We start from the raw sequence: 57,235 nt of genomic DNA on the forward strand, positions 1-57,235 counted from the left end.
CGGCGGGCGTAGAACGCCGGCGAGCCAGTCCACCGGGGTGCAGGTGATCCCCGCCCGCGTCCTGGACGCGATTCCTCTGGCCTGACGGTCAGCCGCGCGATGCGCCCGGTCTCCTCGACGAGGCCGGGCGCATCATGGCGCGGTGAGCTCGGGACCGGGGTTGCGGCGAGCTGGGCGGGGACGGTTCCCGGACGGGGCTCCGGTCCCGTCAGGTCGGCGGCCCTTCGGCCGATGGGGTCTCAGTGACCCTGTTTCCCCCGCTGAAAAGTGCGCTCTACGTCTGCATCGACGACGACGCCGGACACCGTTCCCGGCTGGAGGCCGTCATCGACGGGGAGATCATCGTCGCCGCCCCCGTGGACGCGGCCAGTCTCGAATCCGTCCCGGTCGGCAGTCATCTGATGCTGTTCTGGATCAATGCCGACGGGCGCGTGGTGCTGCCGGTGCGGCTGACCGCCATCGACCCCGGCCCGCCGGAGCGCTGGGAGGTGCACCCGCTGGGCGAAGCGCGCCGGCTCGGGCGCCGGCGGCACGAGCGGGGCGGCGGCGGGGAGAGGATGCGCGTCTCCACCTTCACCACTCAGCCTCCCATCACCTTCGACAGCACGTTGCTGGACCTCAGCGAGAAGGCGCTGCGCTGCTGGGCCCCGGCCTTCGACATCACCGTGGGCGAGCAGGTGCACATCCGGGCCCTGCTCAGCAACGGGATCCTGAGCCAGGTCGGCACCGTCACCGTCGTGCGCGAGGCCCCCAACGGGCTGGGGCAGCACATCGTGGTGGTCTTCCGGTCGCCGTCGGCGTCCACCGTCCAGCTGATCCGCCGGTATCTGTTCGCGTGGGAACCCGTGTACCGCCGCGCCCGTCAGGCCGCGGAAGGGCGCGACTGAACGCCGGGATCAGGACTCGTGGTCCACGACGGCGCGGGCGGCCAGGCGTGGGCGGAGCCAGGCGGCCACCTCCAGGTGGGCGGGATGCTCCTGGTAGCCGCGCAGGTCGTCGGCCGAGTCGTGGGTGGTGACCAGGCACAGGTCGTAGGAGACCTCGGAGCGGACGACGTCCAGGCCGACGGTCAGGGAGCGGATCTGCCCGACCGTCCCGCCGAGCCCCTCCAGCAGCCGCCCGGCCGTGGCCGCGTCGGCGGGATCGGCGAACTTCATCAGCACGACATGGATCAGCACGGGAGCTCCCTGGACAGATCGTCGTTTTCACGAGAGTCTACTTTTTGGAAACGATGTTTCTCTAGGTGTAACGGAGGACTCCATGGTGCGTGTGGCCGCCGCGCAGCTGGAAGCGGGCACGGACGTCGCCGCCAACCTGGCCGCCTGCCTGCGCGTGATCGACGCGGCGGCGGAACGGGGCGCCGAGCTGATCGTGCTCCCCGAGTTCTGCAACCACCTGTCCTGGTACGGCGGCCGCGACCACGCCCGCCGGACGGCGTGCCGGATCGGGGACGCCTTCCTCGGCGCGATCTCCGGACGGGCCGCCCGGCACGGCGCGTACATCAAGATCGGCGTCACCCTCGCCCGCGACGACGGCCGGATCACCGGCACCGGCCTGCTCTACGGCCCGGACGGCGCCCTGCTCGGCGAGTCGGACAAGCAGACGCTGATGGGCGCCGAGAACGACCACCTCACCCCCGGCTCCGCGGCCTCCCCGGTGATCGAGACCCCGATCGGGCGTCTGGGGATGTACGCGTGCATGGAAGGCGTGATCAACGAGGTCTGCCGGTCCCTGACGCTGAGGGGCGCCCAGGTGCTGCTCAACAGCCTGAACTCGTTCGCCGTGGACGAGGCGGACCTGCACGTCCCGGTCCGCGCGGCCGAGAACCGGGTCTGGGTGGTCGCGGCGAACAAGGTCGGCCCCCTGCTGCCCGCCGCCGAACTGCCGGCGATCGCGGGCAGGCTCGGCGTGCCGCCGGAGTGGCTGCACGGCGCGGGCGAGAGCCAGATCGTCGCGCCGGACGGGACGATCGCGGCGAGGGCCCCGCGGACCGGCGAGGCCGTGGCGGTGGCCGACATCGACGTCTCCCTGGCCGACGGCAAGCTCCGCCCCGACGGCACGCACGTCCTGACCGCCCGCCGTCCCGAGCTCTACTCCCCCGTCGCGGCCGAGCCCGCGGGCCGCGCGGCCCCGCCCGGCGCGCCGCGGCTGCGGGTCGCGGTCGTCCGGCCGCAGGGCGGCGAGCCGGGAGAGGCCGAGCGGATGGTCGCCGAGGCCGCCGCCGGAGGCGCGGAGCTGATCGTGCTGCCCGAGTTGTGCGGGATGACCGTCCTGGAGGCGTCGCGCGCCCTGCGGGGGAGCACGGCGCACGCCGTGTTCAGCGTGCGGGCCGGGAGCGCGCACGAGGGGGTGCTCGTCGACGGCGCGGGCGTGGCGGGACGGCAGCGGCAGCTGCACCCCTCGGCCCGGCATCCGTGGGCCGGCGACCTCGGGATCGGGCTGGAGGTCTTCTCCCTGCCCTGGGGGCGCCTGGCGATCGTGGTCGGCGACGACGCGGTGTTCCCGGAGACTTTCCGGCTGGCCGCGCTGCGGGACGCCGACGTGGTGGCGGTGCCGTTCACGCCCTCGGAGCCGTGGGAGCTCCGGCTCGGCCTGCCGGAACGGGCGGCCGAGAACCGGCTGAACGTGGTGGCGGCCGGACACGACGGTCCCGACGGGATGGCCGGGGCGGTGCTGGGGCTCTCGCCGGACTTCACCCTCTGGACCGCCCGGGAGGGGCCGTTCACCGGGCGCATCAGCCACCCGGTCGTCACGCCGGTGAAGAACGGCGAGCGCGTCGTGCACGCCGAGGTCCGCCCGGCCCAGGCCGTCAACCGCCTCGTCTCACGCGGGACCGACCTGGTGGACGGCCGCCCGTGGCGGCTGGCCGGAGCGCTCGTCGCCGCTTCCCGGTGACGTGGCCCCGCCCCCATTGACATGGAGGGCCCTCCCTCCCAGCATTGGAAACACTGTTTCGCAGAGTGGATCGAGTGGACCGGGAGTGCCGGTGAAGGAAACGCTCCAGCACGTCGAGCAGATGGTCGACGCCTCACCGGTCACCGACGTGACCGGGACCTTCCAGCGGTGGGAGCGGCTGCTCACCGAACTGCGGACGGAGATCGGGGCCAGGTTCGAGCTGGCCCGGGACCCGTCCACCGAGGACCTCGAGTCGTACGGCGACCCGGGGAACGGACCGGGAGGCAGGCTGGCGGCCCACACCGGACCGGAGATCGATTGGATGGTCCACTCGTGGATCGGCGATCCCCGGACCGGGTTCGTCAACATGCACCTGACGGTCTGGCTCGGCCCGCACATCCGCGTCCCGCACCTGGCCGTCGCGCTGCTGCTGTGGCCCGAGGGCTGGTTCTACACCGACGCCGTCCCTCGCGCCGACCTGACCGCCGACGCCGCCTACTTCGACCGGTACTACGCGCCCGGCGAGGCCGCCTGGCTGGCCCACAGGGAGGAGCACCCGGACTTCACCTGGTTCACCAGCCGGGCGGCGTTCATCCGCGCAAGCCTGTCGCCGACGGCCTACTGCTACTCCTTCCCGCCGACCGCGACCAACCTCGGCGTCGTCGAGGAGATCCTGCGCGGGCGGGTCGAGCGGTGGCTGGCGTGGGTGGACGGGGCGGAGGCCGTACCGCCCGGGAAGCGGGCCGCCCTGGCCGCGCGGGACCTGGCCGTCCGGCGCAACATCGCCGAGCGGGACCCCGCGAACGTCATGGGAGTGCGGATGTTCGGCCAGGAGACGACCGACAGGCTCGTGCGCGCCCTGTGGGGCGGCGACCGCGTCCTGCCGAGGCCGTCCGGGGATCTCGGGTGAGCGCGGGTCACGCCGGCACGGCGGAGCGGGCCGTCCGGGAAGCCCGGGCGGGCGACCGGTGAGCGGCGCGGTCCGCTCGTTGTGGTGGTCCGCCCGGACCGGGGGCCGCGCGCCGTTCGACACCGCGCACCTGAAGGTCTACTACCCCGCGGCCGCCCGGGGCGGCGACGCCGAGCGCCTGACCGGGGTGTTCCCGCCGGACCCCGCCGGGGCGCCGTACCCCGTGGTGCTGTTCCTGTCCGGGGTGAACGTCGGGCAGGACTCCTACCGGCGGTTCGCCTGCCTGCTGGCCGCCGCCGGGTTCGCCGTCGTCACCTTCGACCGGGTCGGGGAGCTGTTCGGCGGGCAGTACGGCCTCACCCCGGGAGTGGACCTGGACGCCGCCAGACCGGGCGCGTACGGTTCCCGCCCGACCTGCCCGGCCATCCCCGCGCTGCTGGGGGCGCTGGAGGAGCTCGACGGGGAGGGGCCGCTGAAGGGCGCGCTGGACCTGGAGCGGGTGGCCCTGGGCGGGCACTCGGCGGGCGGCACGGTGGCGCTCCAGTCGGCCCGGTTCTTCCCGCAGGTCGGGGCGGTGTTCGCCTGGGGCGCCCACACGATGGTCGCGACCATGCTGGGCTGGCCGCCGGGGACGGTGCTGCCCGCCCAGGTGACCGGTCCGGTGCTGCTGGGGGTGGGCACGCAGGACGGCGTGATCGACGGCAGCGCGGACCGCTACGGCGAGGACCCGGCGGCCCGCCGGGACCCGGTGACCCGTACCTTCACCGAGGCCCTGCCCGGGGGCGACCACGTCCTGGCGGTCTTCGAGGGCGCCAACCACTTCTCCATCGCCGATCCGGCCGACCCGACGGCGGCGCGGGCGTTCCTCGACCGCCCGGCGACGTCCGGCGCGCTGGAGCCGTTCGCGCGGCTGGTCACCGCGTTCCTCGGCGTCCACCTGCGCCGGGACCCGGCGGCGCGGACCGTGATGGACCGATTCGACGCGGCGACGCTGACCCGGAGCCGATAGGAGCGCGAGCATGCTGAAGAACTTCTGGTACGCGCTGGAGTTCGGCGACCGGGTGGGGCCCACGCCGGTGAAGGTGACCTGCCTGGGCCAGGACTTCGTGCTCTACCGCACCGGCGACGGCACCGCCGTGTGCCTGTCCGACCTGTGCGTGCACCGGGGCGGCGCGCTGTCGATGGGCACGGTCTCCGGCGACCGCGTGGTCTGCCCGTACCACGGCTGGGAGTACCGGCCGGACGGGGCGTGCGTGAAGATCCCGGCCAACCCGCCGGGGCGGGGCGTCCCGAAGAAGGCCCGGGTGGACTCCTACCCGACGGCCGAGCGGTACGGCATGGTCTGGGCGTTCCTCGGCGACCTGCCCGAGGACGAGCGCCCGCCCATCCCGCACATCCCCGAGCACGGCGACCCCGCCTTCCGCGAGGTCCACTACGAGATGGAGATCGCCGCCAACTACGAGCGGACCTTCGAGAACGTGGTGGACGCCGCGCACACGCCGTTCGTGCACGGGACCGCGTTCGGCAACCCCGACAAGCCCGAGATCCCCGACTTCGAGATCAAGCAGGACGACTGGTCGGCTGAGGCGGACATCCTGCTCAGCCCGCCCCCGCCCGGCGGGCTGTGGAGCCTGCTGGCGCGGCGGCGGCCCCGCCCGGAGTACGTCACCGTGACCAACGGCTGGTACCTGCCCAACGTGGTGAAGCTCCACGTCCGCCTGCCGTTCGGCGACCTGATCCTGTACGACTTCAACATCCCGCTCTCCCAGGACCGGACGCTGATCAAGATCCTGGGCTACCGCAACTTCTTCACCGGCAGGTGGGCCGACGGCAACGCGGTCAAGCGGATCGAGAAGATCCTGCTGCAGGACAAGCCCGTCGTGGAGTCGCAGCGTCCGGAGCTGCTCCCCTTCGACCTGCCCGACGAGTTGCACATGCGCAGCGACGCGTTGCAGGTCGCCTACCGCAGGCGGCGTGCCCGGCTGATCGAGGAGGGGTGGTGGGTGGGCGGCGACGACATCGTCACCGGTGACGGCCCCCGCCGCCGCGCCACCGTCATCCCCTCCCCCGCCCGCCGCGACAACCCCGAGCTGGCCCGCGCCTGGGTGCACAAGGCCCGCGGCGGCGGGCCGGGTCCGTCCGAAGAAGCCACCCCCTGACCCGGAGCGGGTCGGGCCTTCCCCCAGGGAGCCGTTTTCCGTGAGTCTTCCCGCGAGCCTTCCCGCCACTCTCAGCGAGCGGACGCTGTCGGCCCTCACCGAGGCGCTCGGCCTGACGGTCGCCGAGGAACTGCCGCTGACCAGCCCGATGTCGCCGGAGCCCGTCGGACGGCTGAGGGTGCTGCGGAGCGGACCGGTCCTGCGGGACGAACCGGCCTTACAGGGCGGACCAGCCCTGCGGGGCGGGCCGGTCGACAAGGTCGTGACGGTCAGCCTGGTCGTGCCGGCGATCGGGCTGGACAGCCACATGATCTTCGCTTTCACCCCGGCGGACTCGGCGGTGCCGCACTTCACGCTGGATTCGGTACGGTCGCCGGACTACCACGCGATGCACCTGGACCTGATTCCTCGCGCGGACCTGGCCGTCCACCTGGACTACCTGGACGCCTGCTTCCTACCGCTGACCGGGCCGCTGGAGCACGCCTGGACGATCGACGGCCTCTCCCCCGCGGCGGTCGGCCCGCGCCAGCGGGCCATGATGTCGCCGTGGATGGTGGTCTGCCGGGCCACCGAGGAGGCGTTCGCGGCCCTCGACGGCACGGTCGAGGCGTATCTGACGCACTGGTTGTCGCTGGTCGACAAGGGGGTGCCCGAGGCCGGGGGCGACCCGGCCGCCCGGGACCGGGCCCAGCGGGCGAACCTGTTCAGCCCGGAGGTGGACCCGGTCTGGCGCCAGGTGGCGCGGCTGCTCGGCGAGGAGCAGGCCGGGCGCGTGCGCGGGGAGCTGGTGGCGTGAACGCGGGCGGAACCGCCGGAACTTCCGGGCCCGGAGCGACCGGGACCGCCGGGCCCGGAGCGACCGGGAGCCCGCGGCCGAGCGCCTGGCAGCGGCGCATCGCGGGCGAGTGGGTCGGGCGGCCGTCGCTGTTCGACGCCTCGGGCGCCTGGCAGGGCTTCGAGGACATCCGGCGCTCGTCGGTCTTCGACGGCGGCGTCACCACCTACCTGATGGACGGCGGCCTGACCGGCGGCGGACCGCTCGCCGGGCGGTTCAAGCTGGGCGCCCCGTTCGCGTTCGGGGTGACCGACTCCGGCGGCGACCGCGTCTACACCGGGCCCGACTTCTTCGGCAGCGGACGGCCGTACGGATCGTTCGTGGACGCCCACTACTACGGTCCCGGCTGGCAGGTGGACCTCAACACCTGGAACCAGGTGCTGCCGGACGGGGAGACCCAGGTCTACTCCTCGGTCCTGCACCAGGGCCCGGCCGTGGTCGGCGTCTTCAACGGCGTCTACACCCGCGATCCCCGGGAGACCGAGGCGCTGCTGGAGCGGGAGACCCGGTGCGGGGCGGTGCCGTACGTCCTGCCGACGAAACAGGCCTGCGCCTACCGGGGCGTCTGCGAGACGTGGGGCGCCGATCGCGAACGGTGGGAGGACGTCCGGATCACGATCGAGCTGGAACCGGTGAGCCTGCTCGTCACCCGGGTACGCGTCACCTGGTCCGGCGGGCTGCCGCGCTCGTACGAGACGCTCGCGCGCCGCGACGGGTTCCGCTCCTTCTACGAGGGGCCGGACGCCTGGGGCAACGCGACGGCCTACGGCCGGGCCAACTACGTCTCCCTGCACCTGGGCGGGGCGGAGAAGCTGAAGGGACGGGAGTTCATGATCGATGCCGAGCCCGGAATGGGCGCGGGCTCGACCCTGGCCGTGGTCTACCGGCTGTTCGACGGCGACGCGCCGTCGGCCGTCGTCCACGGCGTCCTGGAGCGCCGATGACGGGCGCGGGAACCAGGACCGTCGTGGTCACCGGCGGGACCCGGGGCATCGGCCTCGGGCTCGTGCGCGCCTTCCTGGACCGCGGGCACCGGGTCGCGCTGTGCGGCAGCCGCGCGGAGACGGTGGGGAAGGCGACCGCCGGGCTGCCCGGATCCGAGATCCTGGGCCTGGTCGCCGACGTCACCGACCGGGACCAGGTGCGGGCGCTGTGGGACGGCGCCGCCGAGCGCTTCGGGCGGGTGGACGTCTGGATCAACAACGCCGGGGTCTCGCACACCCGGGCCCCGCTGTGGGAGCTGCCCGACGCCGAGGTCCGCGCCGTGGTCGGGACGAACCTGGTGGGCGTGCTCAACGGCTCGGCGGTGGCGCTCGCCGGGATGGCCGCCCAGGGCCACGGCCACCTGTGGAACATGGAGGGGCTGGGCAGCGACGGCCGCGCCGTCCCCGGGCTGAGCGTGTACGGCTCGACCAAGCGGGCGCTGACCTACCTGACCCGGGCGCTGGTCAAGGAGGTGCCGCCGGGGGTGTCGGCCGGGCTGCTGAGCCCGGGGATGGTCGTCACGGACCTGCTCACCCACGACTACGACCCGGAGTCCTTCGAGAAGGCCAAGAGGATCTTCAACATCCTGGCCGACCGGGTCGAGACCGTCGCCCCCTGGCTCGCCGAACGGGCGCTGTCGCGGGCGTGCAACGGCGCCCACGTCCGGTGGCTGACCCCGGCGAAGATCGCGGCCCGTTTCGCGCTCGCCCCCGTGCGCAGGCGCGACCTGTTCTCCGGCGGAGAGTAGCGATGGACTCCCCGGCGGACTACCCGCTCGCCCTGGCGGCCGAGGACTTCGCCCCGGTGGCGCTGACGACCGCCGGGGTGCTGTTCCTGACGCGGTACACCGGCCCGCGGCACGCGCCGGGCGTCGCGGCGGCGGCGGTGCTGATCGGGGCGGGCGGCCTGGGCAAAGCGGTCTGGAAGCTGGTGGTGGCCCTGGACGGCCCGGACCTGCCCTGGCTGGAGGCGCTGCTGTTCCCTCTGTTGACCCTCGGGTTCGGGGTGCTCGCCTGGGTCCTGTCCGCCGTGCGCGCGGGGGCGGCGCCGCGATGGGTGAGGCTCCTGGTGCCGGGGCTGACCCTGGCCTGCTCGCTCGGCGCCGTCCTGGCCGGCCGGACGATCCCGCTGCTGGTCAGCGTCTCGGTCTTCGCCACGCTCTGCGGCGTCCACCTGATCGTCGCCGCCCGCCGCCGGGGCGATCTGACGGCCGCCGGGCTCTTCGGCGTGCAGCTGCTGGGGTTCTTCGTGCTCAGCCCGCTGGCCGCCCGTCCCGACCAGACCGTCGCCCTGCAGTGGGCCGAGCAGCTGTGCAACACCGCCGCCCAGGCCGCCTTCGCGGTGGCCGCCTTCCGGCTGGGCCGTACCCGGAATCGATCGGAGGTCCTGCGATGACCGACGCCCTCGGCTGGCGCGCGAAGTTCGGGGTGATCGCCCCGTCCACGAACACGATCGTCGAGCCCGACTTCTACCGGATGACGGTGCCCGGGGTGACGGCCCACATCGGCCGGATCCACATCCGTGACCAGGACATGGGCGGCGACGAGGGCATGGAGCGGTTGCTGGAGCAGATCCGCGAGGAGATCGGCGCGGCCTGCGAGCGGGTGCTGACCTGCGAGCCCGACTACATGGTGATGGGGATGTCCGCCGAGACGTTCTGGGGCGGCGTCGAGGGGAACCGGCGGTTCGTCGAGCAGATCCACGACATCACCGGGCTGCGGACGGCCACCGGCGCCGAGGCGTGCGAGCGGGCGCTGACGTTGTACGGCGCCCGCCGCATCGGCGTCGTCACCCCCTACCAGCCGGTGGGCGACGCGAACGTGGTCCGGTTCTTCGGCGAGATCGGCTTCGAGGTCGCCGCCATCCGGGGCCTGCGCTGCCCCACCGCCGTGTCGATCGCGCACGTCACCGAGGCCGAGCTGCGCGCCGCCCTGGTCGAGGTGGACGGCCCGGACGTGGACGCGCTCGTGCAGTGCGGCACCAACCTGTCCATGGTGGGCCTGGCCGACGAGGCCGAGCGCCGGCTGGGCAAGCCGGTCATCGCCATCAACGCCGCGACCTGGTGGATGGCGCTGCGCGACAACGGCATCCACGACCGGGTGCACGGCGCGGGCTCCCTGCTGCGCGAGCACTGAGCTCCCCGCCGCCCGAGCGCCGGTCCGCGCCGGGCGTCCGGCGCGCGGCAGGGCGGGGCGGTCCCCGCGCCGGTCAGTGGGCGGGCGGGGGCCAGATCCCGGCGCGCCCGAGCTGGGCGGGGAGCCGGCCGTCCAGCTCCTTCTCGATCAGGGCCGCGGCGGCGAGCACCCCGGGCAGGTCGGCCCCGGTCCGCACGCCCGAGCGGTGCAGCAGGTAGAGCAGGTCCTCGGTGGCGATGTTGCCGGTGGCGGCCGGGGCGAAGGGGCAGCCGCCGATGCCCCCGGCGCTGGCGTCCAGGGCCGCGGCGCCCGCCTCCAGGGCGGCGACCGCGTTGGCGTAACCGGTGTTGCGGGTGTTGTGGAAGTGGAAGCGCAGCGGCGCGGCGGTCGCCTCGCCGACCGCCTCGGCCAGGCGGCGCACTCCCGCGGGGACGCCGACGCCGATCGTGTCGGCCAGCGCGACCTCCTGCGCGCCGGGGCAGCGCCGGACCAGGTCGGCGACGCGGGCCGGGTCCACCTCGCCCTCGAACGGGCAGCCGAAGCTCGCCGCCACGGTGAGCGTCACGGTGAGCCCGGCCCCGCGCGCCCGCTCCGCGATCACTCCGAAGCCGCGGACCGCGTCGTCCACGGACATGCCCTGGTTGCGGCGGGAGAAGGTCTCGGTGGCCACCACCACGGCGTTGACCTCGTCCACCCCGGCGGTCAGCGCCCGGTCCAGGCCGCGCCCGTTCAGCACCAGGCCCGCGTAGCGCACCCCGGGAACGCGCGGCACGCGCGCCATGACCTCCTCGGCGTCGGCCATCTGCGGCACCCGTCCCGGGTGCACGAAACTGACCGCCTCGACGCGCCGCAGCCCGGCCGCGACCAGCGCCTCGACATAGGCGACCTTGGCGGCGGTGGGGACGATCGCCCGCTCGTTCTGCAGGCCGTCGCGCGGACCTACCTCGATCACCTCGACGCTCATGGATTGCATACAAATCCTTGCTATGAGGCGAGCTTTTCCCCATCATGGTGACAGATCGATCAGAGGAATGTACACATGTCGGTTGTCGACGATCTCAGGGACCTGATCCTGCGGGGCCGGTACGCACCCGGGGCCAGGCTCGGCGAGGTCGAGCTCGCCGAGACCCTCGGCGTCAGCAGGACCCCGGTCCGCGAGGCGCTCCGGCGCCTGCAGGCGGAGGGGCTCGTCGAGGTCGTCGCCAACCGGGGCGCGCGGGTGGCGGAGCATCCCGCCGGAGACCTGGAGACGGTCTTCGAGCTGCGCGCGCGGATCGAGGGCCTGGCCGCCCGCCAGGCCGCCGCCGTCGCGACCGCCGAGGACGCCGACCGTCTGCACGGGATCGCCGTCGCCCTCAGGGAGCACGCCGAGCGGCACGACCTCGACGCCGTCTACCGGCTCAACGCCGACTTCCACCAGGGGCTGGTACGGCTCGGCGGCAGCGCGGTCCTCGCCCAGTCGCTCAGCGCGCTGATCCACTCCCCCGTCCTGCTGCGCACCTACGGCTCCTTCGACGCCGAGGCCATGCGGCGCAGCGCTGACCACCACATCGAGATCGCGGCCGCCGTGCGCGCGGGGGATCCGGACTGGGCCGAGGCGGTCATGCGCGCCCACCTGTTCTCCGCCCGGGCCTCGCTGCTGGGCCCCCGGCGCCGGGACGACGGCTGACCTCCGGACCCGCCCGCGGGCGGGTCCCCGTACCCGAAGGAGTTCGATGAGAGGTCTCCCCCTCGGCGACATCCGCGTCGTCGAGCTCGGGCAACTGCTCGCCGGGCCGTTCTGCGGCCAGCTCCTCGGCGACTTCGGCGCCGAGGTCATCAAGGTGGAGGACCCCGGCAGGGGCGATCCGATGCGGCAGTGGGGCCGGGAGAAACCCCACGGGAAGTCCCTGTGGTGGCCGGTCGTGGCGCGCAACAAGAAGTCCGTCACCTGCGACCTGCGCACGGCCCGGGGCCAGGAGCTCGTCCGGGAGCTGGCCGCCCGCTCCGACGTGCTGCTGGAGAACTTCCGGCCCGGCACGCTGGAGCGCTGGGGGCTCTCGCCCGGGGAGCTGCACGCGATCAACCCCCGGCTGGTCATCACCCGGGTCACCGGCTTCGGGCAGACCGGCCCGTACGCGCCCCGGGCGGGGTACGGCTCGATCGGCGAGGCCATGGGCGGCATCAGATACGTCACCGGCGACCCCGACCGGCCGCCGTCGCGCGCCGGGATCTCCCTCGGCGACTCGCTGGCCGCCACCCACGCCTGCATCGGCACGCTGGTCGCCCTGCACGAGCGGGAGCGCAGCGGCAGGGGCCAGGTCGTCGACTCGGCGATCTACGAGGCGGTGCTGGCCATGATGGAGTCGCTGCTGCCGGAGTGGCAGCAGGCGTCCTACCGGCGTGAGCGCACCGGGCCCGTGCTGCCCAACGTCTCGCCGAGCAACGTCTACCCCACCGAGGACGGCGAGTCCCTCCTCATCGCCGCCAACCAGGACAGCGTCTTCCGCCGCCTGGCCGCCGTGATGGGCGAGCCGGGCCTGGCCGACGACCCGCGCTACGCCACGCACGGCGCCCGTGGCGCGCACATGGCCGAGCTGGACGAGCTGATCGCCGCGTGGACGGCGTGCCACCCCGCCGACGACCTGCTGGCGCGCCTGAACGACGGCGGCGTGCCCGCCGGGCGCGTCTACACGGCCGAGGACATGTTCGCCGACCCCCACTTCGCCGCCCGCGAGGCGATCGTGCGCGTCCCGCACCCCGACTTCGGCGAGCTGGCCATGCAGAACGTGACGCCCAGGCTGTCGGAGACCCCCGGCGGCGTCCGCAGCCCGGGACCCGCGCTCGGCCGGCACAACGACGAGGTCTACCGGGGCCTGCTCGGCCTCGGCGAGGAGGAGATGGCGCGCCTGCGGACGGAGCGCGTCATCTGAAGCCCGTCCGAAGGCCGTCCCGAGCGGAGGCGTCCGACATGAACCATCCGGCGCACGTCCCCGGCAGCGCGGAGCCCGCGCCGGCGGGCGGCTTCTCGGATACGGAGTCCGGGGAGCTCGCAGAACCCGCGGAGCTCGCGGAGCTCGCGGAGCTCGCGGAGCTCGCGGAGCTCGCGGAGCCCGCGCCGGCGGGCGTGGTCAGAGAGCACCGGGAGGTGTTCGGGCGGTCCCTTCCCTTCGGGCGTCGCCCAGCGCTGATCATGGTCGACCTCATGCGCGCCTACTTCGAGCCGGGCGCCGAGCTGTACCTGGGCTCGCGCGCCTGCCTGGAGTCGGCCGCCCGGGTCCTGGCCGCGGCCCGCTCGGCGGGCGTGCCGGTGATCCACACCCGGGTGGCCTTCGGCCCGGGCGGGGTCGACGGCGGCCTGTTCTTCCGCAAGGTCGCCCCGCTGCGCCACCTGGTCGGCGACACCCCGCTCGGCGCGCTGATGCCCGAGGCCGGGCCGGGCTCCGGCGAACCGGTGATCGTCAAGCAGTACGCCAGCGCCTTCTTCGGCACCGCCCTGGCCTCCACGCTGAACGTCCTGCGGGTGGACACGCTCGTCATCGCCGGAGTCTCCACCAGCGGCTGCGTGCGCGCCACCGCCGTCGACGCGATCCAGCACGGCTTCGTGCCGATCGTCGTGCGGCAGGCGGTGGGCGACCGCGATCCCCGGCCGCACGAGGCCGCCCTCTTCGACATCCAGGCCAAGTACGGCGAGGTCTGGGAGGAGGCCGACGTGCTGGCCCGGCTGCGGGCCTGACAGGCGGCCGGGCCGCTCCATTGACGAGGGCGCGCCCGCCGGGACATGCTTCCCCTGAGAGAAAGTGAAACTGCGTTTCCTCATAGGAAACATCAAGGGGGAACGATGCCGCTGCGACCCTGCGACGCCCCGCTGTCCATAGCCGGCGGGGTGCGGGAGTCCGCCGCCGCCACGCCCGGCGCCGTGGCCGTGGTGGACGGCGACCGGCGGCTGACCTACCGCGGGCTGGACGACCGGTCGAACCGGCTGGCCAACGTCCTGCTCGGCACGGGACTGCGGCCCGGCGACCGGGTGGCGGTCCTGCTCGGCAACCGGATGGAGTTCCCCGAGATCGCCTGCGGCATCGCCAAGGCGGGACTGGTCATGGTCCCGATGAGCCCCCGGTCCACCCCCGGCGAGGCGGCGTTCGTCCTGGACCACTCCGGCAGCCGGGCGCTGATCCTGGACGGCGCGCTCGCCCCGGCCGTCGCCGCGGTCGCCCCGGAGACCGCGCTGTCCATCGGCGGCGGCGACCTCGGGCTCTCCTACGAGGACACGCTCACCGAGGCGTCCGGCGCCGACCCGCGCGTCCCCACCGGCGGGCACGACCCGTTCTGCGTGGCCTACACCTCCGGCACGACCGGCCGCCCCAAGGGCGTCGTGATCAGCCACCGGTCGCGGGCACTGACCTTCCGCGCCTCCGCCCGGGAGTGGGGCCTGGGCGCCGGCCGCCGCACGGTCGCGGTCGCCCCGATGTACCACGGCGCCGGTTTCGCCTTCGGCTACGCCCCGGTGTTCACCGGCGGCACGGTCGCGATGCTGCGCTCATGGGATCCCGGGGAACTGCTGGCGACGGTCGCGCGGGAACGCGCCCAGTCGATCTTCCTGATCCCCACCCATGCCCATTCCCTCAGGGCGCTGGGCGAGCCCGCCCTCCGGCGGCACGACCTGTCCAGCCTGGACACGATCTACTTCAACGCCGCCGCCCTGCCCGGCCCGCTCAAGGAGTGGGTCCTGGACTCCTTCCCCGGGGTGGGCGTGCACGAGCTGTACGGCTCGACCGAGGCCGGGATCGTGGCCAACTGCCGCCCGGCCGACGCCCGCCGCAAGATCGGCTCGGTCGGCCGGCCGTGGCTCATGACCGACGTCCGCGTGGTCGGCGACGCGGGCGGCCCGGCGGGACCCGGCGAGCGCGGAGAGCTGTTCAGCCGCTCGCCGTACCTGATGAGCGGCTACCTGGACGACCCGGAGGCCACCGCCGCCTGCGTCACCGGGGACGGCTACCTCACCAGCGGCGACGTCGTCGTCCGGGACGAGGAGGGCTACATCTACATCGTCGACAGGAAGAAGGACATGATCATCTCCGGCGGGGTGAACATCGCCCCCCGCGAGGTGGAGGAGGTCATCGCCGCCTTCCCCGGCGTCGCCGAGGCCGCCGTGGTGGGACTGCCGGACGAGCGCTGGGGCGAGCGGGTGGCGGCCTTCGTCGTCACCCTGCCCGGCGTCCCGGTGGACCCCGATGCGCTGGAGGCCCACTGCCGCGCCCGGCTGGCCGGGCCGAAACTCCCCCGGCGAATGGAGTTCGTCCCCTCCCTCCCCCGCAACGCCGCGGGAAAGATCCTCAAGCGCGAGCTCCGTTCCCTCGGCCGACCTTCCGGACCGGCGGGGCTTCCGTCACGACCCCAGTCCTTTACAAAGTAGATCATTATGGATTCCCGAAGGAGAAGCCACATGCGCCCCCACGTCGAGCTGATCCACGAGGACGACTACGTCTGGCACGGCGCCGAGCTGATCGGCGGCGAGGGCCGGGCGAGCGAGCGGCGGCTCTCGGCGGACGAGGAGGACGGCTCCTCCTCGCTGCGCATCGACTTCCACACCGACTGGAGCCGCGGGCCGGGCATCCACCACGCCGACAGCGAGTACTACGTGCTCGACGGGTCGATGACCTACGGCGGCCGCCGCATCGGCCCCGGCGGCTACGTGCACGCGCCCAGGGGCGTGCCGGCCGAGGCGATCGCCTTCGCCGAGGGCTCCCGGATCCTGCACTACCGGGAGTACGGCGACGCCGGCTTCGACCCGGCCGGCGGCCCCGGCGCCCCGCGGTGGGAGGGCGCCCGGGGGGACGTCACCGTCCTCGACAGCCGGGCCATGGCGTGGGACGCGGTGCCGAACGCCGGCCCCATGCCGGGCCTGTTCATCAAGTACCTGCACGTCGACCCCGCCACCGGGTTCTACACCCGGCTGGTGCACGCCCAGCAGGGCTGGGCCGACCACCGGCTGGCCCACCACCCCTGCTACGAGGAGGCCTACACCGTCCAGGGACACATGGAGTACAACTTCGGCACCCTGGACCTCGGCACCTACTTCTTCCGGCCGGCCCGGGTCAAGCACGGACACTTCACCACGATGGAGGGCGGCGCGACCTGGCTGCTGCGCTCCGACGGCGAGCTGCACAACTGGTACACCCAGAACGAGTGGGTCCGCTGGGGCGGCGAGGCGGTCAACTACGGCCCGGGCGGCGGCCGGACGCGCTGGTCGCAGTCCTCCCACGACCTGGCCTCCGGGCCGATCCGGCGCGGCGAGCGCGACCTGGCCGACCTGGCCGCCTCCTGGCGCTTCCAGCGGGAGCGGGGCGCCGACGACGCCGAGTACGTCCAGCACGGGCAGGGCGCGGACAAGAGCCTGGTCGCCATCGCCAAGGCGCTCGACGCGGCCCGCCTGCAGGCGGGGCACGACCACGACCACGACCGCGGTCACACGCACGAGCATGCGCACGACCACGACCGCGGGGACGCGCACGGTGTGGCGGCCGACTGGGGCGCCGGCCCCCGCTCACCGGAGCACCCCGACGAGCGCTCCGACGCCCACGCCCACAACCGGGGCCGGGGCCGGGCCTGGAAGCCGGGCGACCCCGTCCCCGCGCCGATCGTCTCCGGCCTCCCGGTGCGCAGCCGCTCCCGCGGCCGCTGGGACGGCGACGGCATGTGACCCTCCGATCCACCGGCCCCGGGTTCGAGCCGGCCCGCCGGAGGCGGCGTGAGCGGGCTCATTCGCGGGCGGCCGGCACACCGTCGGGGACGGTGCGCGAGGTCCGCCGGCGGGTGCCGAGCGTGAGGAGCAGCGAAGCCGCCGTCAGTACCACGCCGAACCAGACGACGCTCGCGACGCCCAAGTTGTCGGCGAGCAGTCCGCCGAAGAGCGCACCGAGCGCGATGGAGGTGTTGTACGCCATGGTGTTGAGCGACATCGCGGCTTCGAAGGTCTCGGGCGCGGCAGCCTGCGTCATGTTGACCTGGCACAGCTGCACGACGCCGAAGGAGACTCCCCAGAGGATCAGCGAGACGATCGAACCGCCCCGCTCGTGACCGATCGCGAGCAGCGACAGCAGGGACACCACGAGCCCCGCGCAGCCGACGACGAAACTGCCCCGCAGACTTCTGTTCACCGTGTATCCGGCGATGAAGTTCCCGGCCGCGCCGCCGATACCGTAGATCATCAGCACCGCGGTGATGAAGAGGGGCGTGGCGGAGGCGCTGTCCTCCAAGAAGGGCCGCACGAAGGTGTAGGCCCCGAAATGGCCGAGCACGAACAGCACGACGACGGACAGCACCGAACGCAGCGGCGCGTTCTTGAGCGGGAGCCCGAACACTTCCCGGACCGAGACCGCGTTCGCCGACGGCAGCGGGGGAATCACGGCCGCGACCGCGAGGAACACCAGCGCGCTGAGGCCGGCCCAGATGAGAAAGGTGGTCCGCCAGTCGCTGAGGCTCTCAAGGGCCGTTCCCAGCGGTATGCCCACGACCGCGGCGATCGAGATGCCGGACATCACGACCGCGGCCGCCCTGCTCGCGTGGCGCTGCGGAACGAGGCGCATCGCCATGCTCACGCCGATGGCCCAGAACACGCCGCTGGCGAATCCCATGGCGAGTCGCGTCGTCAGCACCAGCGGATAGTTCGGTGAGACGGCGGTGACCAGATTTCCCAGGGTCAATACGGCCAGCAGCGTGGACAGCAGGACGCGCCGGTCGACACGCCTGGTCCAGGCCACGATGAACGGCACGCCCAGCCCGGCCGACACGCCGTACAGCGTGACCGTCAGCCCGGCGGCACCCACCGATATGCCCAGGCTTCCGCTGATCGGAGTGAGCAGGCCGACGGGCATCAACTCGGTCGTGAGGAAGACGAACAGGCTGGCCGTGATCGCGGAGACGCCCAGCCACGCCCTCAAGGCCGAACGAGGGGGTTCATCGTGCGTCGTCATTTTTCTGATGCTCCAGGTCGCAGACTTGCGGATGGACGGGACAGCCGACGGCGCCGGATCCCGGGGAGGGCGTCCGACGTGAACCAAGCCTGCGCGAAACGCGATCAATGAGTCCAACACATACTTTTCATCGCAATCAATCGTGATTCAAGATGGTCGGATGGAACTGCAGCAGTTGAGGTACGTCGTCGCGGTCGCGGAGACCAGCAACTTCACCCGGGCCGCCGAACACTGCCGCGTCGTGCAGTCGGCGCTCAGCCATCAGATCGCCGCCCTGGAGCGGGAGCTGGGCTCCCGGCTGTTCGAGCGGACCAGCCGGCGCGTCCGGTTGACTCCGGCCGGAGAGGCGTTCCTGCCCGCGGCGCGGGAGTGCCTGGAGGCCGCGGACCGCGCGCGGGCCGAGGTCGCGGCCGCGAGCGGGGAGATCCGCGGGCGGCTCGCCGTCGGCGCGATCCCCACGATCACGGCCGTCAACCTGCCGGTCGTCCTGAGGGACTATCGCCGGCGCCACCCGCGGGTGCGCATCATGCTCACCTCGGCGGGCAGCGAAGATCTGGTCGAGCGGGTCCGGCGGGGCGTCGTCGACGTCGCGTTCCTCGGCCTGCCGCCGCGCGCGGAGCCGAAGGGAGTCCGGAGCCGCCGGCTCGGCGGGGACGAGCTGGTCGCCGTGGTCGCGCCGGACCACCACCTGGCGGAGAACTCCGGACCGGACCGCCGTCCGACGGAGAACACCGGGCCGGACCGCCGTCCGACGGAGAACGAGGCTGACCTGCGGAGTCTGGCGGACGAACCGTTCATCGACTTCCGCGCCGGCCATGCCGGGCGGGCGCAGTCGGACGAGGCCTTCGCGGCCGCGGGGGTACGGCGCGAGGTGCCCTTCGAGGTGTCGTCCGCCGACTTCATGGTCGATCTGGTGCGGCAGGGTCTCGGAGTGGGCCTGCTGCCGGCCGCGTACGCACCGCGCTTCTCCGACCTGCGCGTCATCCGCCTCCGCGACGCCCCCACCCGGGTGGAGCACCTGATCTGGGACAACCGGCCGTCCCCGGCGGCCACGGCCTTCCTCGACCTGGTTCGCGAAGATCTTCCGGAGAGCGCCGCGGAAGGCGGCCACGGCGGGGTCGCCACGCCGTCGCCGAGGATCCGGTGAGCCCCTCGGCCCGTCTCAGGGGCCCGGCCCGAGGCCGTCGCCGTCCGGGCCGGGCCCCCTGCCGACCGCTGCCGTCCGGGCCGGATCTCCTGTCGATCGGCGCGGCGATCTCTCCGCCGATGGGCGGACGGCTTCAGCCGTCGCGCCCGGCGCCGCGATCGGGCGCGCTCACTCTCCCCCTGCGGGCGTGCCCTCGGCGAGCCCGTAGCGCAGGTACACGATGCCGTTCGGACTGGCTGCCGGCGGTTCGAGGAGGGTGACGTTCGAGGGCACCGCGCCACCGTCGAACACCTTCTTCCCGACGCCGAGCGTGACCGGGTGCACCCAGAGGTCGAGACGGTCGAAGAGCTTCTCGCGCAGGAGGGTCTGCACCAGGTTCAGGCTTCCGACGACCTTCACGTGCTCGTGCCGGTCGCGGATCTCGCGCACCGCGGCGGCCAGATCCGGGCCGAGCTGCGTGGACCCGGCCCACGAGAGGTCGGGCTCGCCGCGGGAGGCCACGTACTTCGGGACGCCGTTGAAGAGCGCGGCGATCTCGTTGTCCGCGCCGCCCTCCTGGTACGGCCAGTGGGCGGCGAAGATGTCGTACGTCCGCCGGCCGAGCAGGAGGGCGTCCGTGCCCTTGTAGGCGGCGCCGATCTGCGCCCCGGCGACCTCGTCCAGCAGGGGCGACTGCCAGCCGCCGAACGGGAACCCCTCCGGGTCCTCGTCGGGGCTGCCGGGCGCCTGCCCGACGAGGTCGAGGGTTGCGAACAGCGCGATGTGGATGAGGCCCATGCCTTACTCCAGGTGAGTTGGTCGTCTCGGTCGGCGGGCAGACCTGCGGGCGTCGGCGGGCTCATCGCCGCGACGGCGCCCGGCTTCGTAGTCGCCCACCGCCTCGCCCGGTGCATCGGTCACCATCCCGTCCCACGGTCAGTGTTCTTGCGACGCCCGGCGGCGGGGCTCGGCAGGCATGCCGAGCGCCTTGGTCCGGGCTCGTACGTCCGATTCCTCGAACAGGATATGCCGATCGATCTTGACGATGTCCACCGGCAGAATGCGCAGGTAAGCCGGGACCCCGCACCGGCACTCCCCACGCGGACAGGTCGATCCCCTGCTCGGCCGCACCTCCCGCCTGTGGCGGCGGGCGAGAAAGCATCGGGTCGATTCGCAGGTCAAGCGCCCTGCGACGACTTCCGAAGACGACTTTCGAAGCGGTGCGCGTTCAGCGGGGACGATGGCCCTTCCCGCCCCGGCCGGTTCGCGCGCCCCGGCGGCCCGACCCGCCCGGAGCGGGACTCCGCGGCTGCTTGCGGGCCTTCGCCGGGGCGGGCGCGGGAGTGCGGCCCCGTGAGCTGTTCGCCGTACGCCCGCGGACGATGCCGATGAAGTCCTCCACCAGCTCGGTGGTCGCCTCCGTGGGCCAGGCCAGCGCGACCTGCGACTGCGGCGTCTCCACGACCGGCCGGGAGGTCAGATCCTTGCGGTGGTACAGGCGCGCCAGCGACTGCGGGACCAGCAGCAGCCCGGCCCCCGCCGCCACCAGCTCGATCGCCTCCGCCGTCGTCTCCGGGCGCGTGAAGGCCGGCAGCCCCGGCAGGGCCGTCCACTCGAGGGTGTCGTCCATCGGATGGAACACCTCGTCGCCGGCGAGATCGGCGACGGTCACCTCGTCGGCGGCGGCCACCATGTGGTCCTTCGGCGCCACGACCATGGTGGTCTCGACGTAGAGAGGGATCACGCTGAGCCCCTCGCGGTCCACGGGCAACCGCACGAACCCGGCGTCGGCACCGCCGTCGCGCAGGACCCCCACCACCTCGGCGGCGGTGACGGAGACCAAGGTGAGCGGCACGTCGGGCACCCGCTCGGCCCAGACGTTGACCCATTTGGCCGGCGTCACCCCGGGCACGTATGCCAGCCGGAACTCCCTGTCGCTCACCTCCTCAGGGTACCGATGTCAGGGGAGGCGGCTTCACGCCATACCCTGGACACCATGACCAAGCTCAAGACCACCCAGACGATGAAGCCCGCGACCGCGGCCAAGAAGCTGGGTGTGCTCCTCTCGGCCACTCCCGCCGAGTTCCAGGAGGGAGTCGTCTCCAGGGATGAGCTGAACGCGTTGCAGGCCGATCCCCCGGCCTGGCTGGCCGATCTGCGGCGCAACGGGCCGCACCCCAGGCAGGTCGTCGCCGTGAAGCTGGGCGTCTCCAACTCGGGCCTGGCCAGGGGCGGCATCACCGGGCCGCTCACCACCGCCGAGATCGACGCCATCAAGGCGGAGAACCCCGAGTGGCTGCAGCGCGAGCGGTCGGTCCAGGCCGAGGTGCGCAAGGAGGCGCAGCGCCTCAAGGAGCGCTAGCCGGCCGATGGGCGTGATGGAGGCGCTCGGCCGGCCGCACCGCTGAATCGCCCTGCGCCAGGGCGCCCCGGCTCCTCGTCCGCGACCGGGGCGCAGCGGGCTGTCCGGATCGGTCCGGAGGCCGACCAGGTGACGCCTTCAGCTCGCGCCCCCTTCTCGCCAGGCTGAAAGGCATGAACAGCGCCCTCGTCGTCATCGACGTCCAGAACTCCTTCCTTCAGCTCCCCGACTGGCGGCACACTTCACGGCCGGATATCGTCCCCCGGGTCAACCGCCTGGCCGCCGCCGCCAGGAACGCCGGAGACGCGGTCGTGTGGGTGCTCGGCTCACGCCCGGGCTCGGGCTCCGTCTTCGACCCGGCCCGCGGGTTCGTCCGTCTGATGGACGGCATCCGGCCTCTCGACGACGAGCCGGTCCTCACCAAGACCGCGCACAACGCGTTCACCACCACCGGCCTCCACCGGTTCCTCACCCGGCGCGGCGTCAGGAAGCTGACCGTCTGCGGCATCCGGACCGAACAGTGCTGCGAAACCACCGCCCGCCTCGCCTCCGATCTGGGCTTCGAGGTCGACTTCGCCATCGACGCCACCGCGACCACGCCCATCCCGCACCGCGACGCCCCGGACGACCTGCCCTTCGACGAGCTCGTCCAGGACCCGCGCACGCTCGGCGTGGACGAGATCGTCGACCGCACCGCGTACGCTCTGTCGGGCCGTTTCGCCACCGTCAAGACCGTGGCCGAGCTCACCGGAACCCCCGAGCCCACCGGAAACCCCGAGCCCACCGGAAACCCCGGGCTCACCGGAGACTAGGAGGCAGCGGCCGTGTCCCGAGTCGTCTTCCTGCTCATCCCGCAGGTGCATCTCCTGGACGTGGCCGGACCCGCCCAGGTCTTCTCCACCGCCGGCGACCTCGGCCACCCCTACACCCTCGCCTACGTCGCCGAGGAGGATGAGATCGCCACCGTCCAGGGGCTCGCCCTGCGGGCGCAGACCGTCTGGCCGGCGCTGACCCCCGACGATCTGATCATCGTCCCCGGCTGGCGCGGCCCGACCCGCCCGGCGGGCGCCGAGACGTTGCGGCGCTTGCGCGACCATCACGCGTCAGGCGGCACGATCGCCGGCGTGTGCGCGGGCGCCGATGCGCTGGGCCGCGCCGGACTGCTCGACGGCCGCCGCTGCACGACCCACCACACCGTCCAGGACGAGCTCGCCCGCCTCCACCCGCGAGCGGAGGTCGTGAAAGACGCGTTGTACGTCGAGGACGACCGGATCGTCACCTCAGCGGGCGTGGCCAGCGGAATCGACGTGGCGCTGCACCTGGTGACCGTACGCCACGGACCCCACGCCGCGGGGCAGGTGGCCCGTGCCATGCTCGTCCACATCCACCGCGACGGTACGGCGGAGCAGATCAGCCCCCTGTTCCGGTGGCGTTCGCATGTGGACGAGACGGTTCATCGCCTCCAGGACCTGATCGAGACCCGCTTCACCGAGCGGCTGCCGCTGAGCCTGCTGGCCGAGGCCACCGGTTGCAGCGAACGGACCGTGACCCGGCTGTTCCGCCGGGCGACCGGCCTCACTCCCCTGGCGTACCAGACCGCCCTGCGGCTGGAGCGTGCCGGACACCTCCTCGGGGCGGGCGCCACGGCCGAGGTCGCCGCGCGCGAGGTGGGGTTCGAAGACGCCCGGACGCTGCGCAGGCTCCGCGCCCGAACCGCCGCTCCAGCCGACCGGTGAAAAACCCCATGACGCGGGGCACCCCGGCGGGCAGGCTCAGGTGAAGACGCAGGGCGCCGGGCCCTTCGGGTCCCGGCCCGCCGAGACAGCGCACACCAAGGAGACGTCATGGACACAGCCATCTCCCTGATCGATTTCACTGCGGTGACTCCGCAGCCCCGCCCGCTGGATGTCCGGTGGATCCACGGCTCACCCTCGGCCAAGCACAACACCGATCCGGACATCCAGGCCCACAGGTACGACGAGCACACGTTCATCCTGCGGCAGAACATGGCGATCGACTATGAGGCGCCGTTCCTGTTCCTGCTGTTCGGAAACGAGCGGGCGGTGTTGATCGACACCGGCGCCACGGCGTCCGCCGAGTTCTTCCCCCTGCGCCGGGTGGTCGACGAGCTCGTCGCCGGCTGGCTCGCCCGTCATCCCCGGCGGGAGTACCACCTGCTGGTGCTGCACACCCATCCGCACGGCGACCACGTCGCGGGCGACGGTCAGTTCGCCGACCGCCCCGGCACCACGGTGGTCGGAGCGGATCTGGCCACAGCCTGGGAGTACTTCGGGTTCGGCGAGGACCCCGACGCCGTGGCGCAGGTCGACCTGGGGGGCCGGGTGCTGGAGTGCCTGCCCGCCCCGGGCCACCATGAGGCGTCGGTGGTGTTCTACGACCGGTGGACCGGGTTCCTGCTCACCGGCGACACGGTCTACCCGGGCCGCCTCTACATCCAGGACTGGCCGGCCTTCACCCGGACCATCGACCGTCTGATCGACTTCTCCGCCCGCCGGCCGGTCACCCACGTGCTCGGCTGCCATATCGAGATGACCCGGCAGCCGGGTGTGGACTATCCGATCCGCACCACCTACCAGCCCGACGAGCCCCCGCTGCAGATGACCACCGCGCATCTGCACGAGATCCGTGCGGCGATCGAGGAGCTCGGCGACCGGCCCGGCCGGCGCGCCCACCCCCTCTTCATCCTCTGGCCGAACCCATGAGCTCCCGCCGAACCCATGAGCTCCCGCCGAACCCATGAGCCGCACGAGCGCATGTGCCCCGCTCTCCAGGCCTCACACGGGTGCGCACCCACCCAAGCGGATAGGCAGGATCATCGACTCCTTTAGCCGACATGCCCCCATTGCCCAAGCAGCCCGCCGGATAAATGACGCTCTCCTTTACAGCTTGTTGACTTAACGTAGTAGGTCAATTACTGTCAGCGACAGAAGTGAGTTCTCGGGGTCGCTGGATCCGTGCTCGTGCTTCACCGACCGGGGGTGGTCCGTCTTGGCAGGCGACAGCCGTGGCCGGCGAGCAGAGCGCGCCAGGAGCGGGCAACGCACCTGGCAGGGAAGCGGCGGTTGATCGGGCGCCCTCCGCCCGGGCGCCTCGCAGCACCGGCTCCCGCCGGTCAGGTGGCATCGCGCCTCCATGGCGCCTCGCCGTCCTCAGTGAGATCTCATCTCGACGGGCCGCTGACCTCTTCGCCTGTCCGTGACATGCGCAACGGCCACGGCCCGTCCTCTCCCTGTGTCGATGCAAAGGAGCGCTGGCATGGTGACGCGCCATGAGCGTGTGGTCGGGTCCTTGATGAACGCTTCCGGCAGTGGTGCCGCGGCACCGGCCACGCGCACGGCCGAGGAGATCCTGGCCGCGGCCCGGGCGATCGTCGAGCCGGCGCATCGGGCGGCGGTGGAGCGGCTGCCCCAGGAGATACGGCACGTCGCCGGATACCACACGGGCTGGTGGGACGCCGACGGACGGCCTTGCGCCGACACCGGCAAGGCGGTGCGCCCGGCGCTGGTGCTGTCCTGCGCGAGCGCGGTCGCGCAGGACCCGGACCGGCCCCCCGGAGCCGAGCCGGCGCCCCCGGCGGTGTGCTCGGCGACTTCGGCGGCGGTGGCGGTGGAACTGGTCCATGATTTCTCGCTGCTGCACGACGACGTGATCGACGGTGACGCGATGCGGCGGCGCCGTCCGGCCGCCTGGACGGTGTTCGGAGTCGGCAGCGCCGTCTTGACCGGTGACACCTTGATCACCCTGGCCCTGGATCTGCTGGCCGGCTCCCCGATGGCGGCCAAGGTGCTGACCACGGCCCTGCTGGAACTGTGTCGCGGGCAGAACGCCGATCTGGTCTTCGAACGGCGCACCGATGTCACCATCGCCGAATGCGTGGCCATGGCGGCGGGCAAGACCGGCGCGCTGTTGGGCTGCGCCTGCGAACTGGGCGCCTGGGCCGGCGGCGCCGACGCGGCCCGGGCGGCCCGGCTGCGCGAGTTCGGCGAGCATCTGGGCCTGGCCTTCCAGCTGGTCGATGACCTGCTCGGCATCTGGGGAGATCCCCAGATCACCGGCAAACCCGTATACAGCGATCTGACCGCGCGCAAGAAAAGCCTGCCGGTCGTGGCCGCGCTGACCTCGCAGACGCCGGCGGGCGAGCGGCTGGCGCGGCTGTACGAACGCCAGGAGGTCCTGGATGCGCCGGACCTCGCGCATGCCGCGCAGCTCATCGAGGCGTCCGGGGCCCGGCGGTGGGCCCGCCAGCAGGCCCGTCACCACATGGACAGCGCCTTGAGGTGCCTGAAAGAGGCCGATCCGGTCCCTTCGGCCGCAGCAGACCTCGAAGTCCTCGCTCACCTCATCGTGCACAGGGATCGCTGACATGGCCGCGCAGGAACATCCGGACCTCCGGCAGGAATCCGCGCGAAGCGCATCGACACCGGTGCCGCGCGCCCGGTTCCCCGCGGCGCCCCACCATCCGGTGACAGGGGTCATCGACCGGCTGCGCCGTGATGGGCCGGTCCGGGTCACCGAGCGCGTAGTCACCGCCGAGACCGTCCACTCCTCCCTCCCCCGGCAATCCCGTCCCGAGGAGACTGAAAGTCCGTGACCGGCCACACCGTCGAACCCTCCGTGATCGATGACGGGACCCGTCCCGGGGAAACCCCTTCCGGTGCGCCGTCCGCCCGGCGGGATCCGCCCGCCCTGGAGCAGATCATCGGCCCGGCCGCGCTGCGGGACCTGGACCGGACGCAACTCGACCACCTGGCGGCGCGGATCCGCCGCTTCCTGGTCGAGAAGGTGTGCGCCGCCGGAGGACACCTGGGCGTGAACCTCGGGGTGGTCGAGCTGACCATCGCGCTGCACCGGGTGTTCGACTCCCCGCACGACGTCCTCGTCTTCGACACCGGGCACCAGACCTACGTCCACAAGATCCTGACCGGCCGGGCCGACGGCTTCGACACCTTGCGGCGGTACGGCGGGCTGGCCGGCTACCCCAGCCGGAGCGAATCCGTGCACGACTGGGTGGAGAACTCCCATGCCTCCACCGCGCTGTCCTACGCCGACGGAATCGCCAAGTCACTCCAGCTGAAGGGCGAGCTCGCCGGATCCGGTCGTCCCGACGGCCGGAGGGTGGTGGCGATCGTCGGCGACGGGGCGCTCACCGGGGGCCTGGCCTGGGAGGGGCTGAACAACCTCGGCTCCGCCACCGCCCAGAACCGCCCGGTGATCGTGGTGCTCAACGACAACGGCCGCTCCTACGCCCCCACCGTCGGCGGCGTCGCCTCTCATCTGCACCGCCTGCGGGGACGCCGGGATCATGAGGGCGCCCCCATGCCGGAGCCCCGTCCCCCGTCCGCCGAGAACCTGTTCGGACAGCTGGGCCTGGCCTACCTGGGACCGGTCGACGGCCATGACGTCGCCGCCGTCCAGGACGCGCTGGAGCGCGCGGCCGAGGCGTGCCGGCCGGTGGTGGTGCACGTCATCACCTCCAAAGGGTCGGGATATCCGCCTGCCGAGTGCGATGAGGCCGACCGCATGCACGGCGTCGGCGTCGTCGACCCCGCCACCGGGAAAGCCGAGGGTCCAGGCGAGCGCACCTGGACCGGCGTGTTCGGCGAGGAGATGGTGCAGATCGGCGCTCGGCGGCCCGACGTGGTGGCGATCACCGCGGCGATGCTGCGACCGGTGGGCCTGGCGCCGTTCGCCGAGGCGTTCCCCGACCGGGTCTTCGACGTCGGCATCGCCGAACAACACGCCGTCTGCTCGGCGGCCGGCCTGGCGATGGGCGGCCTGCATCCGGTCGTCTGCCTGTACTCCACGTTCCTGAACCGGGCGTTCGACCAGGTCCTGATGGATGTCGCGCTGCACCGGCTGGCGGTGACGTTCATCCTGGATCGAGCCGGGATCACCGGTCCGGACGGGCCGAGCCACCACGGCGTGTGGGATGTCGGGCTACTCGGACTGGTGCCCGGCCTGCGCCTGGCCGCTCCCAGGGATCCCGCCCGGCTGCGGGAACTCCTGCGGGAGGCGATCGATCACGAAGGGCCCACCGCGGTCCGTTTCCCCCGGGCCACCGCCGGGAGCGACATCGTCGCCCAGCGGCGCGTCGGCGGCGTCGACATCCTGCACGGCGGCGACCACCGGGCGCCTCACGTCCTGCTGGTCGCCGCGGGAAGCACGGCGCAGTCCTGCCTGCGGGCGGCGGACGGGCTGGAGCGCAGCGGGATCGGCGTGACGGTCGCCGATCCACGCTGGATCGTCCCGGTCGGCACGGCCGTGGTCGAGCTGGCCGCACGCCACCGGCTCGTGGTCACCGTCGAGGACGGGGTACGCCACGGCGGCGTCGGCGCTCTGCTCTCCCAGGCGTGCGCGGACGCATCCGTCACCACCCCCGTACGGCACGTGGGCCTGCCGCACGCCTTCATCGAGCACGGAACACGCCGGGACCTGCTCGACCGGTGCGGGCTGTCCGCCCAGCAGATCGCCGCAGCCGTACGCCGGGGCCTGGACGGCCACCCGCCGCCCCCTCCCGCACGCGCGCCGGCACCGGACCCGGTGATCCACGCGCCGACGACCGCCCGCACCGGCGGGGAACGCCCATGACGCCCGCACCGGCTCCCGAGCTCACCACACACCCAGGAGAGACTCATGCCCTATGAGGCCAGTTCGCCCGCGCCTCTGTCACCGGCCTGGAGCGCAGACGATCTCCAGCCTCCGCTGTTCTGCCCGATCGACTCGGCGATCAACCCCGCTGCCCACCGCGTCGAACAGCGTGCCGTCGCCTGGATCGACGAGGCCGGCTTCTGCGCCACCCCGCGCGAGCGGGCCTGGGCGGTCGCGACCAAGAGCGCCGACTTCTACGCCCGCTTCGCCCCGAACGCCGACGAAGACCTGCTGCTTCCCGCCGTCCTGTGGGTGTACTGGGGGTTCGCCTTCGACGACGCCCGTTGCGACAGCGGACGCCACAGCAGCCACCCGGAGACATTCGTTCCCATGGCCGCGCGCGTGCAGCGGGCCCTGGAACGTCCCTGTCCGAGTGAGGCCGACGACGCCTACGCCCGGGCGCTGCGTGACATCGCCACACGATTCCGCCGCACCGGAACATCCGTGCAGTTCCACCGGTTCGTCGCCGCTCATCGGGCGTGGCTGGCCGGAGTCGCCTGGCAGATCGCCAATCAGGCCGCGGGCGTCATGCCCGATCTGGAGGACTACCTCACCATGCGGCTGCACTCGGCCGGCGGGGAACCCACGTTCGCGATGTTGGAGATCGCCAACGGCATGGAGGTCCCGGCTGCCGAGATGGACGCGCCCGCGGTGCGGGCGCTGACCGAGATGGCCATCTTGACCGCGGCCCTGGACAACGACCGCCATTCCCTGGCCAAGGAGCTGAACCGCCGGCAGGCCGACCAGAACATCTACACGGTGCTGCTGCGCCGGCACGCCGATTCCCTGCCGGTGGCCGTACGCGAGGCCGCCTGCCTGCGTGACCGCGTCCTGTGCCGGTTCCTGCGACTGCGCGAGACGACGCTGCCCCGGTTGAGCGCCGCCGGACGCTGCTACGTCGACGGACTCGCCCACGGCATCCGCGGCAACGCCGAATGGGGCCTGCGCGTCCCCCGTTACCTCAGTCGCGGGCCGGTCCCCGAAGAGTCCGGGACGGCGCCCATCGCCTGGGCCGAGCGCCCCTTGGACGACAGGCCGCTATCGCTGCCCACCGTGTCGTGGTGGTGGGATCCGGCGCTTTGACCGCTCCCCGCCCCGCAGGACGGGGATTCCGGCCCGCGCGGGCCGGAATCCCCGTCGCGGCTGCAATCCCCGTCGCGGCTGGATCAGACGGCGCTCCGGCGCCGCGACCACCACAGCAGTCCGGCGGCGGCGATCAGGCCGGCCATCAGTCTCTTCGACCCCGCGCCGCGCCGGGCGCCCCGGGCACGTAGGGAGCCGACGCGCACGGTGAAATCCCGGTTGGCCACATCCCGCATCAGTCCGCGCAGTTGCTCGGGCGCCAGCGTGTTGCCGATCAGCAGGTCCATCGCGGTGCGAGCGGCCTGGATCTCCGAGACCGATTCGGTGGCCAGGCGGATGAGGATCTCGCGCAGCTCCGCTTCGAAGACCTCGGTGAGGGCGAGCTCCGGCGCCAGGTACCGGACCGATCCCTCGATGTTGGCGAAGGACTTGCCCAGCAGGGACACCACCGGGCTGGTCTGGATACCGCGGCGGGTGGAGTACTTCAGGACCGAGGTCAATGTGACGCCGAAGTCGAGATCCTCCAGCGACGCTGTCGCGATCTTGGGCACCAGGATGGCCATGTCACCGGCGAAGCCGGCGATGTCCGCCCAGGGAGTGGCCTTCCCCAGCTCCATCCAGGCGCGGGCGAGACCGGGCCCGTCATTGTGGGCCAGGCTGAGCAGCACCGTCATCATCGTCATGCTCATACGCCGGTCGACGCGCCCGACCATCCCCCAGTCGATCAGGTGCGCCTTCTCCCCCGGCGCGACCAGGATGTTGCCCGGATGCGGGTCGGCGTGGAAGAACCGGTCGACGAAGTAACCCCGGTACATGAACGCCAGCAGGTCCCGCCCGATGCCGACACGCTGCTTGTCGGGCAGGGACTGCCGGTCGACCTCCCGGATCGACCGGCCGGGAGCAAGACTCTGCACCAGGACCTTCGGTGTCGCCCAGATCACCTCGGGCACATCGAGGTACTCGAACTCCTTCACCAGTTGCCGGGCTCGTCTCATATTGGCGGCCTCGACGGTGAAGTCCAGCTCGGCCTCCATCGCATCGAAAATGACGACGAGCATGGTCTCGACGTCGATCACGGCGTTGAAGTCGGGAAAGCACCTGGCGACGAGACGGGCGGCCCTGCGCATCATCGCCATGTCGTCAAGCACCAGGGAGCGGATGTCCGGTCTCTGGATCTTCAGGACGGCACGCCGCCCGCCGGGCAGGACCACTCCGTACGCCTGGGCGAGGGAAGCCGAGCCCAAGGGCCGAGCACGTTCGATGCGCTCGAAGTGGCGTTCCCAGTCGGCTCCCAGCTCGGCGGCCAGCACCGGCTCGAAGATGTCGAAGGGGGCCACGGACACGTGGTCGTGCAGCCTGGCCAGCTCCGCCATGGTGGCCGGGGAGACGAGGTCCGGGCGCGTCGACAACATCTGCCCGGTCTTGACATAGAAGGGACCAAGCCGTTCCAACGCCAACCGCACGGCCCGCGCGGTGGCCTGATCGGCCGGCTCACCCGTCCGGCGGCGTCCGGCCGGCCTCAGTGCCGTGGCCAACTCGGCGCCGGCGAGCTCGGTGAGCACTTTGGTGACAGTGAGCAATCGCCTGGAACTCATGCGTCTCTTCAGACTTCACAACCGGCCGGCTCATCCGCGCGGGGTCCGGCCGGCCCGGTCGGACCCCGCCTGCGGCTCCTGCTCCGGCACGCGGAACGCGGCCTCCGAAGCCGTCCGGACATCACGGGGCAGGGTCATACGCAGCACCGCGACCAGCACCTCATTGGTGCACGGCGCTCCCGTGTGCTGCCGCCAGGCTCGGAAGGAGCGCCCGAAACGCACGTCGTCGCACAGCTCCTCCAAGCCGACGCAGCGGTGTTCGTCGAGGTCGTAAAGCTGTCCGTCGGCCCTCAGGCGCAACCGCCTGAGCCGCGCCCTCCGATCACCCGCCGGCTCGTCGGCCATCGTCCGCGCCCTCGTTTTCCTGCGCCCTCGATCGATCGTTCAACCGGCGTCGTTGTCGGGGCGGGACGCGCGAACCTGCTGGGACAGCCCGTCGACCCGGCGGCTGAGCCTGGCGACGTGTCCGGCGAGATCATCGATGTCGAATCGGGAGCGGTCGGCGCCGCGTTCGCGCGGCCGCCTCCGGGAGCCGTCCCGTCCCTGGAGGCCGTCGCAGCGGCGCAGCCGGCGGTACACATCCTCCAGATCGTCGAGGATCTCCTCGAGATCCCGGAGATCCTCCGCGCAGTCCGCGTCGTCGCCCCGATCGTCATCCCGGTCGCGCTCCTCGACGGCCGTGCGCGCGGCCCGGCGCAAGTCGTGTTCGACGTCGCTGGCGCGGTCGAGGATGTCTTCGATCAGGTCGCCGATCCGTCGCGTCATCCCCCTGCGTCTCCCGGTCACGGCCTGGCCCCCTTGATCATGCGGTTTGCGTCTGATCCGTGCGATGGCACGCGGCCACCGACGGTGTCGGCAGACCGCAATCCCCATCACTACTCTACGTAAAGTAAAGACTACTGTCAGTAATACGGCAAGGGCCGGCCGCAGGCCGGCACCGCCTTTCCGGAAAGGGTCATCCCGTGCCGGCGGCGTGCGGCCTCCCGATCCGAGAGTGACAAGGGGCGCGTTCAGCCGCGGCGCAGGTACGTCCCGCCCGGTTCGCCGGTCACCTCGCCGTCGCGGTAGGCGACGCGTCCGCCGACCACCGTGGCCGCCGGCCAGCCGGTCACCCGGACGCCCTCGAAGGGGCAGTGGTCCTGGCCGGACAGCAGCAGGTCCGCGGTGACCTCCCGGGTCAGTTCCGGGTCGATCACGGCGAGGTCGGCGTCGAAGCCGACCGCCAGGCTGCCCTTGCGGCCCCACAGGTTGTACGCCTTGGCGGGGTTGGCCGAGGCCGCCTCCGCGATCCGGGACAGGGGGACGCCCCGCTTCAGGTGCCCCTCGGAGATCAGGACGGGGTACAGCAGGGCGGTTCCGCCGAATCCGGGTCTGGCCGGCCACAGGTCGTCGCCCTTGTGCTCCTCCATGCAGCAGGCGTGGTCGGAGGCCACCCAGCTCACCAGGCCGTCGCGCACCGCCCGCCAGAGCGCCTCGCCGTGCCCGCGCGGCCGGATCGGCGGGTTGACCTTGCCGCCGAGGCCGCCCCGCGCGTCGAGGTCGTCGCAGTCCAGGCAGAGGTGGTGCAGCGTGGTCTCGAACCGCATGTCCACGTGGCCGTGGAGCTCCCGGGCGGTCGCCGCGGCGGCGAGCGCCTCGGCGCTGGACAGGTGGAGCAGGTTGAGGCTGGCGCCGGTGTGGCCCGCCAGGGCGGCGGCCTCGGCGATCGCCACCTGCTCGGTGAGCGGCGGCCGTCCCTCGTGGTAGGCGCGCAGGTTCTGCGGGGCTCCGCCGCGCCGTACGCGGTCGATGAAGACCCGCATCAGCTCGGACTGCTCGCAGTGCAGCGACAGCGAGAGCCTGACGTCCGGGCGGGCCGCCTGGACCTCGGCGATCCGCTCCATGATCAGGAACAGGTGGCCGAGGTCGTACTCGTCGCCCATGGTGAACGCCCGGGCGTCCCGGCTGTCGGCGGCCAGGTCGAAGCCCTTGTAGAACATGTAGTACTTGTAGGAGGTGATCCCGTGCTCATCGACGAGCCACGGGATCTCGTCGATCTGCTCGACGGTCATCGGGGCCAGGTGGAAGCCGTAGTCGGTGAAGCAGCGGCCGGCGACCGCGTCGAGGACCCGCGGGAAGATCTTCTCGTACGGCCCCGTCCGGTCCAGGTAGTGCCGCCCGGTCCGGAAGTACGACAGCACGGTCGTCGCCCCGCCCACCAGTGAGGACCGGGTCTCCTCGAAGGCGTCGAGTGCCATGTCCCGATATATGCCGATATGGAAGTGCGCGTCGACCGCGCCGGGCAGCACGATCCGGCCGGAGGCGTCGATCACCTCGGCGGCCTCGGCGGAGGGGATCTCGCGCGCGATCGCGGCGATCCGCCCCTCGGCGACGGCCAGGTCGGCGCGGATCTCGCCGTGGTACGGCAGGACGAGCAGCCCGCCCTTGACGAGCAGGTCGTAACGGCGCATCGGCGGCCCTTTCAGCAGACGGCGGGCGGACGGCGAGCGGACGTGAAGCAGAGAGCGAGCGGACGACGGGCGGACATGGAGCGGACGGCGGGCGGACATGGAGCGGACGGCGGGCGGACATGGAGCGGACGGCGGGCGGACGTGGAGCGGACGGATCTTCGGCGGGCGGGAAAGGCGGGATCCCGCCGACGACGGTCACCGTCCGCGACGTCATTCTTGTTTCCCATAAGGTGACACAGTTTCTCCCAGTGGACCAGATCACCTCCATCGAGTAGATTCCGGAACAGAATTCCGCAATGCGAAACGCATGATCCGGGAGCCGCCCGTGCACGACAGCGCACCCCCGCAGGGCGAGGCCGCGCCGGGCCCCCTCGACGGCGTGGTCGTCCTCGACCTCGCGACGCTCTTCGCCGGCCCCCTGGCCGCCACGGTCCTCGGCGACTACGGCGCCGAGGTGATCAAGGTGGAGCACCCCCGGCACGGCGACCCGGCCAGGAAGCACGGCCACGCCAAGGACGGCGTCGGCCTGTGGTGGAAGATGCTCTCCCGCAACAAGAAGGCGATCACCTGCGATCTCGGCGCCGCGGAGGGCGCGGATCTGCTCAGGCGCCTGGCCGCCGGGGCCGACGTGCTGATCGAGAACTTCCGGCCCGGCACCCTGGAACGCTGGGGCCTGTCCCCCGGCGAGCTCCTGCGGGACAACCCGCGCCTGGTGGTGGCCCGGGTGACCGGCTTCGGGCAGCGCGGGCCGTACGCCCGCCGGCCCGGTTTCGGCACGCTCGCCGAGGCGATGAGCGGGTTCGCCGCGATCACCGGTGAACCCGGCGGGCCGCCCACCCTGCCGCCGTTCGGTCTGGCCGACGGCGTCTCGGCGCTGGCCTGCGCGAGCGCGGTGACGATGGCGCTGTTCGAGCGCGCCGGATCCGGCCGCGGCCAGGTGATCGACCTGGCCATCGTCGAGCCGCTGCTGACCGTCCTGGGCCCGCAGCCGCTCTGGTGGGACCAGCTCGGCGTCGTCCAGGAGCGCACCGGCAACCGCAGCGTCAACAACGCCCCGCGCAACACCTACCGCACCCGCGACGGCCGCTGGGTGGCGGTCTCCGCCTCCTCCCAGAACATCGCCGAGCGCGTGATGCGCCTGGTCGGCCATCCCGAGGTCCTCGACGAGCCGTGGTTCGCCGCAGGCGCGGGCCGGGCCGCCCACACCGGCCTGCTGGACGCGCACGTCGGCGGGTGGATCGCCGGGCACGACCTGGCCGAGGTCGTCGCCGCCTTCGAGGAGGCCCAGGCCGCCGTCGCGCCGGTCTACGACATCCGCGACGTCTTCGCCGATCCTCAGTACCGGGCGCTCGGCACGATCACGACCGTCGACGACGCCGAGCTCGGGCCGCTGCGCATGCAGAACGTGCTGTTCCGCCTCTCCCGCACCCCGGGGTCGATCCGCTGGGCCGGTCCCCCGATGGGCGCGCACAACGACGAGGTGTACGGCTCCCGCCTGGGACTCGGCCCCGAGGAGATCGCGCGGCTCCGTGAGAGGGGCGTGATCTGAGATGCCCGGGGACCCGCCGTCCGGGACGCCGCTGTGGGAGGCCGTCGGGCGGGCCCGGATGTTCGACCTGGCCCAGCCCATGCGCACCGGCATGCCGCAGTCCGCCAACCACCCGCCGTTCCGCATGACGCCGGAACGCCGGCACGGCGACCTGGTCCGCCCGGACGGCGGCTCGGCGGCCAACGAGATCATCGTGACCGGCGGGCACGTGGGCACCCACGTGGACGCCCTGGCCCACGTCTCCCAGGACGGGCTGCTGCACGGCGGGCGTCCCGCGGCCGGGCTCGCCTCGCATCAGGGCTTCGCCGAGCTGGGCATCGACGCCTTCGCGCCCTACGCGGGCCGCTGCGTGCTGCTCGACGTCGCCGCCGTGCACGGCGTGGCCACGCTCCCGCCCGGCTACGAGATCACCGCCGGGGACCTGGAGAGGGCCGCCGGCCGCCTGGAGATCCGCGAAGGCGACGCCGTGCTGGTCGGCACCGGCTGGTCGCGGCTGTGGGACGACCGCGAGGCGTTCACCGGGCGGCGGGGCGGCGCGCCGGGGCCGGGCGCGGCGGCGGGGCGCTGGCTGGCCGGGCGGCGGCCGCGCGTGGTGGGCGGCGAGACCATCGCCTTCGAGCACATCGCCCCCGGCCGCGGGCACGCGACGCTGCCGGTCCACCGCATCCTGCTGGTGGAGGCGGGGGTGAACATCGTCGAGACCATGCGCCTGGCCGAGGTGCTCGACTCCGGCGCGCGTGAGTTCCTGCTCGTGCTGAACCCCCTGCCGATCGTCGGGGCGACCGGCGCCCCGGTCCGCCCGCTCGCCTTCGCGGATTGAGCCCCGTCCCCGAGCCCTCCCGCCCGCCGCCCGATCCACCGGAGGACGAGACGCGTGACCACCCATGTGCGCCGCCTGGCGGAGTTCGCGGCGGGCTGCCGCGACGACGGACTGCCCGCCGAGGTGCGCGGCGACGTGACCGGCCGGGTGCTCGACGTGTTCGGCAACTGTCTCGCGGCCTACGCCGAGCCGGACGGGGACGCCGCACCCGCCGTGCTGCGCGCCGTACGCCGCTGGGGAGGGACGCCCGAGGCCACGGCCGTCGGCAGCGGCCACCGGCTGCCCGCGCCGTCGGCCGCGCTGGTCAACGGAACCCTCGCGCACGCCCTGGACTTCGACGACACCCACCTGCCCTCCGTGCTGCACCCGAGCGCGCCCGTGGTCCCGGCCGCCCTGGCCGCCGCCGAGGCCGCGGGGGCGGACGGCGCCGCGCTGACGGCCGCCGTCGCGGCGGGCATCGAGGTGTGCAACCGGCTCGGCCTGGCCTCCTACCTGCCCGGGGAGCCCGACTCGTCGTTCTTCGCCCGGGGCCAGCACGCCACCTCCATCTGCGGCGCCATCGGCGCGGCCGTCGCCGCCGCGCTGGTGTCCGGACTGGACGCGGAGGGGATCGCGCACGCCGCCGGAGTGGCCGCGAGCATGGGCTCCGGGCTGATCGAGGCCAACCGGACCGGGGGCACGGTCAAACGGGCGCACTGCGGCTGGGCGGCCCACGCGGGCGTGTCGGCCGCCGTCCTGGCGTCCGAGGGGCTGACCGGCCCGCCGACGGTGCTGGAGGGCAGGTTCGGCTTCTTCCAGGCGTGGCTCGGCGGGCGCTTCGACGCCGACGCCCTCCTGTCGGACCTGGGCGAACGGTGGGAGCTGCTGCGCACGGTCTACAAGCCCTACCCGTCCAACCACTTCACCCACCCGGCCGTCGACTGCGCGCTGGCGCTGCGGGAGCGGGGCCTCGACCCGGCGGACGTCGAGGAGGCCGAGCTGGGCGTCCCCGCCCCGGTGCTGCGCACGATCGCCGAGCCGTACGAGGAGAAGGCCAGGCCGCGCTCGCCGTACCACGCGAAGTTCTCCGGGCCCTACACGGTGGCGGCCGCGCTGCTCGGCGGCGGCGGACTCGGCCTGGCCCCGGACGACTTCGCCGAGCTGGATCCGGTACGGCTGGCGCTGGCCGGACGGGTGCGGTGCGTGGCCGACGAGCGCGCCTCGGACATCTTCCCGCGGGCGTTCGCCGCCGTCCTGCGCGTACGGCTGCGCGACGGCTCGACGATGGAGCACCGGGTGGACTCCTCGCGGGGCGGGCCCGGGCATCCGCTCTCCCCGGCGGAGCTGGAGCTGAAGTTCCGCGCCAACGCCGGCCGGGCGCTGCCGCCCGAGCGGGCCGGCGCGCTGGCGGAGGCGGTGCGGGCGCTGGGGACGGCGGGATCCGTGACGGATCTGCCGGCGGCGGCCACGGTATGAGGGCTCCGGCGCCCCGCGCCCGCGGCGGGCGGCCGGATCCGGTCCGCGGCCCGATGGCGGGGCGGTCAGCCCCGGGCGCGTTCGATCACGAGGGCCGCGGCCAGTGCGACGTGATCCTCCCACGGGCGCGCGATGACCTGCACGGCGCCCGGCCGATCAGCTGCCGTTCCCGACGGCGTGACCACGACGGGCGCGCCCGTCAGGCTCCACGGCAGTGTCCAGAGATAGTCGGATTCGATGGATTCCCTCCACGGCGGCGGCTCCGGCGCGACCGGGGTGACGATCACGTCCAGGTGGGCGGTGGCGGCGAGCATGCGCCGCCGGAACCGGTCCCAGTCCCACATCACCCGCACGTTCTCCGCACCCGGCAGCCCGCTCCGCCCCCAGTAGCGGCGCGTCAGCTCCAGCGCCTCCTCCCGCACGTCGGGCACCGGCTCGTCCACCACGCAGGCGCCCGCCTCGGCGAGCGCCGCCACCGCCGACGCGGTGGCCCCGTGGCCGCCCTCCGCGGTGTGATCTCCGGGCTCGCCGCCCGCCATCGTGCCCACGCGCAGCCCCGCCGTCCCCACCGCGTCCGGGTCGCCCAGCGGCACGGGCGCCACCCCCGCGTCCAGCCCGTCCGGGCCCGCGATCACGCGCAGCGCGACCGCGAGGTCCCGCACGCTCGACGCCAGCGGCCCGATGACGGTCCTGCCGTCCTCCAGCGCGCCGCAGCGCGGGAAGTGCCCGGTCAACGGCACCCGGCCGAACGTCGGCTTCAATCCCGCGACGCCGCACCACGCCGCCGGCAGCCGTATGCTGCCGCCCGAGTCGCTGCCCAGTCCGAGCGGCACCGCTCCCGCGCCCACCAGCGCCGCCGTTCCCGACGACGAGCCGCCGGGGGCGCGCGCCGGGTCGAACGGGTTCCTCGTACGGCCGTGCAGGGGGTTGTCCGCCATGGCGCTGCTGATGGCGACGACGATCGCGCCCGCGGCGCGCAGCCGGGCCACCGCGGTGGCGTCCGCGCCCGGCCGCCGTCCGGGGCTTCCCACGTGGCTCCCCGTCGCGCCCGTGACCGGCAGGCCCGCCACGTCGATCCAGTCCTTGACCGTGACGGGAACACCCTCCAGTGGCCCGCCCTCGCCCGCCCGCAGCCGCCGGTCGGCCTCCGCAGCCTCGGCCAGGCTCCGCTCCGGGTCGGTCGCGGCCACCCCGCCGACGGTCTCCCGGAGATCCGCCAACCGGTCCAGCACGTCGCGCACGGTCTCGGCGGCCGTCGTCTCACCCGACGCGTAGCGGCGTACGAGATCGAGCGCGCTCGGCATCATCTCCGCATCGTAAATCCGCGCTCCCCGGCGGGGCATTCCGATTACCGCGCGACGGCCCGTCGGCGCGGGCCCTCAGGGATGTCCGCGATCCCCTGATCGATCATGCGGTGGGCGAGGCGTACGGCGGAGATGGGACACTCCGACCCGTGCGGATGGATCATCTGGAGACATTGCTGGGCGGCCCGCTGCCCGGGCGGCCCCTGGAACTCTCGTGGGTCACCAGACGGTGGCAGGACGTCCGGCAGCGGGGTGCGCCGAACCCCCGTCCGCGGGGTGCGCGCCGCATCGCCACCGGTGTGCTCGACGGGCACGCCGTGCTGATGGCCGCCTCCGCTTCCGACGTCCAGGCGTGGGACCTGGGCACCCGCGAGCGGCTGCCGATCGTTCTGGATCACGGGGATCATGACGTGACCGCGCTGGCGGCGGTGTCGCGCGGCGAGGATCTCGTCGCGGTCACCGGCTGCGCCGACGGTTCGGTGCACAGCTGGGACGTGCGCACCGGCCGGAGGCTGGGGCCGCCCATCACGGCGGCGCAGCGGGGAATGACACCGCCTTCGCCGTGCTTGCCGCGGGACAACGTCGTCGAGGTGCTGGCGGCGGTCGTGCTCGACGACCGGTTCGTGGCTCTGGCAGGCGGCTGGTGGCGGCGCGTCGAGCTCTGGGACCTGGAGACCGCACAGAGACTCGAAACGGTCCTGGACGACGATGACCGCGTCGGAGACGCCTTCCTGCACGGCATCGAGACGCTGACGGCCGCGGTGGTCGGCGGGCGGCCGGTGGCCGTCACCGGCGGCCCCGAGCCGAGTCGCGTCTGGGACCTGCGGACGGGGGGCGGCTTCGTGCCCTCGCCGCAGACCGGTCCCCTTCCACCGCTGCCCGTCGCCGATGTGCGGGCGGCGGCGCTCACCGTCGTGGACGGTCGGCCGGTCGCGGTGACGGGCGACGCGGAGGGGGACGTGCGGCGGTGGGACCTGCGCACCGGGCAGGAGGCCGGGCCGCCGCTGCGGGGCCATGCCGGGGCGGTGAACTCGGTCGCCGTCGCGGTCGTGGACGGGCGGCCGGTCGCGGTCACCGGAGGCGATGACAGCACGGTCCGCCTGTGGGACGTGGCGACGGGCGAGGAGACGTCCGCTCCGTTCCGGGTCCACTGCGGAAAAATCGAGCAGGTCGCCATCGCCCGCATCGCCGAAGAGCCCGTCGCGATCTCTCTGTCCGAGGGTGACCTGCGGGTCTGGAACGTCCGCGGCGGCCCTTCCGCCCCCGCCGCGGCCGGATCCGGCAGCACGGTGCGGAGGCTGGCCACTGCGATGGTGGACGGGGAGCCGGTGGTCGTCGTCTCCGCCGGGGACCACGTCGCCTCCGGCTGGAGACCCGAGGTGCGGATACACGACCTGCGCTGGGAGGGCGAGGTATGGGCATGCGACCTGCGGACCGGCAGGCCTCGACCCCTGCGGCTGGCCGGCGTCGGCGATGCCATGACCATCGCGACGGTCGGAGAAGAGCCGGTCGTCGTGGCGGGAGTGGGGGGCGGGGCCGCCGGGGCGTGGAGCCTGCGCACCGGACGGCGGGTCGCCTCGCTGAGCGCGGGTGGCGGGGACGCGCGCGCGGCGGCCGCGACCGTCGTGGACGGCCGCGCCGTCGTCCTCACCCTTCACGCCAAGTCCATCCGCATGGCGGATCTGAGCACCGGTGAACTCCTGAAGGAGACGCCCCTGGGGGAATTGTGGGGGTTCGATCTCGCATGCGTGACGGTGGACGGCCGACCTCTCGCCGTGACGCTGGCCGTACCCGACCGTGAAGACGGCCCGCAGACACAGGTGTGGGACCTGCGTTCGCTCAGCGTCGACGGGGTCCTGGGGGATGACTTCTGGGTGGTCTACCTCGACGCCTTCGCCGTCGCCTCTCCGACCGGCGATCCCGTAGTGATCATGAACGACGGCGACGGTGACGGCGCGATCAGAGCCTGGGACCTGCGTACGGGCGAACCCGGCCCTCCTCTCCCGGGGCCGGTCGCCGACCCTGCGACAGCGGAGGCGTTCGGATGGGACGGGGAAACGAGAATCGGCAACGCCACGGCGATCGCCGCGGACCCGGGGAGCGACACCCTCGCGGTGGCCGTGGAAAGCGGCGCGGTGCTGCTGTGGGACGGTCCCGGGCGCCGGCCGTACGCCGGGGTGGTGTTCCCTCTCCCTCCCCGTGCTCTGGCCTGGGGCCCGGGAGGCGAGCTGGTGGTCGGCTTCGGCCGGGACGTCGCGGTGCTTCACCGATCGTGATCGTGCTCGCGTCTGGGGGTGGACGGCGGCGCCTGCTCAGACGGGCGCTCGTGAGGGATCCCCGGGGGCACCGGGCCACCGGGACGCCGCGGCCAGGGTCCGGCGGGCCTGGCGGATCACGGCCTCGTCGACCATGCGGCCCGCGTCGTCGAGCACCACGCCCGTCCCGGACGCCTCGAAGCGCTCGACCAGCCGCCGGGCCCGTTCGAGCTCCTCGCCGGTCGGGGTGAACACCTCGTTGACCACGGCGATCTGGGCGGGGTGGACGCAGGCCCGGCCGCGGAAGCCGAGCCGTCTCAGCGCCAGGGTCGAGGCGCGCAACCGGTCCAGGTCGCGGAAGTCGGTGCTGACCGGGCCGAGCGGCGGGGCGATCCGCGCGGCGGCGCTCGCCAGCACCACCTGGGACCGCGCCCACAGCAGCTCCCGCTCGTCGGGACCGGGCTCCACACCGAGATCCGCCCGCAGGTCGGCCTCGCCGAGCTGGAGCCGGACCACCCGGGGCGCCCGGGCGATCTCGGCGGCGGCGAGGACGGCGGCGCCGCTCTCCAGCAGCGGGCACACGCCGATCCAGGGGGCGCCGCCGAGGACCGCGTCCACGGCGGCCAGTTCGGCGGCCGACTCCGTCTTGGCCACGCACACGCCGGTCACACCGGGCAGGGCCACCGCCCGCAGATCCTCGTGGCCGGCCTCACCGGGGTTGACCCGGACCCAGATCTCACGGGAACCGGCGGTACGGCCTCCGCCGCCGCGCCGGAGGTGCTCCCGGGGTCCCCCGGCAGCCCCGGCGTCCTCGGAACCGTCCTCGGCACCGCCGCCGGTTCCGGCGACGCGGGGAAGCGAGTTCAGCCATTCGGCGACGGCGGCGCGGGCGCGGTCCTTGCCCGCGGGCGGGACGGCGTCCTCCAGGTCCACGATCAGCGCGTCGGCGCCGCGGCCGAGTGCTCCGGCCAGCTTCTCCGGGCTGTCCCCGGGAACGTAGAGGGCCGACCTCACCGCAGCCGCCCCGGCCCCGCGTACAGCGCCCGCCCCGGCCCCGCGTACAGCGCCCGCCCCGGCCCCGCCCGTTCCGGTCCCGCGCGCCCCGATCTCATCCACCGCGACGGGCCGCGGAGCAGCCGTCGGCCGGCCACCGGTCCGAGGTCCATCTCACTCCTTTTCGAACACGGGGAGGCGGCGGCCGTCGCCGACGGGACGCCAGGTCAGCCGGACGGGCTCGTCGCAGCGCCAGTCGTCCGGCGCGGCGCCGACCAGGTTGGTCAGCAGGACCGGGCCCTCGGCCAGCCGCACCCGGGCCACGACGTAGGGCGCCTGCGGCTCCGGGAACGGGGAACGGTGCACGACCGTGAAGGAGTCGACGACGCCCCTGCCCGCGGACTCCGTCCAGGTCAGGTCCGTCGAACCGCAGGCGGCGCAGAGCGCGCGCGGGTAGTGCTGCGCGCGGCGGCAGGCCCCGCACCTCTGCAGCAGCAGGCTCCCCCGGCGGGTGGCCTCCCACCACGGCGCGGTGATCTCGTCGGCCGGGATCGTCACCGGTCCACCCCCAGCAGCACGGTGGCGTGGGTCGAGAAGACGCCGCCGGTGCCGTGGGCCAGCGCGACCTCCGCGCCGGGGACCTGGCGGTCGCCGCACTCGCCGCGGAGCTGGCGCACCGCCTCCACCAGCAGCAGCAGGCCGTACATGCCGGGATGGCAGTAGGACAGGCCGCCGCCGTTGGTGTTGAGCGGGAAGGCCCCGCCCGGCCGGATGCGGCCGCCGCCCACGAAGCCCGCCGCCTCGCCCGGCCCGCAGAAACCCAGCCCTTCCAGGGTCATCAGCACGGTGATGGTGAAGGAGTCGTACACCTCGGCGACGTCGACGTCCCCGGGGCCGAGCCCGGCCATCGCGAAGGCCCTGCGGCCCGAGCCGATCGAGCCGGGCCGGAGCAGGTCGTCCGGGGCGGCCATGCCGGCGTTGGTCGTCGACTCGCCGTAGCCGAGCACGACGACCGGGTCCGGGCGCAGGTCGCGGGCGCGTTCCAGCGACGTCAGCACGATCGCGCCGCCGCCGTCGGTGACCAGGCAGCAGTCGGCCGCGGTCAGCGGCGACGACACCATGGGCGCGGCCAGCACCTCGTCCACGGTGAGGGGGCCCGCGCCGTACCGGAAGGCCGCGGGGTTGCGCAGCGCCCACTCGCGCGCGGCGACCGCGATCTCGGCCAGGTGCTCCCGCCGCGCGCCGTGCACGTGCAGGTAGCGCTGGGCGGCCATCGCGTAGTGCGACAGCGGGAACAGCGGGCCGTACGGCGTCTCGAACTGGGCCTGGGGCGTGTGCGTCTCCGCCGCCCCGGCGAGCGACCGGGACCGGGCGCTGCGCTGGTCGGAGCCGTGGGAGATCAGCACGGTCGAGCACTGCCCGGCCCCGATGGCCTGCGCGGCCCGTGCCACGTACATCTCGAAGGCCGAACCCCCGGCGAACGTGGAGTCCGTCCAAGCGGGCTCGATCCCGAGGTACTCGGCCACCTGGGCGGCCGAGAAGCGGGACGCCCCCGCCGTGGCCAGGCCGTCCACGTCCGCGAGGCAGAGACCGGCGTCGGCCAGCGCCCGGGTGACGGCCTGGGCCTGCAGGTGCAGGATCGACTTGCCCGTCGCCCCGAGGTCGGACTCGGCGGCTCCGACGACGGCCACGGCCGTGCTCACCGCCACCGCCCCCTCTCCCGGCCCGCCCCTCCGGCACGATCCCGCTCCGGTCTCCCGACCCGCCCTCTCCCCCGGCCCGCGATCCGATTCCTCCGGCTCGTCATCGGACCGCCACCGTGGCCCCGGCCGGGGCGACGGCGACACGCCCGTCGCCGGCCACCTCGACCCTCTGCTCCACGATCAGCACGCCGTCCTCCGCCGCGGTGACCCGCCCGGTGCAGCGCACGGTCTCACCGGCGAACACCATGCTCCGGAAGCGGAGGCGCAGCCGGAGGATCCGGGCCCGGGGGCCGAGCCAGTCCTGGAGCTGCTCGGCCAGGAGCGCCCCGAAGACCTGGCCGTCGACGACCGGGGCGGGCAGCCCCCTGGCCGCCGCGTAGCCGGGGTCGTAGTGGAGCCGGTGCCAGTCCCAGGTCGCCCCGGCGTAAGCGATCATGTCGGGCAGCTCGATCCGCCGCTCCAGCGCCGGCACCTCGGCGCCGGCCTCCGGCATGACGCCCCCGGCGGCACGGGGATCGGGGTCTCCTCGTCTCTCCGTCACGGCGCCTCCAGGGGAACGTGGATCAGGGTCTCCTCGTTGACGGCCAGCAGGTGACCGTGCTGGTTGACGTAGGTGGCGCGGGAGGTCACGAAGAGCTTCCCGGCCTTCTCGGTGACCTCCTCGACGCGCCAGGTGACGGTGATCACGTCGGACGGCCGGACCGGCCGGTGGAACTCGTAGGCGTTGCCGCCCCGCACCAGCCGCGTGCCCGGGACGTCGAGACGCCAGGAGTGCCCCGCGAAGCCGTCCCCGTCCCGGGGCAGCCCGGCGTACTGGTTGCTCTCGCAGATCAGGGTGGGCGGGGCGACGATCCCGTCGTGGCCGTGCGCCCGCGCGTGGGCGTCGTCGGTGTAGAGCGGGTTGTCGTCGCCGACCGCCAGCGCGAAGTAGCGGATCGCGGCCCGGCCGAGCTCCTCGGGGGCGGTGTAGGACGCCTCCCGGCCGACCAGCGCCCTGATCCCGGCGGTGAGCGGGCTCACGGGAACACCGCCGTGGGCACGACCTCGATCAGGAACTCCGGGCGCAGCAGCGCCGAGCAGACCACCGAGGTCAGCGCGGCCCGGCCGCCGAAATGGCTCGCGCGGATCCCGGCGAGCTTCCCGTAGTCCGCGGCCCCCGCCGGGGTGACGTACTCCACCAGGCGCACCACCGCGTCACCGGCCAGACCCGCCTCGCGCAGCACGGCGCCGATCGCGGCGTAGACGTGCTCCGCCTGGGCGGGCAGGTCGCCCTCGGAGACGGCCCGCCGGGTCTGCGGATCCAGCGCGCCGAACCCCGACATGAACAGCGTGTTCCCCGCGGCGACACCCGGGACGTAGGTCAGGGTCTCGTACCGCCGCCAGCCGGGGTTGACCGCGCGCGGCGGACGCCGGGAGGCGAGCGCGTCGAGCCAGACCGCCGCGCCCGGGACCGGCGGCCGGTCGACGAGGATGCCCGCCGCGGCGGGGTGGACCGGCCGCCCGTCCGCGCCGGCGCCGCCGAGCAGTTCCCTGCGGGGGCGTCCGCAGCGCGGATACTCGGCGCGGGTGGCCGTGGCGGTGTAGTCGGTCGTCCGCACCAGCGCCTCCAATCCCGTTCCCGCCCCCCGGAGCAGCTCTGCGGCGACCTCCAGGCACGAGCGGTACTGCTCCGGGAAGCCCGCAGAGAGGTCGGCGGGGAGGATCCCGGGCAGGTACACGACCTCGTCGGCGACCGTGACCACGCCGCCGCCGGTCGCGATCCGCTCACCGCCGCCCGGGTGGGCGGTCACCTCGACCGCGACCGCGGCCCCGGTCTCCAGCAGTCCCTCGACGGTCACGGTGGAGACCGTCACCCCGGCGGGACGCGCCCCCGCGGAGACGGCCGCCGGGTCCGTGACGTACTCCACGATCTGGACGATGTCGCCCTCCCCGAACCCGGCCGCCGCCAGGGCCGACCGGGCGCGGGTGTGCGCCTCCTCGGCCGTGGCGCCGGTCACGGCGGACAGGCGCGCGGTGCCGTGCGCGACGGATACGGTCATCCCTCAGCTCCTCCGAATCTCCCGGGACGGGTCGGGTCACGCGCCGTCTCCGGGGCAATCGCGTCACGCGCCGTCCAGGGGCGGGCCGGGTCACGCGTTGTCCGGGGGCGGGCCGTGTCATGCGCGGGGCTCCCCCGCCGTGTGCGCCGCCAGCTCCGCCGTCAGCGGCCCCAGCGCGGGCAGCCCGGCGAGGCCGAGGATCCGTTCGACCGCCCGCTCGCTCAGGCCGTTGGCGAGAGCCTTGCGCAGGGCCAGGCCGGGGGTGCCGGGGTCGTCCGGACCGCCCGTGCCGCGCGGCGCCTCGGCCACGGTCCGCGTCCCGTCGGCGAACCGCACGCGCAGCCGTCCCGGCCGGTCGGCGGCGACGCCGGGACCGGGCACGACCTCGTGCCGGACCCGCCCGGCCAGCCCGGCCACCTCCGGGCGGCCGACGTCCCGGTAGGTGCGGACGGTGACCTCGCCGTCGACGATCATCGCGGCGACGCTCCACGGCAGGCTGAACTTCGCCTCGTACGGCGTGCGCGGCCCGGCCTTCCCCGCCCCGCAGACGATCGGCGCGGCGTCCGGATGGACCTCGGCCACGATCTCCTCGATCTCCCCGGCGCGCCCGGCCAGCTCCCTGGCGGCGTCGAGGCAGGCGTGCGCGAGCTGGCAGGCGGGGTACGGCTTGATCGTGATCCGGGTGACCTCCCAGCGCTCGCCCAGCCCCGCGACCGGATCCGTGCCGGGCGGCCGCCCGAGCAGCGCGCCGTACAGGCCGTGCTCGCCCTCCAGCACGCCGGCGGGGCCGGTGGCGCCGGCGCGCGCGAGGCGGGCGGCGAGGATCCCGGCGTGCGCGGCGAAGCCGGGATGGAGCTGCTTGGTGGACGCCCCGGTGCGCAGGGACTCCAGCAGCCCTCCGGCCTGGCTCCCGGCGATGCCGAGGGCGTGCCCGGTCAGGCCCGGGTCCAGGCCGTACAGCCGGGCGGCGACCAGGGCGGCGGCGAACACCCCGCACACCGAGGTGGCGTGCAGGCCGCGGGCGTGGAAGCCGTGCGGCGCGGCGGCGCCCAGGCGGCAGATCGTCTCGTAGCCGGCCAGGGCGGCGGTCAGCGTCTCGGCCCCGCTCGCCCCGGTCTCCTCCCCCACCGCCAGCGCCACGGGCAGCACCGGCGCGGTGGCGTGGACCAGCCCGCCCGCGTGGGTGTCGTCGAAGTCGAGGGTGTGCACCAGCGCTCCGCCGGCCAGGGCGGCGGCGGGCGCGCCGACCCGCAGGGAGGTGCCGATGACGGTCGCCTCCGGCGGCCCGCCCAGGCCGCGCGCCACCTCCACGGCGGGGATGTCCGCTCCGGCGGCCACCGCGCAGCCCAGGCCGTCCATCAGGTGGCGGAGCGCGGCGTCGCGGGCCCGCTCCGGGACCCGGTCCAGGGTGAGCCCGATTCCCCATTCGGCCAGCGTCGCGGCGGCCGTCACGGCCGTCTCCCCCGCCGCCCGGACGCGCCCGTCGCCGCCGGCTCTCTCCCATCCCGGGGCGCCGTCACCGCGGCGCTCCGAACGCGCCGGCCGCCGCCAGCCTCTCGACCTTGTCCGGCGGGTAGCCCAGCAGGCCGCGCACGATCTCGTCGACGTGCTCGCCGCGCCGGGGCGCCCGCCGGTACGGCGCCGTCCCGTCGCCCACCCGCACCGGCGAGGCGAGCTGGCGCACGGTCCCGTACCGGGGATGCGCGGTCTCCACCACCAGGCCCCGGGCGGCCGTGTGCTCCTCGGCGAGCGCCTGCCGCACGCCGTTGACCGGTCCGCAGGGCACGCCCGCCGGGGAGAGCTCGGACAGCCACTCGGCCACGGTCCGGGTGCGGAAGACCGCGGCCAGCCGGGGCAGCAGCCGGCCGGCGTTGCGGCGGCGGTCGGCGAAGGTGGCGTAACCGGGGTCGCCGGCGAACTCCGGGCCGAGGATCGCGGCCAGCCGCCGCCAGAACTTCTCCTTCGCGCAGCCGACGACCAGCCAGCCGTCCGCGGCCTCGAAGTTCTGGAACGGCACCAGCGACGGGTGCGCCGAGTCCGGCGTCCGGGCGGGCTCGTAGCCGGTGTTCAGCGCCCAGGTGCCGACGTAGGTCAGCATGCCGATCGCGGTGTCGTACAGCGACAGGTCGCAGTCGCCGCCCGCCCCGTCCCGGCGGGCGGCGTGCACCCCGGCCAGCAGCGCGACGGCCGCGACGAGCCCGCCGGAGTAGTCGACCAGCGACAGGCCGGACTTGGCGGGCGGGCCGTCCGGATCGCCGGTGAGGTCCATCCACCCGGCCAGGCCCTGGAGGATGTAGTCGTAGCCGGGCTCTCCGGAGCGCGGGCCCGTCATGCCGAAGCCGGTGAGCGAGCAGCAGACGATCCGCGGGTTCAGGCGCGCCAGGTCCGCGTAGGTGATCCGCATCTTGGCGGGCACGTCGCCGCGGAGGTTGGAGTAGACCGCGTCGGCGTGCCGCACCAGGTCCTCGAAGACCTCCCGGCCCGCCGGGACGCCCAGGTCCAGGGAGATCGACTTCTTGTTCCGGTTGAACGTCTCGAAGAACAGCGAGTCCTCGTCCTCGGCGTACGGCGGGACGTAGCGGCCCACGTCGCCGCCCGCCCGGGGATCCTCGACCTTGATGATCTCGGCTCCGAGGTCGGCCAGGTGGAGCGAGCCGAACGGGCCGGCGCCGTACTGCTCCAGGCTGACGACCCGGACGTCCTCCAGGGGTCTCATGCGGTCAGCTCCCCGATGAGGGCGACGAGGGCGATGGCGCGGTCCGCGCGGCCCGGCGCGTCGCGGCCAGGACGCCCGCCACCAGCACCGCCTCGCCGATGTTCCCGGCGATCGGCACCCGGGCCGCCAGGGCGGACACGGCCATCATGACCAGGGCGGCGGCCAGCAGCCACGGGAAGCCCGTGGCGGCCAGCAGCAGGGCGCCGACGGCCAGCAGGCCGAGGCAGGTCAGGACCGCCGCCACCGGCGGCCCGGGCGGTGCGGCGGTGTTGACGTAGCGCAGGGTGTCGGCCCAGCGCTCGGGCTCCGGGACGACGCCGAAGACGTCGAAGGACGCGTCGTAGGCGATCAACGCCGACGCGACCGCCCAGACGGCGACGGCGGCGGCGGGCCGCGCGGCCCAGGCGATCGACGCCCGGCGCAGCATCGACAGTCCCCACACCAGCAGCAGCGGGGGCAGCAGGGCGTGCCCGGCGAACCGCGGCAGGTTCAGCGCCCGCAGCAGCTCGCCCTCCCCGATCCACCGTCCCGCGCCGATGACCGCGTTGTCGTAGACGAGCACCGCCGTCAGCAGGGCCGGGATGAGGTCCGCCGTCCCGCGCCGCGCGGCCGGCGCCCGGGCGAATCCGACCAGGAAGGCGAGCTGGATCATCCCGATGAGAAGGAACGACACCGAGAACACGGGGGCTCCTCGGGGGTGGGGACGGCACGTCCAACATGGCCGGATGTTTCCTATGTTGTAACACTGTCTCTTTAAAGGAAACAAGAAGACGCCGAGCTCCGCGTACCTGCCCAGGCAGTCGCAGAACGCCTCGATCGACTCCAGCGGGCGCTCGCCCCCGTAGCCCAGCACGGTCATGCGCGGCAGCGTGTCCGGGTAGCGTCCCTGCTCGGCGCAGACCTCGTCCAGCAGGGCGATCTGGCGACGCCCGTGGGAGAATCCATGTCCGGTCCGCACCGGCCCGGACGGCGAAGGAGAAGAATGTTCGCGATCTCCCTGGGTGACGACGGCGCGGAGCTGCGCCCGCTGGAGCCGTGGCGGGCCGAGGAGTTCCTGAGCCACATGGACCGGGGCAGGGACTTCATCGGGCGGCACATCGCGCTCCCGGACGCCGTCACGGATCTGGAGTCGAGCCGCTCGTTCCTCCAGGCGTACGCGGAGAAGGCCGCCGCCGACACCGGGCGGATCTACGGCATCTGGACGGACGGCAGGCTGGTCGGCGGGGTCCTCTTCCGGACGATGGACGTCGCGCACGGCGTCGCGGAGGCCGGCTGCTGGCTGGAGCCGTCGGCGGCGGGCAGGGGCCTGGTGACCAGGGCCGCGCGTGTGATCATCGATTGGGCCGTCGAGGAGCGGGGCGTCCACCGCGTGGAGTGGGTGGTCGCGACGGCGAACGAGGCCAGCATCGCCGTGGCCCGGCGGCTCGGGATGACGAAGGACGGCGTGCTGCGGGAGAGCTACCCCTACCGGGGGAAGCGGCACGACATGGAGGTCTGGTCGGTGCTCGCGCCGGAGTGGCGGGCGGGCCGCCGGGCGTCGGAGAAGTCCCGGGCGCAGTCCTGACCGCCGGCGGCCGGACCCCTCCGGGCGCGGAAACTCGATGGACGGGACGGCCCCGGTGATGGAATAGTCCCGCCGTGACCGCGACCACGCCCTCCTCCACGCCCGTCCCGCTGGCCGGCGGACTCGTCCTGCGACAGGCGGGGCCGGCGGATCTCGATCAGATCGGCGCGCTCCTCGCCGAGCGCGGCGAACCGGCCGACACCCTCGACCACCGGCTGGTCGTCACGGATCCCGAGGCCGGCTGGCCCGCCTGCGCCGTGGTCGTCGACGGCGACCGGGTCGTCTCCACCGCGACGCTCCTGGACGAAGAAGTGCGCGTCGGCGGCGTCCGCCTGCCGGCCGGCCAGGTCGAGCTGGTGGCCACCGACCGCGAATACGAGGGGCGCGGGCTCGTACGGGCGCTCATGCGATGGGCGCACGAACGCTCCGCCGCCCGCGGCCACGTCATCCAGGCGATGATCGGAATCCCGTACTTCTACCGGCTGTTCGGCTACGAGTACGCCGTCGACATACCTCCGGCGCTGGCCGTGCGCACCCCGCCGCCCGGCGAGGGGACGCCCGCGCTCCGCGCCGCCCGGCCCTCCGACGTCCCCGCCATGGCGGCTCTGCAGGAGGCGACCCAGGACCGGTTCGACGTGGCCATGCCGCACTCGGCCGCGTGCTGGCGGTGGCTGCTGGCCCACGAGTCGAGCACCCTGTGGGTCCTCGAGCACTCCGAGACCGTCATCGCCGCCGGCCGCGCCACGCCCCCCGACGACGAGATCCTCCTGGCCGAAGCCGCCGCGCTCGACGAGGCGGCCGCGAGGGACCTGCTCCGCGGCGTCGCCGCGCTGGCGCCCGGCGGTCAGGTGCGGGTCGTCCACCGGGCCGGCACCGTGACCGCCGCCGCCTGGCGGGACCTCCTCGACCACGAACCGCGCAAGAACGCCGAGCAGTACTACATCCGCATCCCGGACGTCGCGGCGCTGCTCGACCGGCTGCGGCCGCTGCTCTGGCACCGCCTCACCGCGGCCGGCCTGGATCGCACCGGCCGTGACATCGTCGTCTCCACCTTCGGCGCCCACTACCGGATCCCGGTCCGCGCCGACGGCCTCGGCGAGGTCGTCACCGGCGGCGCGATGCAGGGGCCCGGAGCCGTGGGAGGCGCCGGAGTGGCACCCGACTACCTGCCCGCCCTGCTCTTCGGCCCGCACGGGATCGAAGGGCTGACCCGGATCCGGCCCGACGTCTACGCCGGGGACGAGGAGCTGTTCCGGACGCTGTTCCCGCCGCTCACCGCCGACGTGCTCAGCTACTACCTGCCGTACTGACAGGCCCGGCCGGGACCGCGTCTTCCACCCCGCACCCCCTCCCGGCCGTGCCCGCCCGATCCCTCGGCTCATCCGTCCTGGGCGAGGCCGATGAACTCGGTCCGTCCCAGGAAGAACGCCGCCTTCACGTTGTCGGGGCCGACCAAGTCCCGGATCTCGATCGCGGCCCGGCCCGAGGTCCCGTATCCGACCGGGACGTCCTCCGGGACCAGCGCGCCCAGGTCGGGGTGGCTCCGGGCGAGCTCCAGGAACTCGGCCGTGAGCAGGTCGATCACGCCCTCCTGGAGGATCTGGGGGTCGGCCGCCGCGTCCGCCCCCTCCACGTAGCGGGGGTGGGCCAGGCGGTGCAGCAGCTCGTGGAGCATGGTCCGGCAGAGGTACGGCCGCCACGCCTCCCGCGGCCCCCACTCCGCGCCGGGCAGCAGGTCGGGGATGTAGATCCAGCCGGTGTAGCCGCTCCTGTGCGCGGGGGTGCGGCCCAGCATCTCACCGACCAGCCCGGCCAGTCCGGCCGGCCCGGCGTCGTCGGCCAGCCACGTCAACAGCAGGTCGTCCAGCGCCTGGCGGTCGTCGTCCCGGGTGTGGTCGTATCCGGCGGCGTCCAGGGCGGAGCCGTGGGACGGATCACGGCCGATCAGGTGCACCTCGCGACGGAGGAACTCCAGGCGGGTGCCGTCGTCGTCGGGCCGGGCGCTCGCGCCGATGACGCTCTCGTCGAAGGCGAATCCCTCGTTGAGGGGCCCTTGGACGCGGGCGCCGGCGAACAGGCCGGTGTCATCGCGCACGAAGGACTGGATGGACCGGGCGGTGTGCTCGATCCACGCCGGGTCCTCCATCTCCACCGGTCCGGCCGCCCACCAGGCGCGCCGCCCGGCCAGCCGGTCGGTCAGCACGGGGAGCACGGCCAGGGTCAGCGTCTCGGGGGCGAACGGGCCGGGGGCCGGAACCCGCGGAGGTCCGTAGATCTCGGCCAGCCGCGCCAGCGCCGGAGCGGTGGGCATCGGCAGGGCCGCGGGGAGGGCGGCCTCCAGCCAGCCGCTCAAAGTGAGGATCTCGTACACGAAACGCCGGTCGGAGGTGCCGGGGTCGAAGCGGCGGTCCCGGACCAGGTCCACGAGGAGGGAGGAGGCCCGCAGGCCGTCGAACCCGGGACCGGCCGCCGCGGCGTTGCGGACCAGCAGGTCCAGGCCGTGCAGGATCCATCGCTGAGCGGGCGGGTCGTAGGCGGCGACGTCGATCCAGCGGGACGGGTACTCCTCGCCCGCCTCCCCCCGCAGCTCCGCCTCCAGGGAACGGAAGGCGTGCTCGGCGCCCTCCCGGGAGAGCAGGTCGTCCAGTCCGGGCTCGGCGCCGGTGATCGGGCCGGGCCCGGTGGGCACGGCGTCGCGTTTGGTCTTGACGAGGGACATGTGGGCTCCGATCCCTACTGGCCGGTGGACTTGGTTTCCAGGCCGACGAGCTTGGTCTCGCCGAGGAAGTAGGCGGCCTTGATGTTGTCTATGGACACCTCGTTGGCGATCAGCTGGGCCTTCGCTCCCGCATCGCCGTAACCGGGTGTCAGCTGGCCTGGATGCGGACCCTGCCTGGCCTCCTCCTCGGTCACCCCCTCACCGAGGATGATCTGGCGGACCTGCGGGTTTCTCTGCACTTCGGCGATGAGCCTGGTGAAGACCTCCACGGTGAGCACTTCGGTGAAGCCTTCGAGGGGAATCTGCCTGCGGTCGGCCTTGACCGCCAGGAGGTTCTCGTGCGTGAGAGCGTGCAGGAACTCGTGGATCAGGGTGCGGGCCCGCTTCCACCGGAAGTCGATCCGGGAGGACACCTCCGGGTTGTGGTACCACGGCTGGATCATGATCTTGCCCCCGCCGTGCGCGCAGCAGGCGGTGAGCTGGCTGACCACCTTGAGGCGCTTCCTGAAGTCCTCAAGGCCGAGCAGGTGGTCGTAGATGCGCTGGAGCAGCTTCTTGTCCTGGGGCCGGGCCGGGTTGTAGTTCGCCTCCACGAAGGGGCTGCCGTACTTCGCGCTCCAGCCGACGAGCTCACCCCGGTTGCGGAGCCACCCGAGCAGCTCCGCGTCGTCGCCGGGCTTGCTCTCCGTGCTCACCAGCTCGTTGCTGTAGGTCCAGTTCTTGTAGTACGGGCTCTCGGTGGCGGAGAGAAGGAACTCGCCGAACTGTTCCTTCATGAACTTCTGGATGAAGTTCCCGATCGTTCCGATGTCCTCCATTTTGTGGGGTTCCGTGAAATTTCCTGATCTGGTGCGCCAGACCCGGTGCTCGCCGTCGACCACGTCGCTCAGGTTCTTGATCATCTTTTCCGCCAGGACCCTCGGCTTGAGGTCCCCGATCTGCCTCTCCGGCCCCCGGCCGGGGTTGTAGAGCCCGAACAGCCACGCTCTCGTCCGCTGGTCCGGAACGGTGAGGTCGGCCAGCAGCTTTCCGCCCATCAGGCCGCTGATCTGGAGGACCTGCGTCACGAGCCCCTGTTTGGACACGGCCATGGACATCCTGACCTGTTTCCCGGCCGTCTTGATCAGGCGCTGGACGATGGCCTCGGGCTTGACCCCCAGCCTCTGGAGGGTCCTGTAGTTGTCGGCGATGAGACACAGCGCCTGCATCAGCCACCGCGCCATGGCGGGATCGCCGTCGCCCACCGCCGTCATGAACCTGCGGCCGATCGGGACGTTCCTCCCCAGGATCTGCCTCACCTTCTCATCGATGAAGTCTCCCTCCTCACCCGGTTTCAGGCGCGCGATCGGGGTGTAGTCCACGATGAGACGCATCCCGCGGACGTCATGCTGGAACGGCGCTTCGACCGTGGCCAGCTGGGCCAGTTCCTCGAAGTCCCTGAGGACGTCGCCGACCGCCTCCTCACCGCGGGGAACGAGGATCTGACCGGTCTGGCGGCCCGACTCCCCCGACTCCCCCGACTCCTCCTCCCTGATGATGGCCTCGATCGCCTTCTCGACGTGGGGGTCGAGCACCTGACCGGGCCGGCCGACCGGCTCCCCCCGCTTCTCCTCGATGCGGGGGACGGGCACCTGACCGGGCCGGCCGACCGGTTTCTCCCGCTTCTCCTCGACCCGGGGGAGGACCTGCGGAATCGGACGTTCGAGCACGTGTCCGCCACGGGGGCGGAAGCCCCCGCCCGACGCGGGCTTGACCTCCCCCTGGACCGCCGGCCGGGTAGTGGTCGTGACGGTGTTCTGCGCCGAGGGCGGCGGCGTGGTGCCCTGCGCGGCGGGCTGCTTGGGCTTCTTCGGCTTCTTCTTGAAGAGCGAGGGCGTCTTGAACTTGGGCTGGAGCTTGCGGGATTCCATGGATCACCTCACACGGGAGCGGGCGGGGGCCGCCGGTCCGCACGCGGGCGGACCGGCGGTGTCGCGAGGTCAGCCGGCGCGGTACGCGAGGACCAGGCCGACGTTGATCAGGGCTTCCCGCTCGCCGTCCACGGTCAGCCGCCACTCCCCGGCCCGCAGGCCGGGAATGCGCAGCGCCTTCCCGTCGTCGATGAGCTGCCCGTTGAGGCGCAGCCGGGCCGATCCCCAGTCGGCCGTCTCGTACCGCGCGTACAACCCGGTGATCTCGGCCCCGATCATGTCGGCGAACATCTCCGGCACGATCGGCAGCACCAGGTCGCCGCCCTCGGTGAACGCCTGCCACTGCTCGGGGAACTCGCCGGCCACGTCGACGTACCGCGCCGCCGGGTACGGCCGCCGCATCCCGCGCACCGCGTTGGCGAACACGTCCCCGCCCTGCTCGGCGGTGTACTTGACCACCAGGGTCACGTCGAACAGGTCGTACGGCCGCCGGCCGGTGATCTCCATGCGCCACGTCGAGACCGCCCCGGTGCCCTCGAACGGCAGGTAGCGCTCGTCGTCGAAGCGCAGCTCGAACAGGCCGTTGTTGTCGCGGTGCTGTTCGAGGTCCGACAGGGCGATCTGTTGGCCGGGACGCCAGTCCGACCGGACCGACGCGGGCGCGTCCCCCTTGGCGTCGAGCAGGTAGCGCACCGCCCTGGCGTCGGCGCCGAGCACCGTCTTGTGGCCGGTCTGGGTGAGCACGGCGTTGACCTCGATCGGCCCCTCCGGCCCGTCGAACACGACCGAGACGGTCTTGATGCGCCGCCGGTAGTGCCCGGGGAAGTCCCGGTCGAACAGTTCCTCGGTCAGCGCGAACTCGCAGCGGCCGTCGTTCTTCAGCGCGAGCACCGCGAGCGGGTCGAGCTGGAGCAGGGAGATCCGCTTGGTGATCTCCAGGCCGCGGGTGTCGGAGGAGGCGTAGGCCTCGCCGAGGCGTTCGACGTCGAGCGCCAGGGCCTCTCCGGCCAGCAGGCCGTTGCGGCGGCTCTCCCAGTAGACCGGCTGGATGTACGACTCCGACACGCCCCGCTCGTACTGGTAGGCGCGCTCGGCCGCCTTGGCGATCTCGTGGGCCATGCCGTAGGAGGCGAAGTACATCGTCGCCAGGCGGCCCGCCTTCCAGCGGTACAGCTCGGCGTTGCTGAACTTGCCGGTGAGGAAGGTGGCCACGGCCTCCAGGTCGGCGATCTCCTGATCGACGATCTCCAGTTCGCGCCGGGCGGCGGCCAGGCCGGCCTTGGCGGCGCTGACCTGGTGGCCCAGTTCACGCTGGTCGGCCTTGGCCAGCATGACCTGGTAGTTCCACTCTCCCTCCTGGCGTTCCTGCTCGACGCGGGCGCCGTACAGCTCGCCGAGGACGCTGAAGGCCTCGCCGAACGTCTGGGAGATGTCGGAGCCGACGTCCAGGACCTTGCCGACCTGCTCACCGCCGATCATGGTGCCCAGGATGAACGGGCCGGCCAGGATCTGCGGGGCGGCGTACGCGAGGGCGGCGCCGATCTTCAGGCCGGCGGAGGTGAAGTGCGCGTTGACGCCGTCGGTCATGGCGCGGATCTGGGACTGCTGGAGCGGGGTGAGGCCGATCGCGATGAGGTTCTCGTAGTGCTTCTGCCGCGCCGCGGCGGCCTCGAGAGACGCCTCGAGCTGGGCGAGGTTCTCCGCGGACGCCTCGGCCTGGGCCTCGCGGACGGCCCGCATCATCTGCCGGATGTTGCCCTCCTGCCGGGTCTGCAGCAGGGTCAGCTCCTCGGCGTCGCGGCGTTCGAGCACGCCCAGGAGCTCGCCGCCGAAGCCGCGCAGCCGGTCGGTCAGGTCCTGCGCCCTGCGGTACAGGAAGCCGAACCGGTGGTGCGGGACCGGCGCCGACAGCCCGGCCGTGACCTGGTCGGGGGTCAGCCCGGCCGCGGCGCCCCTGACCAGGGCCATCACGTCGGCGGGCGGCTCGAACAGGGGCAGCGGGCGGCTGACGCCCATGATGTCGAGGGAGGCCCTGATCTTGCGGAGCCGGTCCTCGACGCGGTCCCAGTAGTCACCCAGCACCGTGTTGCCGGGGATGAAGAAGTAGCCGTCGCCCACGCTGCGGTGGATGGCGCCCATGCCGTCGAGCAGGGTGCCGCCGGCGGTGAGGATCCCGGCCTGCGGGTCGGCGCCCTCGCCCTCCTCCTCGGTTTCCGCCGAATCGAGTTCGTCGTAGCTCCTCACCGCGGACAGCCGGCGCGGGCCGGCGCTCCGCGGGCGCTTGCCGAGCAGGTCGTACGCCAGGATGTAGAGCATCCTGGCCTCGTCGAGGCTCTCCGTCGTGTACTGGCGGAACAGCAGGTCGCCCCAGTCGAGCACGTTGTCGACGTAGGCCATCACGACGGCCCTGCGGTAGGCGGCCGGGCGCAGCTCCGCGATGGCGTGCGGGTCGAACGGGTCGTCCCGGTAGGCCTTCAGGAGCGCGTCGTGGTCGCCCATCAGGTCGTACTGACGGCGCAGCCGGGCGATCATGCCGATCTTCTCGCGGAGCCGGTCCTCGCCCTCGAACGGGCGGACCCGCTCGGCCAGGCCGTCGAGGAGGTCCAGGTCGGCGGGGGAGGCCGGGCGGGCGTGCTCGAAGACGGGGGCCAGGGACTCGAGGTCGGTCAGGATCGGGCCCAGGCTCTGGCCGACGGCCGGGGGCAGGTTCTCCAGGTCGGCCCGGCATCCGGCGACCAGCGCCCGCAGGTCGATCGCGAGGAAGGGCAGGAACCGCCAGTAGCGGTCCTGCTCGGTCGGGTCGAAGACGTACTCGTACCAGGTCTTGGCGTCGGCGAAGCGCTGGGCGGCGTTGAGCGCCTGGGCGATGAGCAGCGGCGCGTGGAAGAAGATCTCCCAGTAGTAGCGGCCGTTGGCGCTCTGGAAGTCCAGGTGGGTGCTGACCGGCACCCCCGCGACGTCGGGCTGCACCTTGATCGTGGTGGAGTCCTCCGTCGCGGTGGCGGCGTCCCCCGTCTCGGCGGCGGAGTCCTCCGTCGCGGTTCTGAAGG

The 57,235-nt window shown here is 73.3% G+C and carries 51 protein-coding genes (1 of these 51 cut by a window edge); 29 read left to right on the top strand and 22 right to left on the bottom strand.

Annotated features, from left to right (window positions below; all coding sequences use genetic code 11):
* The first annotated feature begins 242 nt into the window (after positions 1-242).
* Positions 243-887: a PilZ domain-containing protein gene (locus tag Plo01_RS35955; protein WP_203895245.1), complete on the top strand. Its 645-nt coding sequence runs from the start codon at positions 243-245 to the stop codon at positions 885-887.
* A gap of 9 nt (positions 888-896) precedes the next feature.
* Here the strand turns inward: Plo01_RS35955 and Plo01_RS35960 are convergent, their stop codons facing one another.
* Positions 897-1,178: a Dabb family protein gene (locus Plo01_RS35960; protein ID WP_203895246.1), complete on the bottom strand. Its 282-nt coding sequence runs from the start codon at positions 1,176-1,178 to the stop codon at positions 897-899.
* Positions 1,179-1,260: 82 nt separating this feature from the next.
* Between Plo01_RS35960 and Plo01_RS35965 the strand changes: the two genes are divergently transcribed.
* From Plo01_RS35965 to Plo01_RS36005, 9 genes are all read left to right on the top strand, one after another.
* Positions 1,261-2,895: a nitrilase-related carbon-nitrogen hydrolase gene (locus Plo01_RS35965; RefSeq protein ID WP_203895247.1), complete on the top strand. Its 1,635-nt coding sequence runs from the start codon at positions 1,261-1,263 to the stop codon at positions 2,893-2,895.
* A gap of 91 nt (positions 2,896-2,986) precedes the next feature.
* The gene (locus Plo01_RS35970) at positions 2,987-3,805 is read left to right on the top strand and encodes an oxidoreductase (protein WP_203895248.1); all 819 of its coding nucleotides are present in this window, start codon (positions 2,987-2,989) and stop codon (positions 3,803-3,805) included.
* Positions 3,806-3,863: 58 nt separating this feature from the next.
* Positions 3,864-4,814 carry an alpha/beta hydrolase family protein gene (locus Plo01_RS35975; protein ID WP_203895249.1) on the top strand — a complete coding sequence of 317 codons (951 nt, stop codon included), beginning with the start codon at positions 3,864-3,866 and terminating at the stop codon, positions 4,812-4,814.
* Between the two features lie 10 nt (positions 4,815-4,824).
* The gene (locus Plo01_RS35980) at positions 4,825-5,964 is read left to right on the top strand and encodes an aromatic ring-hydroxylating dioxygenase subunit alpha (protein ID WP_203895250.1); all 1,140 of its coding nucleotides are present in this window, start codon (positions 4,825-4,827) and stop codon (positions 5,962-5,964) included.
* Between the two features lie 40 nt (positions 5,965-6,004).
* Positions 6,005-6,760 carry a hypothetical protein gene (locus tag Plo01_RS35985; RefSeq protein WP_203895251.1) on the top strand — a complete coding sequence of 252 codons (756 nt, stop codon included), beginning with the start codon at positions 6,005-6,007 and terminating at the stop codon, positions 6,758-6,760.
* On the top strand, positions 6,757-7,743 hold the full coding sequence (locus Plo01_RS35990) for a hypothetical protein (RefSeq protein WP_239317724.1): 987 nt from the start codon (positions 6,757-6,759) through the stop codon (positions 7,741-7,743). The genes Plo01_RS35985 and Plo01_RS35990 overlap by 4 nt, the downstream gene beginning before the upstream one ends.
* Positions 7,740-8,531, top strand: coding sequence for an SDR family oxidoreductase (locus Plo01_RS35995; protein WP_203895252.1), 792 nt, complete (start codon positions 7,740-7,742; stop codon positions 8,529-8,531). The genes Plo01_RS35990 and Plo01_RS35995 overlap by 4 nt, the downstream gene beginning before the upstream one ends.
* A gap of 2 nt (positions 8,532-8,533) precedes the next feature.
* On the top strand, positions 8,534-9,178 hold the full coding sequence (locus tag Plo01_RS36000; protein ID WP_203895253.1) for a hypothetical protein: 645 nt from the start codon (positions 8,534-8,536) through the stop codon (positions 9,176-9,178).
* Positions 9,175-9,918 carry a maleate cis-trans isomerase family protein gene (locus Plo01_RS36005; protein ID WP_203895254.1) on the top strand — a complete coding sequence of 248 codons (744 nt, stop codon included), beginning with the start codon at positions 9,175-9,177 and terminating at the stop codon, positions 9,916-9,918. The genes Plo01_RS36000 and Plo01_RS36005 overlap by 4 nt, the downstream gene beginning before the upstream one ends.
* A gap of 73 nt (positions 9,919-9,991) precedes the next feature.
* Here Plo01_RS36005 and Plo01_RS36010 read toward each other — a convergent pair whose 3' ends face one another.
* Positions 9,992-10,882 carry a hydroxymethylglutaryl-CoA lyase gene (locus Plo01_RS36010; protein ID WP_373871758.1) on the bottom strand — a complete coding sequence of 297 codons (891 nt, stop codon included), beginning with the start codon at positions 10,880-10,882 and terminating at the stop codon, positions 9,992-9,994.
* A gap of 75 nt (positions 10,883-10,957) precedes the next feature.
* Between Plo01_RS36010 and Plo01_RS36015 the strand changes: the two genes are divergently transcribed.
* The 5 genes from Plo01_RS36015 to Plo01_RS36035 all read left to right on the top strand — a co-directional run bounded on the left by Plo01_RS36015 (position 10,958) and on the right by Plo01_RS36035 (position 16,600).
* Positions 10,958-11,587, top strand: coding sequence for a GntR family transcriptional regulator (locus Plo01_RS36015; protein WP_203895256.1), 630 nt, complete (start codon positions 10,958-10,960; stop codon positions 11,585-11,587).
* A gap of 46 nt (positions 11,588-11,633) precedes the next feature.
* A complete protein-coding gene (locus tag Plo01_RS36020; RefSeq protein WP_203895257.1) occupies positions 11,634-12,830 on the top strand; it encodes a CaiB/BaiF CoA transferase family protein in 1,197 nt (398 codons plus the stop codon).
* 38 nt (positions 12,831-12,868) lie between these two features.
* Positions 12,869-13,633: an isochorismatase family protein gene (locus tag Plo01_RS36025; protein WP_239317726.1), complete on the top strand. Its 765-nt coding sequence runs from the start codon at positions 12,869-12,871 to the stop codon at positions 13,631-13,633.
* 105 nt (positions 13,634-13,738) lie between these two features.
* The gene (locus Plo01_RS36030; protein WP_239317729.1) at positions 13,739-15,313 is read left to right on the top strand and encodes a class I adenylate-forming enzyme family protein; all 1,575 of its coding nucleotides are present in this window, start codon (positions 13,739-13,741) and stop codon (positions 15,311-15,313) included.
* 30 nt (positions 15,314-15,343) lie between these two features.
* Positions 15,344-16,600, top strand: a complete 1,257-nt coding sequence (locus Plo01_RS36035; RefSeq protein WP_203895258.1) for a DUF4437 domain-containing protein — start codon at positions 15,344-15,346, stop codon at positions 16,598-16,600.
* A gap of 58 nt (positions 16,601-16,658) precedes the next feature.
* Here the strand turns inward: Plo01_RS36035 and Plo01_RS36040 are convergent, their stop codons facing one another.
* The gene (locus Plo01_RS36040) at positions 16,659-17,873 is read right to left on the bottom strand and encodes an MFS transporter (protein ID WP_203895259.1); all 1,215 of its coding nucleotides are present in this window, start codon (positions 17,871-17,873) and stop codon (positions 16,659-16,661) included.
* 160 nt (positions 17,874-18,033) lie between these two features.
* Between Plo01_RS36040 and Plo01_RS36045 the strand changes: the two genes are divergently transcribed.
* Complete coding sequence (locus Plo01_RS36045; RefSeq protein WP_203895260.1) at positions 18,034-19,020, top strand: LysR family transcriptional regulator; 987 nt, start codon at positions 18,034-18,036, stop codon at positions 19,018-19,020.
* 168 nt (positions 19,021-19,188) lie between these two features.
* Here the strand turns inward: Plo01_RS36045 and Plo01_RS36050 are convergent, their stop codons facing one another.
* Both Plo01_RS36050 and Plo01_RS36055 read right to left on the bottom strand, forming a co-directional pair.
* Positions 19,189-19,797: a dihydrofolate reductase family protein gene (locus tag Plo01_RS36050; protein WP_239317732.1), complete on the bottom strand. Its 609-nt coding sequence runs from the start codon at positions 19,795-19,797 to the stop codon at positions 19,189-19,191.
* Between the two features lie 430 nt (positions 19,798-20,227).
* A complete protein-coding gene (locus Plo01_RS36055; RefSeq protein WP_239317735.1) occupies positions 20,228-20,941 on the bottom strand; it encodes a LysR family transcriptional regulator substrate-binding protein in 714 nt (237 codons plus the stop codon).
* 54 nt (positions 20,942-20,995) lie between these two features.
* On the opposite strand from Plo01_RS36055, the gene Plo01_RS36060 reads away from it, so the two are divergent.
* From Plo01_RS36060 to Plo01_RS36090, 7 genes are all read left to right on the top strand, one after another.
* Positions 20,996-21,361, top strand: coding sequence for a DUF5997 family protein (locus Plo01_RS36060; protein ID WP_203895261.1), 366 nt, complete (start codon positions 20,996-20,998; stop codon positions 21,359-21,361).
* Positions 21,362-21,534: 173 nt separating this feature from the next.
* Positions 21,535-22,173 carry a cysteine hydrolase family protein gene (locus Plo01_RS36065; RefSeq protein ID WP_203895262.1) on the top strand — a complete coding sequence of 213 codons (639 nt, stop codon included), beginning with the start codon at positions 21,535-21,537 and terminating at the stop codon, positions 22,171-22,173.
* Positions 22,174-22,185: 12 nt separating this feature from the next.
* Positions 22,186-23,097: a GlxA family transcriptional regulator gene (locus tag Plo01_RS36070; RefSeq protein WP_203895263.1), complete on the top strand. Its 912-nt coding sequence runs from the start codon at positions 22,186-22,188 to the stop codon at positions 23,095-23,097.
* 108 nt (positions 23,098-23,205) lie between these two features.
* Positions 23,206-24,084, top strand: coding sequence for an MBL fold metallo-hydrolase (locus Plo01_RS36075; protein WP_203895264.1), 879 nt, complete (start codon positions 23,206-23,208; stop codon positions 24,082-24,084).
* 553 nt (positions 24,085-24,637) lie between these two features.
* Positions 24,638-25,744: a polyprenyl synthetase family protein gene (locus tag Plo01_RS36080; protein WP_239317738.1), complete on the top strand. Its 1,107-nt coding sequence runs from the start codon at positions 24,638-24,640 to the stop codon at positions 25,742-25,744.
* A gap of 225 nt (positions 25,745-25,969) precedes the next feature.
* Positions 25,970-27,970 carry a 1-deoxy-D-xylulose-5-phosphate synthase gene (locus tag Plo01_RS36085; RefSeq protein WP_239317741.1) on the top strand — a complete coding sequence of 667 codons (2,001 nt, stop codon included), beginning with the start codon at positions 25,970-25,972 and terminating at the stop codon, positions 27,968-27,970.
* A gap of 45 nt (positions 27,971-28,015) precedes the next feature.
* Positions 28,016-29,113 (top strand): terpene synthase family protein, encoded by a 1,098-nt coding sequence (locus tag Plo01_RS36090; protein ID WP_203895265.1) that lies wholly within the window; start codon positions 28,016-28,018, stop codon positions 29,111-29,113.
* An 83-nt stretch (positions 29,114-29,196) separates the two neighbouring features.
* Here the strand turns inward: Plo01_RS36090 and Plo01_RS36095 are convergent, their stop codons facing one another.
* The 4 genes from Plo01_RS36095 to Plo01_RS36110 all read right to left on the bottom strand — a co-directional run bounded on the left by Plo01_RS36095 (position 29,197) and on the right by Plo01_RS36110 (position 33,158).
* Positions 29,197-30,708, bottom strand: a complete 1,512-nt coding sequence (locus tag Plo01_RS36095) for an ABC1 kinase family protein (protein ID WP_203895266.1) — start codon at positions 30,706-30,708, stop codon at positions 29,197-29,199.
* 30 nt (positions 30,709-30,738) lie between these two features.
* Complete coding sequence (locus tag Plo01_RS36100; protein WP_203895267.1) at positions 30,739-31,053, bottom strand: hypothetical protein; 315 nt, start codon at positions 31,051-31,053, stop codon at positions 30,739-30,741.
* Between the two features lie 39 nt (positions 31,054-31,092).
* Entirely contained in the window at positions 31,093-31,473 is a 381-nt protein-coding gene (locus tag Plo01_RS36105) for a hypothetical protein (RefSeq protein ID WP_203895268.1), read from the bottom strand.
* 245 nt (positions 31,474-31,718) lie between these two features.
* Positions 31,719-33,158 (bottom strand): dihydroorotase, encoded by a 1,440-nt coding sequence (locus Plo01_RS36110; protein ID WP_203895269.1) that lies wholly within the window; start codon positions 33,156-33,158, stop codon positions 31,719-31,721.
* A 325-nt stretch (positions 33,159-33,483) separates the two neighbouring features.
* On the opposite strand from Plo01_RS36110, the gene Plo01_RS36115 reads away from it, so the two are divergent.
* The 3 genes from Plo01_RS36115 to Plo01_RS36125 are packed head-to-tail and all read left to right on the top strand — an operon-like array spanning position 33,484 to position 36,982.
* Entirely contained in the window at positions 33,484-34,707 is a 1,224-nt protein-coding gene (locus Plo01_RS36115) for a CaiB/BaiF CoA transferase family protein (RefSeq protein ID WP_239317744.1), read from the top strand.
* Position 34,708: 1 nt separating this feature from the next.
* Positions 34,709-35,527: a cyclase family protein gene (locus Plo01_RS36120; protein WP_203895271.1), complete on the top strand. Its 819-nt coding sequence runs from the start codon at positions 34,709-34,711 to the stop codon at positions 35,525-35,527.
* Between the two features lie 54 nt (positions 35,528-35,581).
* Positions 35,582-36,982 carry an MmgE/PrpD family protein gene (locus tag Plo01_RS36125; protein ID WP_203895272.1) on the top strand — a complete coding sequence of 467 codons (1,401 nt, stop codon included), beginning with the start codon at positions 35,582-35,584 and terminating at the stop codon, positions 36,980-36,982.
* 65 nt (positions 36,983-37,047) lie between these two features.
* Here the strand turns inward: Plo01_RS36125 and Plo01_RS36130 are convergent, their stop codons facing one another.
* Positions 37,048-38,289: an amidase gene (locus tag Plo01_RS36130; protein ID WP_203895273.1), complete on the bottom strand. Its 1,242-nt coding sequence runs from the start codon at positions 38,287-38,289 to the stop codon at positions 37,048-37,050.
* Positions 38,290-38,441: 152 nt separating this feature from the next.
* Here Plo01_RS36130 and Plo01_RS36135 point away from each other — a divergent pair, with 152 nt between their 5' ends.
* Positions 38,442-40,562, top strand: coding sequence for a hypothetical protein (locus Plo01_RS36135; protein WP_373871759.1), 2,121 nt, complete (start codon positions 38,442-38,444; stop codon positions 40,560-40,562).
* A 36-nt stretch (positions 40,563-40,598) separates the two neighbouring features.
* Here the strand turns inward: Plo01_RS36135 and Plo01_RS36140 are convergent, their stop codons facing one another.
* From Plo01_RS36140 to Plo01_RS36180, 9 genes are all read right to left on the bottom strand, one after another.
* Positions 40,599-41,555, bottom strand: a complete 957-nt coding sequence (locus Plo01_RS36140) for an HpcH/HpaI aldolase/citrate lyase family protein (RefSeq protein WP_203895275.1) — start codon at positions 41,553-41,555, stop codon at positions 40,599-40,601.
* 153 nt (positions 41,556-41,708) lie between these two features.
* Positions 41,709-42,092, bottom strand: a complete 384-nt coding sequence (locus Plo01_RS36145) for a Zn-ribbon domain-containing OB-fold protein (RefSeq protein WP_239317747.1) — start codon at positions 42,090-42,092, stop codon at positions 41,709-41,711.
* Positions 42,089-43,243 (bottom strand): acetyl-CoA acetyltransferase, encoded by a 1,155-nt coding sequence (locus Plo01_RS36150; RefSeq protein ID WP_239317750.1) that lies wholly within the window; start codon positions 43,241-43,243, stop codon positions 42,089-42,091. Before Plo01_RS36150 ends, Plo01_RS36145 begins: the two co-directional genes overlap by 4 nt.
* Positions 43,244-43,337: 94 nt before the next feature.
* On the bottom strand, positions 43,338-43,778 hold the full coding sequence (locus Plo01_RS36155; protein ID WP_239317753.1) for a MaoC/PaaZ C-terminal domain-containing protein: 441 nt from the start codon (positions 43,776-43,778) through the stop codon (positions 43,338-43,340).
* On the bottom strand, positions 43,775-44,257 hold the full coding sequence (locus Plo01_RS36160; protein WP_203895276.1) for a MaoC family dehydratase: 483 nt from the start codon (positions 44,255-44,257) through the stop codon (positions 43,775-43,777). The genes Plo01_RS36155 and Plo01_RS36160 overlap by 4 nt, the downstream gene beginning before the upstream one ends.
* A complete protein-coding gene (locus tag Plo01_RS36165) occupies positions 44,254-45,276 on the bottom strand; it encodes a RidA family protein (protein ID WP_203895277.1) in 1,023 nt (340 codons plus the stop codon). Before Plo01_RS36165 ends, Plo01_RS36160 begins: the two co-directional genes overlap by 4 nt.
* A gap of 117 nt (positions 45,277-45,393) precedes the next feature.
* The gene (locus tag Plo01_RS36170; RefSeq protein WP_239317756.1) at positions 45,394-46,728 is read right to left on the bottom strand and encodes an MmgE/PrpD family protein; all 1,335 of its coding nucleotides are present in this window, start codon (positions 46,726-46,728) and stop codon (positions 45,394-45,396) included.
* Between the two features lie 64 nt (positions 46,729-46,792).
* Positions 46,793-47,992, bottom strand: a complete 1,200-nt coding sequence (locus Plo01_RS36175) for a CaiB/BaiF CoA transferase family protein (protein WP_203895278.1) — start codon at positions 47,990-47,992, stop codon at positions 46,793-46,795.
* A 4-nt stretch (positions 47,993-47,996) separates the two neighbouring features.
* Positions 47,997-48,950 carry a hypothetical protein gene (locus tag Plo01_RS36180; RefSeq protein ID WP_203895279.1) on the bottom strand — a complete coding sequence of 318 codons (954 nt, stop codon included), beginning with the start codon at positions 48,948-48,950 and terminating at the stop codon, positions 47,997-47,999.
* Positions 48,951-48,974: 24 nt separating this feature from the next.
* Between Plo01_RS36180 and Plo01_RS36185 the strand changes: the two genes are divergently transcribed.
* A complete protein-coding gene (locus Plo01_RS36185; protein WP_203895280.1) occupies positions 48,975-49,556 on the top strand; it encodes a GNAT family N-acetyltransferase in 582 nt (193 codons plus the stop codon).
* 74 nt (positions 49,557-49,630) lie between these two features.
* The gene (locus Plo01_RS36190; RefSeq protein ID WP_203895281.1) at positions 49,631-50,866 is read left to right on the top strand and encodes a GNAT family N-acetyltransferase; all 1,236 of its coding nucleotides are present in this window, start codon (positions 49,631-49,633) and stop codon (positions 50,864-50,866) included.
* A 68-nt stretch (positions 50,867-50,934) separates the two neighbouring features.
* Here the strand turns inward: Plo01_RS36190 and Plo01_RS36195 are convergent, their stop codons facing one another.
* The 3 genes from Plo01_RS36195 to Plo01_RS36205 all read right to left on the bottom strand — a co-directional run.
* Positions 50,935-52,275 (bottom strand): hypothetical protein, encoded by a 1,341-nt coding sequence (locus Plo01_RS36195; protein ID WP_203895282.1) that lies wholly within the window; start codon positions 52,273-52,275, stop codon positions 50,935-50,937.
* A gap of 14 nt (positions 52,276-52,289) precedes the next feature.
* On the bottom strand, positions 52,290-54,185 hold the full coding sequence (locus tag Plo01_RS36200; RefSeq protein WP_203895283.1) for a hypothetical protein: 1,896 nt from the start codon (positions 54,183-54,185) through the stop codon (positions 52,290-52,292).
* 69 nt (positions 54,186-54,254) lie between these two features.
* Positions 54,255-57,235, bottom strand: partial view of a hemopexin repeat-containing protein gene (locus Plo01_RS36205; protein ID WP_203895284.1) — the final stretch only. The gene runs 9,985 nt beyond the window's last position; only the last 2,981 of its 12,966 coding nucleotides appear in the window; the start codon falls outside the window, past its right edge — the gene reads right to left on this strand; its stop codon occupies positions 54,255-54,257.

Source organism: Planobispora longispora (assembly GCF_016863135.1).
GTDB classification, from domain to species: domain Bacteria; phylum Actinomycetota; class Actinomycetes; order Streptosporangiales; family Streptosporangiaceae; genus Planobispora; species Planobispora longispora.

Excerpts from the sequence above, each read along its gene's own strand:
- Plo01_RS36110 (WP_203895269.1), bottom strand. The coding sequence starts at position 33,158 with ATGCGCCGTTACGACCTGCTCGTCAAGGGCGGGCTGCTCGTCCTGCCG.
- Plo01_RS36060 (WP_203895261.1), top strand. The coding sequence starts at position 20,996 with ATGACCAAGCTCAAGACCACCCAGACGATGAAGCCCGCGACCGCGGCC.
- Plo01_RS36065 (WP_203895262.1), top strand. The coding sequence starts at position 21,535 with ATGAACAGCGCCCTCGTCGTCATCGACGTCCAGAACTCCTTCCTTCAG.
- Plo01_RS36045 (WP_203895260.1), top strand. The coding sequence starts at position 18,034 with ATGGAACTGCAGCAGTTGAGGTACGTCGTCGCGGTCGCGGAGACCAGC.
- Plo01_RS35980 (WP_203895250.1), top strand. The coding sequence starts at position 4,825 with ATGCTGAAGAACTTCTGGTACGCGCTGGAGTTCGGCGACCGGGTGGGG.
- Plo01_RS36175 (WP_203895278.1), bottom strand. The coding sequence starts at position 47,992 with ATGAGACCCCTGGAGGACGTCCGGGTCGTCAGCCTGGAGCAGTACGGC.
- Plo01_RS36035 (WP_203895258.1), top strand. The coding sequence starts at position 15,344 with ATGCGCCCCCACGTCGAGCTGATCCACGAGGACGACTACGTCTGGCAC.
- Plo01_RS36100 (WP_203895267.1), bottom strand. The coding sequence starts at position 31,053 with ATGGCCGACGAGCCGGCGGGTGATCGGAGGGCGCGGCTCAGGCGGTTG.
- Plo01_RS36130 (WP_203895273.1), bottom strand. The coding sequence starts at position 38,289 with ATGATGCCGAGCGCGCTCGATCTCGTACGCCGCTACGCGTCGGGTGAG.
- Plo01_RS36080 (WP_239317738.1), top strand. The coding sequence starts at position 24,638 with ATGGTGACGCGCCATGAGCGTGTGGTCGGGTCCTTGATGAACGCTTCC.
- Plo01_RS36015 (WP_203895256.1), top strand. The coding sequence starts at position 10,958 with ATGTCGGTTGTCGACGATCTCAGGGACCTGATCCTGCGGGGCCGGTAC.
- Plo01_RS35965 (WP_203895247.1), top strand. The coding sequence starts at position 1,261 with ATGGTGCGTGTGGCCGCCGCGCAGCTGGAAGCGGGCACGGACGTCGCC.
- Plo01_RS36185 (WP_203895280.1), top strand. The coding sequence starts at position 48,975 with ATGTTCGCGATCTCCCTGGGTGACGACGGCGCGGAGCTGCGCCCGCTG.
- Plo01_RS36030 (WP_239317729.1), top strand. The coding sequence starts at position 13,739 with ATGCCGCTGCGACCCTGCGACGCCCCGCTGTCCATAGCCGGCGGGGTG.
- Plo01_RS36010 (WP_373871758.1), bottom strand. The coding sequence starts at position 10,882 with ATGAGCGTCGAGGTGATCGAGGTAGGTCCGCGCGACGGCCTGCAGAAC.
- Plo01_RS36000 (WP_203895253.1), top strand. The coding sequence starts at position 8,534 with ATGGACTCCCCGGCGGACTACCCGCTCGCCCTGGCGGCCGAGGACTTC.
- Plo01_RS36165 (WP_203895277.1), bottom strand. The coding sequence starts at position 45,276 with ATGACCGTATCCGTCGCGCACGGCACCGCGCGCCTGTCCGCCGTGACC.
- Plo01_RS36075 (WP_203895264.1), top strand. The coding sequence starts at position 23,206 with ATGGACACAGCCATCTCCCTGATCGATTTCACTGCGGTGACTCCGCAG.
- Plo01_RS36120 (WP_203895271.1), top strand. The coding sequence starts at position 34,709 with ATGCCCGGGGACCCGCCGTCCGGGACGCCGCTGTGGGAGGCCGTCGGG.
- Plo01_RS36005 (WP_203895254.1), top strand. The coding sequence starts at position 9,175 with ATGACCGACGCCCTCGGCTGGCGCGCGAAGTTCGGGGTGATCGCCCCG.
- Plo01_RS36090 (WP_203895265.1), top strand. The coding sequence starts at position 28,016 with ATGCCCTATGAGGCCAGTTCGCCCGCGCCTCTGTCACCGGCCTGGAGC.
- Plo01_RS36025 (WP_239317726.1), top strand. The coding sequence starts at position 12,869 with ATGAACCATCCGGCGCACGTCCCCGGCAGCGCGGAGCCCGCGCCGGCG.
- Plo01_RS36095 (WP_203895266.1), bottom strand. The coding sequence starts at position 30,708 with ATGAGTTCCAGGCGATTGCTCACTGTCACCAAAGTGCTCACCGAGCTC.
- Plo01_RS36135 (WP_373871759.1), top strand. The coding sequence starts at position 38,442 with ATGGATCATCTGGAGACATTGCTGGGCGGCCCGCTGCCCGGGCGGCCC.
- Plo01_RS36020 (WP_203895257.1), top strand. The coding sequence starts at position 11,634 with ATGAGAGGTCTCCCCCTCGGCGACATCCGCGTCGTCGAGCTCGGGCAA.
- Plo01_RS36200 (WP_203895283.1), bottom strand. The coding sequence starts at position 54,185 with ATGGAATCCCGCAAGCTCCAGCCCAAGTTCAAGACGCCCTCGCTCTTC.
- Plo01_RS36050 (WP_239317732.1), bottom strand. The coding sequence starts at position 19,797 with ATGGGCCTCATCCACATCGCGCTGTTCGCAACCCTCGACCTCGTCGGG.
- Plo01_RS36040 (WP_203895259.1), bottom strand. The coding sequence starts at position 17,873 with ATGACGACGCACGATGAACCCCCTCGTTCGGCCTTGAGGGCGTGGCTG.
- Plo01_RS35995 (WP_203895252.1), top strand. The coding sequence starts at position 7,740 with ATGACGGGCGCGGGAACCAGGACCGTCGTGGTCACCGGCGGGACCCGG.
- Plo01_RS36105 (WP_203895268.1), bottom strand. The coding sequence starts at position 31,473 with ATGACGCGACGGATCGGCGACCTGATCGAAGACATCCTCGACCGCGCC.
- Plo01_RS36195 (WP_203895282.1), bottom strand. The coding sequence starts at position 52,275 with ATGTCCCTCGTCAAGACCAAACGCGACGCCGTGCCCACCGGGCCCGGC.